Source organism: Rhodoferax sp. LB1P47, assembly GCF_056521445.1.
Window position 1 is genome coordinate 1 of sequence record NZ_JBWMAU010000017.1, and the last position, 57,671, is coordinate 57,671.

Annotated in this window: 42 protein-coding genes (1 of these 42 running past the window's edge); 23 read left to right on the forward strand and 19 right to left on the reverse strand. The window is 63.3% G+C overall.

Annotation, left to right across the window (positions count from 1 at the left end; translation table 11 throughout):
• Nucleotides 1-403, forward strand: a 403-nt coding sequence (locus AC0969_RS16420) for a zinc-binding dehydrogenase (protein ID WP_479625230.1), incomplete at its 5' end; no start/stop codon positions are given.
• Here AC0969_RS16420 and AC0969_RS16425 read toward each other — a convergent pair.
• Complete coding sequence (locus tag AC0969_RS16425) at nucleotides 400-1,404, reverse strand: GlxA family transcriptional regulator (RefSeq protein ID WP_479625231.1); 1,005 nt, start codon at nucleotides 1,402-1,404, stop codon at nucleotides 400-402. The genes AC0969_RS16420 and AC0969_RS16425 overlap by 4 nt on opposite strands.
• A gap of 125 nt (nucleotides 1,405-1,529) precedes the next feature.
• Here AC0969_RS16425 and AC0969_RS16430 point away from each other — a divergent pair, with 125 nt between their 5' ends.
• From AC0969_RS16430 to AC0969_RS16460, 7 genes are all read left to right on the forward strand, one after another.
• A complete protein-coding gene (locus AC0969_RS16430) occupies nucleotides 1,530-2,093 on the forward strand; it encodes an RBBP9/YdeN family alpha/beta hydrolase (RefSeq protein WP_479625232.1) in 564 nt (187 codons plus the stop codon).
• 29 nt (nucleotides 2,094-2,122) lie between these two features.
• Nucleotides 2,123-2,722: an isochorismatase family protein gene (locus tag AC0969_RS16435; protein WP_479625233.1), complete on the forward strand. Its 600-nt coding sequence runs from the start codon at nucleotides 2,123-2,125 to the stop codon at nucleotides 2,720-2,722.
• Nucleotides 2,723-2,979: 257 nt separating this feature from the next.
• Nucleotides 2,980-5,850: a 2-oxoglutarate dehydrogenase E1 component gene (locus AC0969_RS16440; RefSeq protein WP_479625234.1), complete on the forward strand. Its 2,871-nt coding sequence runs from the start codon at nucleotides 2,980-2,982 to the stop codon at nucleotides 5,848-5,850.
• A gap of 100 nt (nucleotides 5,851-5,950) precedes the next feature.
• A complete protein-coding gene (gene odhB, locus AC0969_RS16445) occupies nucleotides 5,951-7,219 on the forward strand; it encodes a 2-oxoglutarate dehydrogenase complex dihydrolipoyllysine-residue succinyltransferase (RefSeq protein ID WP_479625235.1) in 1,269 nt (422 codons plus the stop codon).
• 69 nt (nucleotides 7,220-7,288) lie between these two features.
• Nucleotides 7,289-8,707, forward strand: coding sequence for a dihydrolipoyl dehydrogenase (lpdA, locus tag AC0969_RS16450; RefSeq protein WP_479625236.1), 1,419 nt, complete (start codon nucleotides 7,289-7,291; stop codon nucleotides 8,705-8,707).
• Nucleotides 8,708-8,935: 228 nt separating this feature from the next.
• On the forward strand, nucleotides 8,936-10,033 hold the full coding sequence (zapE, locus tag AC0969_RS16455; RefSeq protein WP_479625237.1) for a cell division protein ZapE: 1,098 nt from the start codon (nucleotides 8,936-8,938) through the stop codon (nucleotides 10,031-10,033).
• Complete coding sequence (locus tag AC0969_RS16460; protein ID WP_479625238.1) at nucleotides 10,030-10,689, forward strand: hypothetical protein; 660 nt, start codon at nucleotides 10,030-10,032, stop codon at nucleotides 10,687-10,689. The genes zapE and AC0969_RS16460 overlap by 4 nt, the downstream gene beginning before the upstream one ends.
• Nucleotides 10,690-10,790: 101 nt before the next feature.
• Here the strand turns inward: AC0969_RS16460 and AC0969_RS16465 are convergent, their stop codons facing one another.
• Nucleotides 10,791-12,587 carry a M14 family metallopeptidase gene (locus tag AC0969_RS16465; protein ID WP_479625239.1) on the reverse strand — a complete coding sequence of 599 codons (1,797 nt, stop codon included), beginning with the start codon at nucleotides 12,585-12,587 and terminating at the stop codon, nucleotides 10,791-10,793.
• A 69-nt stretch (nucleotides 12,588-12,656) separates the two neighbouring features.
• Entirely contained in the window at nucleotides 12,657-14,681 is a 2,025-nt protein-coding gene (locus tag AC0969_RS16470; protein ID WP_479625240.1) for an RCC1 domain-containing protein, read from the reverse strand.
• A gap of 108 nt (nucleotides 14,682-14,789) precedes the next feature.
• On the opposite strand from AC0969_RS16470, the gene dusA reads away from it, so the two are divergent.
• Entirely contained in the window at nucleotides 14,790-15,782 is a 993-nt protein-coding gene (gene dusA, locus AC0969_RS16475; protein ID WP_479625241.1) for a tRNA dihydrouridine(20/20a) synthase DusA, read from the forward strand.
• A gap of 65 nt (nucleotides 15,783-15,847) precedes the next feature.
• Here dusA and AC0969_RS16480 read toward each other — a convergent pair whose 3' ends face one another.
• The 6 genes from AC0969_RS16480 to AC0969_RS16505 all read right to left on the reverse strand — a co-directional run bounded on the left by AC0969_RS16480 (nucleotide 15,848) and on the right by AC0969_RS16505 (nucleotide 25,803).
• Entirely contained in the window at nucleotides 15,848-19,654 is a 3,807-nt protein-coding gene (locus tag AC0969_RS16480) for a response regulator (RefSeq protein ID WP_479625242.1), read from the reverse strand.
• 136 nt (nucleotides 19,655-19,790) lie between these two features.
• The gene (locus AC0969_RS16485) at nucleotides 19,791-22,544 is read right to left on the reverse strand and encodes a response regulator (protein WP_479625243.1); all 2,754 of its coding nucleotides are present in this window, start codon (nucleotides 22,542-22,544) and stop codon (nucleotides 19,791-19,793) included.
• Nucleotides 22,532-23,656, reverse strand: a complete 1,125-nt coding sequence (locus tag AC0969_RS16490) for an ATP-binding SpoIIE family protein phosphatase (protein WP_479625244.1) — start codon at nucleotides 23,654-23,656, stop codon at nucleotides 22,532-22,534. Before AC0969_RS16490 ends, AC0969_RS16485 begins: the two co-directional genes overlap by 13 nt.
• The gene (locus tag AC0969_RS16495; RefSeq protein ID WP_479625245.1) at nucleotides 23,653-24,024 is read right to left on the reverse strand and encodes an STAS domain-containing protein; all 372 of its coding nucleotides are present in this window, start codon (nucleotides 24,022-24,024) and stop codon (nucleotides 23,653-23,655) included. The genes AC0969_RS16490 and AC0969_RS16495 overlap by 4 nt, the downstream gene beginning before the upstream one ends.
• Nucleotides 24,025-24,039: 15 nt before the next feature.
• Nucleotides 24,040-24,954, reverse strand: coding sequence for a protoglobin domain-containing protein (locus AC0969_RS16500; protein ID WP_479625246.1), 915 nt, complete (start codon nucleotides 24,952-24,954; stop codon nucleotides 24,040-24,042).
• A 213-nt stretch (nucleotides 24,955-25,167) separates the two neighbouring features.
• The gene (locus tag AC0969_RS16505) at nucleotides 25,168-25,803 is read right to left on the reverse strand and encodes a GntR family transcriptional regulator (RefSeq protein WP_479625247.1); all 636 of its coding nucleotides are present in this window, start codon (nucleotides 25,801-25,803) and stop codon (nucleotides 25,168-25,170) included.
• Nucleotides 25,804-25,897: 94 nt separating this feature from the next.
• Here AC0969_RS16505 and scpA point away from each other — a divergent pair, with 94 nt between their 5' ends.
• The 6 genes from scpA to AC0969_RS16535 all read left to right on the forward strand — a co-directional run bounded on the left by scpA (nucleotide 25,898) and on the right by AC0969_RS16535 (nucleotide 34,517).
• Nucleotides 25,898-28,078 carry a methylmalonyl-CoA mutase gene (gene scpA / locus AC0969_RS16510; RefSeq protein ID WP_479625248.1) on the forward strand — a complete coding sequence of 727 codons (2,181 nt, stop codon included), beginning with the start codon at nucleotides 25,898-25,900 and terminating at the stop codon, nucleotides 28,076-28,078.
• On the forward strand, nucleotides 28,075-29,136 hold the full coding sequence (gene meaB / locus AC0969_RS16515) for a methylmalonyl Co-A mutase-associated GTPase MeaB (protein WP_479625249.1): 1,062 nt from the start codon (nucleotides 28,075-28,077) through the stop codon (nucleotides 29,134-29,136). Before scpA ends, meaB begins: the two co-directional genes overlap by 4 nt.
• Nucleotides 29,112-30,644: an acyl-CoA carboxylase subunit beta gene (locus AC0969_RS16520; RefSeq protein ID WP_479625250.1), complete on the forward strand. Its 1,533-nt coding sequence runs from the start codon at nucleotides 29,112-29,114 to the stop codon at nucleotides 30,642-30,644. The genes meaB and AC0969_RS16520 overlap by 25 nt, the downstream gene beginning before the upstream one ends.
• A gap of 313 nt (nucleotides 30,645-30,957) precedes the next feature.
• On the forward strand, nucleotides 30,958-33,003 hold the full coding sequence (locus tag AC0969_RS16525; protein WP_479625251.1) for an acetyl-CoA carboxylase biotin carboxylase subunit: 2,046 nt from the start codon (nucleotides 30,958-30,960) through the stop codon (nucleotides 33,001-33,003).
• A 9-nt stretch (nucleotides 33,004-33,012) separates the two neighbouring features.
• The gene (gene bioB / locus AC0969_RS16530; protein WP_479625252.1) at nucleotides 33,013-34,038 is read left to right on the forward strand and encodes a biotin synthase BioB; all 1,026 of its coding nucleotides are present in this window, start codon (nucleotides 33,013-33,015) and stop codon (nucleotides 34,036-34,038) included.
• A 5-nt stretch (nucleotides 34,039-34,043) separates the two neighbouring features.
• Nucleotides 34,044-34,517 carry a VOC family protein gene (locus AC0969_RS16535; RefSeq protein ID WP_479625253.1) on the forward strand — a complete coding sequence of 158 codons (474 nt, stop codon included), beginning with the start codon at nucleotides 34,044-34,046 and terminating at the stop codon, nucleotides 34,515-34,517.
• Between the two features lie 69 nt (nucleotides 34,518-34,586).
• On the opposite strand, the gene AC0969_RS16540 is transcribed toward AC0969_RS16535, so the two are convergent.
• From AC0969_RS16540 to AC0969_RS16560, 5 genes are all read right to left on the reverse strand, one after another.
• Nucleotides 34,587-35,762 carry a response regulator gene (locus AC0969_RS16540; protein WP_479625254.1) on the reverse strand — a complete coding sequence of 392 codons (1,176 nt, stop codon included), beginning with the start codon at nucleotides 35,760-35,762 and terminating at the stop codon, nucleotides 34,587-34,589.
• Between the two features lie 49 nt (nucleotides 35,763-35,811).
• Nucleotides 35,812-36,318 carry a putative pterin-binding protein gene (locus tag AC0969_RS16545; protein ID WP_479625255.1) on the reverse strand — a complete coding sequence of 169 codons (507 nt, stop codon included), beginning with the start codon at nucleotides 36,316-36,318 and terminating at the stop codon, nucleotides 35,812-35,814.
• Between the two features lie 126 nt (nucleotides 36,319-36,444).
• A complete protein-coding gene (locus AC0969_RS16550; protein ID WP_479625286.1) occupies nucleotides 36,445-37,098 on the reverse strand; it encodes an RnfABCDGE type electron transport complex subunit B in 654 nt (217 codons plus the stop codon).
• Between the two features lie 2 nt (nucleotides 37,099-37,100).
• Nucleotides 37,101-38,501, reverse strand: coding sequence for a polyhydroxyalkanoate depolymerase (locus AC0969_RS16555; protein ID WP_479625256.1), 1,401 nt, complete (start codon nucleotides 38,499-38,501; stop codon nucleotides 37,101-37,103).
• 130 nt (nucleotides 38,502-38,631) lie between these two features.
• Nucleotides 38,632-39,306: a DUF1345 domain-containing protein gene (locus AC0969_RS16560; protein WP_479625257.1), complete on the reverse strand. Its 675-nt coding sequence runs from the start codon at nucleotides 39,304-39,306 to the stop codon at nucleotides 38,632-38,634.
• Nucleotides 39,307-39,427: 121 nt separating this feature from the next.
• On the opposite strand from AC0969_RS16560, the gene AC0969_RS16565 reads away from it, so the two are divergent.
• The 4 genes from AC0969_RS16565 (at nucleotide 39,428) to AC0969_RS16580 (ending at nucleotide 46,300) form a co-directional block, all read left to right on the forward strand.
• A complete protein-coding gene (locus AC0969_RS16565; RefSeq protein WP_479625258.1) occupies nucleotides 39,428-41,983 on the forward strand; it encodes a hypothetical protein in 2,556 nt (851 codons plus the stop codon).
• On the forward strand, nucleotides 41,980-44,262 hold the full coding sequence (locus tag AC0969_RS16570; RefSeq protein WP_479625259.1) for a putative bifunctional diguanylate cyclase/phosphodiesterase: 2,283 nt from the start codon (nucleotides 41,980-41,982) through the stop codon (nucleotides 44,260-44,262). Before AC0969_RS16565 ends, AC0969_RS16570 begins: the two co-directional genes overlap by 4 nt.
• A gap of 248 nt (nucleotides 44,263-44,510) precedes the next feature.
• Complete coding sequence (locus tag AC0969_RS16575; protein WP_479625260.1) at nucleotides 44,511-45,704, forward strand: AAA family ATPase; 1,194 nt, start codon at nucleotides 44,511-44,513, stop codon at nucleotides 45,702-45,704.
• A complete protein-coding gene (locus tag AC0969_RS16580) occupies nucleotides 45,701-46,300 on the forward strand; it encodes a DUF4276 family protein (RefSeq protein ID WP_479625261.1) in 600 nt (199 codons plus the stop codon). Before AC0969_RS16575 ends, AC0969_RS16580 begins: the two co-directional genes overlap by 4 nt.
• Here AC0969_RS16580 and mobA read toward each other — a convergent pair.
• Genes mobA through selD form a run of 3 tightly spaced genes read right to left on the reverse strand, consistent with a single transcriptional unit; the run spans nucleotide 46,236 to nucleotide 49,003 of the window.
• Complete coding sequence (gene mobA / locus AC0969_RS16585; protein ID WP_479625262.1) at nucleotides 46,236-46,841, reverse strand: molybdenum cofactor guanylyltransferase MobA; 606 nt, start codon at nucleotides 46,839-46,841, stop codon at nucleotides 46,236-46,238. The two genes, AC0969_RS16580 and mobA, sit on opposite strands and share 65 nt — an antisense overlap.
• A complete protein-coding gene (gene moaA / locus AC0969_RS16590; RefSeq protein WP_479625263.1) occupies nucleotides 46,834-47,943 on the reverse strand; it encodes a GTP 3',8-cyclase MoaA in 1,110 nt (369 codons plus the stop codon). Before moaA ends, mobA begins: the two co-directional genes overlap by 8 nt.
• 4 nt (nucleotides 47,944-47,947) lie before the next feature.
• Nucleotides 47,948-49,003 carry a selenide, water dikinase SelD gene (selD, locus tag AC0969_RS16595; RefSeq protein ID WP_479625264.1) on the reverse strand — a complete coding sequence of 352 codons (1,056 nt, stop codon included), beginning with the start codon at nucleotides 49,001-49,003 and terminating at the stop codon, nucleotides 47,948-47,950.
• A 33-nt stretch (nucleotides 49,004-49,036) separates the two neighbouring features.
• Between selD and mnmH the strand changes: the two genes are divergently transcribed.
• The 3 genes from mnmH (at nucleotide 49,037) to AC0969_RS16610 (ending at nucleotide 53,995) form a co-directional block, all read left to right on the forward strand.
• Nucleotides 49,037-50,095, forward strand: coding sequence for a tRNA 2-selenouridine(34) synthase MnmH (mnmH, locus tag AC0969_RS16600; RefSeq protein ID WP_479625265.1), 1,059 nt, complete (start codon nucleotides 49,037-49,039; stop codon nucleotides 50,093-50,095).
• Nucleotides 50,096-50,288: 193 nt separating this feature from the next.
• A complete protein-coding gene (locus tag AC0969_RS16605; RefSeq protein ID WP_479625287.1) occupies nucleotides 50,289-53,345 on the forward strand; it encodes a response regulator in 3,057 nt (1,018 codons plus the stop codon).
• Nucleotides 53,346-53,500: 155 nt separating this feature from the next.
• The gene (locus AC0969_RS16610; RefSeq protein WP_479625266.1) at nucleotides 53,501-53,995 is read left to right on the forward strand and encodes an OmpA family protein; all 495 of its coding nucleotides are present in this window, start codon (nucleotides 53,501-53,503) and stop codon (nucleotides 53,993-53,995) included.
• A 137-nt stretch (nucleotides 53,996-54,132) separates the two neighbouring features.
• Here the strand turns inward: AC0969_RS16610 and AC0969_RS16615 are convergent, their stop codons facing one another.
• Entirely contained in the window at nucleotides 54,133-55,011 is an 879-nt protein-coding gene (locus AC0969_RS16615) for an AEC family transporter (protein WP_479625267.1), read from the reverse strand.
• Between the two features lie 57 nt (nucleotides 55,012-55,068).
• Nucleotides 55,069-57,174: a sodium-translocating pyrophosphatase gene (locus AC0969_RS16620; RefSeq protein WP_479625268.1), complete on the reverse strand. Its 2,106-nt coding sequence runs from the start codon at nucleotides 57,172-57,174 to the stop codon at nucleotides 55,069-55,071.
• 341 nt (nucleotides 57,175-57,515) lie between these two features.
• On the opposite strand from AC0969_RS16620, the gene AC0969_RS16625 reads away from it, so the two are divergent.
• Nucleotides 57,516-57,671, forward strand: the start of a protein-coding gene (locus tag AC0969_RS16625; RefSeq protein ID WP_479625269.1) for a TRAP transporter small permease. The gene runs 366 nt beyond the window's last position; 156 of the gene's 522 nt are visible here — the first part of the coding sequence; its start codon is at nucleotides 57,516-57,518; its stop codon lies beyond the right edge, outside the window.

The window sequence follows — 57,671 nt, forward strand, 5'->3', positions numbered from 1 at the left end:
CATCAACCCCAAAGAGGTCCCGAATGTGGTGGATGCCATCGTCCAACTCACTGACGGCGGGGCCGACTACAGCTTTGAATGCATCGGCAACACCCAGGTGATGCGCCAGGCGCTGGAGTGCACCCACAAGGGCTGGGGCCGCAGCATCATCATCGGCGTGGCCGAAGCCGGGGCAGAGATTTCGACACGGCCGTTCCAGCTGGTGACGGGCCGCAAATGGGAGGGCTCGGCCTTCGGCGGCGCACGCGGGCGCACCGACGTGCCGAAGATCGTGGACTGGTACATGGAGGGCAAGATCAGCATCGACCCGCTGATCACCCACACCATGCCGTTGGAAGATATCAACAAGGGGTTTGATTTGATGAAACGCGGTGAGTCGATTCGTGGCGTGGTGCTGTTTTAAGCGGAATTATTGACCGCCCCGCCAAAGCGTTCGCGGTAGGCCTGTGGCCCCACGCCCAGGCGCTTGACGAACAGTTTGCGCAGCGATTGCTCGGACGCAAAGCCCACCCGCCCGGCCACCGATTTGAGCGGCAGGTCGCCTTCTTCCAGCAGGCGGCGGCCCGCTTCCAGCCGGGCCGATTCGATGAATTGCAGTGGGCTGCTGCCCACCTCTTTGGCAAACACGCGGCGAAAGTTGCGCTCGCTCATCGCCGCCCGGTTGGCCAGTAAGGGCACGTCCAGCGGCAGCGACAGGTTCGACAGCACCCAGTCCTGGATGGCGCGGATGCCGGGGTGGCTGGTGCTTTGGCTGGTCAGGTGCACGCTGAACTGCGACTGCCCGCCGGGGCGCTTCAGGTAGACCACCAGATCGCGTGCCACCTGCAAGGCCAGGCCCCGGCCAAAGTCTTCCTCCACCAGGGCCAGCGCCAGGTCGATCCCGGCGGTGACTCCGGCCGATGTCCACAGGCGGCCCGCACGCAAATAGATCGCGTCGGCCTGCACCTGCACCGCCGGAAACTTCTCGCGCAGCAGGGCGGCCACGCTCCAGTGCGTGGTGGCAGGCAGGCCATCCAGTACACCGGCCGCCGCCAGAAAAAAGCTGCCCGAGCACAGGGCCACCAGCCGCTCGATGCTCGGTGCCACGGCCACCGCCCACTCCACGATGGCCGGGTTCGCGGCCAGCGCGACCTCAATCTGCCGGGCACCGACGATGATGGCCGTGTGCGGCAAATCGTCTGCGTGCAGGGCTTGCGCTTGCAGCAGCATGTGGGTGTCAGAGGCCACCGGGCCTGCCGCGACGGACACGATGTGCACCGCGTAGCCCGTGGGTCGGCCCATCTGTAGCAGGTGCAGGTTGGCGTACTCGAACACGCTCATCGCGCCGATGGCTTCGATGGCTTTGAACCCGGGGTAGACCACCATGTCCACGCGGCGGGGAGCGAGGGGGCTGATTTTTTGCATGGCGCATTGTCCTGCGGGCGCTACCGGTGTTGCCGTGGTTCAGGGCGGATTTTTCAGCCTATGCGCATAAGCAAATTGCCATTCCGTCGTTTGAGTTTGCCGCCACCTTGCCCACAATTTGGCCCATGACCGCACCCCGCATTCTCATCATCCCCGGCTGGCGCAACTCCGGTCCGGGCCATTGGCAAAGCCTGTGGGCCGAGCAGTTTGCCGGTGTGGAGCGGGTGGACCAGGACGACTGGATCACCCCTTCGCGCAGCGCCTGGACGGCATCCATCACCCAGGCCATCCTGGCCCGCCCCGGCCCGGTGGTCGTGGTGGCGCACAGCCTGGGCTGCATCGCCACCGCGCATTTGCCACCCGAGGCGGTGCAGCGTATCCAGGGGGCTTTGCTGGCAGCCCCGGCCGACCCGGAACGCCGGGCGGTGCTGAGCGACTTCGCGCCCGTGCCCTACGCCCGGCTACCGTACCGCAGCGTGCTGGTGGCCAGCAGCAACGACCCGTATTGCCCGGTGCGGCTGGCCGGGGCTTACGCACGGGCCTGGGGCAGCGAGCTGGTGCGCATGCCGAATGCGGGCCACATCAATATTGCGTCTGGCCATGGCGACTGGCCGCTGGGGCTGGCTTTGCTGGCCTCACTGACCGGGCAGGCCTTACAACCCAAGGAGGCACTGGCGACTGCGGTTTAATCGGGGGCTGCTTTGTCCTTAGGAATCCCATGTTGCTCGACGCCTCCGAATCCCAGCTGGTGCTGGTCGATTACCAAACCCGCCTGCTACCCGCCGTCCATGACCATGCGGCAGTGGTTGCCAACGCCCTGCGTTTGGCGCAGGCGGCCGACTTGCTGGACGTGCCTGCCTGGGGCACTGAACAAAACCCGTCCAAGTTGGGTGAGAACCCGCCCGAGCTGCGCGCCTTGTGCCGCAACACGCTGAGCAAAATGCATTTCAGTGGCGTGGAAGAGGGCCTGGGCGAATGGCTGCGCCCGCCCGCCAAGCCGGTGCAGGGCAATGCCCGCAGCCTGCCCAAGCATCTGCAAAAGTCCAGCGCCGGGGAAGAGCGCAACACCATCGTCATCGCCGGGCTGGAGGCGCATATTTGCCTGCTGCAAACCGCGCTGGACCTGTTGGAAGACGAGTTCGATGTCTGGGTGGTGACGGATGCGTGCAGCTCGCGCACCGAACGCAACCGCGATGCCGCGTTTGACCGTCTGGCCGGTGCCGGTGCCGAGTTGGTGACCACCGAGATGGTGCTGTTCGAGTGGCTGCGCAGCGCCGAGCACGCCGACTTCAAGGCCGTGCAGGCTTTGGTGAAGTGATGTTTTACGGGGACAAGCCCCCGATTTAAATAAAACAGGCCGCTAGCGCATATGGCGCATGCGCAAGCAGCTATCAAAACTATATCGTTTACCCGTTCTTTGCGGGTAACTCGGTGGTTATTGCCGGCATTCGGTAGATAATCCCGCCGGTCTAGGCCCTTCCTGCCACAGTCGCATCCGCCAACCGGTTCAGCCGTGTCGCGGAAGGTTTTCAACCAAACTTGAGTTTCCCAAAGGGAAATGGAGGTCAGCGAAATATGAGTGATCCAGTATCTTCGGTGTACAACGCCTACCAAGGCAACACCTATCTCTTCGGCGGCAATGCGCCCTATGTTGAAGAGCTTTACGAAAACTACCTTGCCAATCCCGGTAGCGTGCCCGATAACTGGCGCGATTACTTCGATGCGCTCCAACACGTCCCCGCCGTAGACGGCAGCAACGCCAAAGACGTGCCGCACCTGCCGGTGATTAACGCCTTTGCCGAACGCGCCAAAAAAGGCCAGACCAAGGTAGTGGTTGCCAGCGCCGACTCCGAAATGGGCCGCAAGCGCACCGCCGTGCAGCAGCTGATTGCCGCCTACCGCAACGTCGGTGTGCGCTGGGCCGATCTGGACCCACTGAAACGCACCGAGCGTGAAAACATCCCTGAGCTGGACCCCGCGTTCTACGGCTTCACCGATGCCGACCAGGAAACCGTGTTCAACACCAGCAACACGTTCTTCGGCAAAGAAACCATGTCGCTGCGCGACCTGATGAACGCCCTGCGTGAAACCTACTGCGGCACCATCGGCGCCGAGTACATGTACACCAGCGACCAGACCAAGAAGCGCTGGTGGCAACAAAAGCTGGAAAGCATCCGCAGCAAGCCCAATTTCTCCAAAGAGAAAAAGCTGCACATCCTGGACCGCGTGACCGCTGCCGAAGGCCTGGAGCGCTTCCTGCACACCAAGTTCGTTGGACAAAAGCGTTTCTCGCTCGAAGGTGGTGAGAGCTTTATTGCCTCGATGGACGAGCTGATCCAGACCGGCGGCAAGATGGGCTTGCAAGAAATCGTCATCGGCATGGCCCACCGTGGCCGTTTGAACGTGCTGGTCAACTCGCTGGGCAAAGTGCCTGCCGATCTCTTTGCAGAATTCGACCACACCGCGCCCGAAGACCTGCCTTCCGGCGACGTGAAATACCACCAAGGTTTCAGCTCCGACGTGTCCACCCCTGGCGGTCCGGTCCACCTGACGCTGGCCTTCAACCCCTCGCACCTGGAAATTGTGAACCCCGTGGTCGAAGGCTCGGTGCGCTCGCGCATGGACCGCCGTGGCGATCCGCTGGGCAAGCAAGTGCTGCCCGTGCTGGTGCACGGCGATGCGGCCTTTGCCGGCCAAGGCGTGGTGATGGAAACCTTGGCGCTGGCCGAAACCCGTGGTTATTTCACGGGCGGCACGGTGCACATCGTGATCAACAACCAGATTGGTTTCACCACCAGCGACCCACGCGACAGCCGCTCCACGCTGTACTGCTCCGATGTCGTCAAGATGATCGAAGCACCGGTGCTGCACGTCAATGGCGATGATCCTGAAGCCGTGGTGCTGGCGACCCAAATCGCCCTGGACTACCGCATGGAGTTCCAACGCGACGTGGTGGTGGACATCATCTGCTTCCGCAAACTCGGCCACAACGAGCAAGACACCCCGGCGATGACCCAGCCGCTGATGTACCGCAAGATCGCCAAGCACCCCGGCACCCGCAAGCTGTACGCCGACAAGCTGACAGCCCAGGGCCTGGGCGAGACGCTGGGCGACGACATGGTGAAAGCCATGCGCACGGCACTGGACGCAGGCATCAACACCTTCAACCCCGTCATCACCAACTTCAAGAGCAAGTACGCAGTCGATTGGTCGCCGTACCTGAACCGCAAGTGGACCGATGCCGGTGACACCGCGATTCCCCTGGCCGAGTGGAAGCGTCTGGCCGAAAAGCTGACCACCATTCCTGCCAGCGTCACGCCTCACCCCCTGGTGAAAAAGGTCTACGACGACCGCGCCGCGATGGGCCGGGGCGACATTCCGGTGGACTGGGGCATGGGCGAGCACATGGCTTTTGCGTCTCTGGTGGCCAGCGGCTACCCGGTGCGTTTGAGCGGTGAAGATTGCGGCCGTGGCACGTTTACCCACCGCCACGCCGTGATCCATGACCAGAACCGTGAAAAGTTCGACGAAGGCACCTACACCCCGTTGCAAAACGTGACGGACAACCAGGCCCCGTTCACCGTCATCGACTCCATCTTGTCCGAAGAAGCGGTGCTGGCGTTTGAATACGGCTACGCCTCCAACGACCCGAACACCTTTGTGATCTGGGAAGCCCAGTTTGGCGACTTCGCCAACGGCGCCCAGGTGGTGATCGACCAGTTCATTGCCTCCGGCGAAGTCAAGTGGGGCCGTGTCAACGGCATCACCCTGATGCTGCCGCACGGCTACGAAGGCCAAGGCCCCGAGCACAGCTCGGCCCGCCTGGAGCGCTTCATGCAACTCAGCGCCGATACCAACATGCAAGTGGTGCAGCCCACCACCGCCAGCCAGATCTTCCACCTGTTGCGCCGCCAGATGGTGCGTAACCTGCGCAAGCCGCTGGTCATCATGACGCCCAAGTCGCTGTTGCGTGCCAAGGATGCCGCGTCGCCACTGAGCGAGTTCACCAAGGGCGTTTTCCAAACCATCATCCCTGAGAGCAAAGAGCTCAAGGCCGACAAGGTCAAGCGTGTGGTGGCCTGTTCGGGCAAGGTCTACTACGACCTGGCCAAGAAGCGCGAAGAAAAGGGCGCGGACGACGTGGTCATCTTGCGTGTGGAACAGCTTTACCCGTTCCCGCACAAGGCGTTTGCGGCAGAGCTGAAAAAGTACCCCAATGTGACCGAGCTGGTGTGGTGCCAGGACGAGCCGCAAAACCAGGGTGCCTGGTTCTTCGTGCAGCACTATCTGCATGAAAACATGGTCGAAGGCCAGAAGCTGGGCTACTCGGGCCGTGCTGCCTCTGCATCGCCTGCTGCCGGTTACTCGCACCTGCACCAAGAGCAGCAAAAGTCGCTGGTCGATGGCGCGTTCGGCAAGCTCAAGGGCTTCGTGTTGACCAAGTAAGGCTTGCTTGCCGCGCCGCCCCTCCTGGAGTGGCCGCGCGGCATGTGCCTGCGTCCGCCAAGGGCCAGGCCCCCACCTATAAAAATTGGAGTATTTGAAAATGGCTATCGTAGAAGTTAAGGTCCCACAATTGTCCGAGTCCGTGGCCGAAGCCACTCTGTTGCAGTGGAAGAAGAAAGTCGGTGAATCTGTCGCCATCGACGAAATCCTGATCGAAGTCGAAACCGACAAAGTGGTGCTCGAAGTCCCCGCCCCTGCCGCTGGCGTGATCGTTGAGCTGGTGATGGGCGACGGCAGCACCGTGCTGGCCGAGCAACTGATTGCCCGTATCGACACCGAAGCCAAGGCTGGTGCCACTGCCGCCCCCGTGCCTGGTTCGGTTGCCGCTGCGGCTGCCACCGTGGCTGCTGCTGCGGCACCGGCTGCCGCGACCGCCAGCACCTCGATGGCCGGTGTGCCCATGCCCGCCGCTGCCAAGCTGATGGCCGACAACGCCCTGGCCGCTGGCTCGGTGGCTGGTACCGGTAAAGATGGCCGTGTCACTAAGGGGGATGTGCTGGCTGCCGTGGCCAATCCTCCCGCTGCCAAGGTCACCGCTGCCGTGATCCCCACCGGCGTGCCCACCAAGTCCCTGACCCAAGTGGCCACCGTCGCGCCGGATCTGGGCGACCGCCCCGAGCAGCGCGTGCCCATGAGCCGCCTGCGTGCCCGTGTGGCCGAGCGTCTGCTGCAATCGCAATCCACCAACGCCATCCTGACCACGTTCAACGAGATCAACATGGCCCCGGTGATGGACATGCGCAAGCGCATGCAAGACCGTTTCGAAAAAGAGCACGGTTGCAAGCTGGGCTTTATGAGCTTCTTCGTGAAGGCCGCCGTGCACGCGTTGAAGAAGTTCCCCGTGCTGAACGCCAGCGTGGACGGCAACGACATCGTCTACCACGGATATTTCGACATCGGTATCGCGGTCGGTTCGCCGCGTGGCCTGGTGGTGCCGATTCTGCGCAACGCCGACCAGATGAGCTTTGCCGATATCGAGAAGAAGATCGCCGAATTTGGCAAAAAGGCGGCTGAAGGCAAGCTGGGCATGGACGACATGACCGGCGGCACCTTCTCCGTGTCCAACGGCGGCACGTTTGGTTCGATGATGTCCACCCCCATCATCAACCCACCGCAGTCGGCCATCCTGGGCATCCACGCCACCAAGGACCGTGCAGTAGTTGAAAACGGCCAGATCGTCATCCGCCCGATGAACTACTTCGCCATGAGCTACGACCACCGCATCATCGACGGCCGCGAAGCCGTGTTGGGCTTGGTAGCGATGAAAGAAGCGCTGGAAGACCCCGCCCGTTTGTTGTTTGACATCTAAAGCGGTTTCAAGGGCAGCCCAGGCTGCTCTTGTTCCATGGGTCTTGTTGTTATTAGATTGGAAGTTTTCATGAGCAAGAATTTTGACGTGATCGTCATCGGCGGCGGGCCCGGTGGCTATATTGCCGCCATCCGTGCAGCCCAGCTGGGCTTCAACGTAGCCTGTATCGACGAGTGGAAGAACGCCAAGGGCGGCCCCGCACTGGGCGGAACTTGCACCAACGTGGGTTGCATCCCCTCCAAGGCGCTGCTGCAATCCAGCGAGCACTTTGACCAGGCCAGCCACCATTTTGCGGACCACGGCATTGCCGTATCCGGTTTGAAGATGGACGTGGCCAAGATGGTTGCCCGCAAAGATGCCGTGGTGAAGCAGAACAACGACGGCATCCAGTACCTGTTGAAGAAGAACAAGGTCACTTTCTTCCACGGCCGGGGCTCGTTTGTGGCAGCGGCTGAAGGCGGCTACGCCATGCAGGTCGGCGAAGAGTCGCTGGTCGGCAAGCACATCATCATTGCTACCGGCTCCAACGCCCGCGCCTTGCCCGGCACGCCGTTTGACGAAGAGCAGGTTTTGTCCAACGACGGTGCCTTGCGCGTCGGCGCAGTGCCCAAAAAGCTGGCCCTGATTGGCTCCGGTGTGATTGGCCTGGAGATGGGTTCCGTCTGGCGCCGTCTGGGCGCGGAAGTCACCATCCTGGAAGGTCTGCCGACTTTCCTGGGTGCAGTGGACGAGCAGATTGCCAAGGAAGCCAAAAAGGCCTTCGACAAGCAAGGCCTGAAGATCAACCTCGGCGTGAAGGTCGGCGAGATCAAGAAGAGCAAGAAGGGCGTGAGCATTGCCTACACCGACGCCAAGGGCGAAGCCCAGACGCTGGATGTGGACAAGCTGATCGTCTCCATCGGCCGCGTGCCCAACACCATTGGCTTGGGTGCCGAGGTGGTGGGTCTGGCACTGGACGAGCGCGGCGCGATCGTGGTGGACGGCGACTGCAAAACCAACCTGCCCAATGTGTGGGCGGTGGGTGATGTGGTGCGCGGCCCGATGCTGGCGCACAAGGCCGAAGAAGAAGGTGTGGCGGTTGCCGAGCGCATTGCCGGCCAGCACGGCCATGTCAACTTCAACACCGTGCCCTGGGTGATCTACACCAACCCCGAAATCGCCTGGGTCGGCCAGACCGAGCAGCAGCTCAAAGCCGCAGGCCGGGCCTACAAGGCCGGTACCTTCCCGTTCCTGGCCAATGGTCGTGCGCGCGCTTTGGGCGACACCACCGGCATGGTGAAGATGCTGGCCGATGCCACCACAGACGAGATTTTGGGCGTGCACATCGTCGGCCCGCAGGCCAGCGAGCTGATCGCCGAATGCGTCATGGCGATGGAATTCCGCGCCAGCGCCGAGGACATCGCCCGCATCTGCCACGCGCATCCTTCGCTGAGCGAGTCCACCAAGGAAGCCGCCTTGGCCGTGGACAAACGCACCTTGAACTTCTAATTTAGGTAACTACTCACCCCCAGGCTACAGCGCAAGCGCTTTCCGCCAACCCCCTTGCAGGGGGCAACACCAGCAGCCTGGCGGAGCCAGTTCTGCGGTGTTCCTTGATGGCTTGCTTGCAACGCTGCGTGGGATCTGAGTGATTGCCTATTTATAAGGAATTGACTGCTGGCGTAGGTGGCACCTGCGTTAGCAGCTATTTTATTTATAGCAAACGGAGTATTTTCTTTGAGCGTTAAAGCAGCCTACGAGGCCGAACTGGCCCAGCGCGGTTACACCGCCGACCCGGCGCAATTGCGTGCCGTTGATGCGCTGGAGCGCTGCGCCACGGAATGGGCGACGTACAAAGAAAAGCGTTCCAACGCCTTCAAAAAACTCATCCTCCGGCCCGAGATTCCACGCGGCGTGTACATGTACGGCGGGGTGGGGCGGGGCAAGAGCTTTCTGATGGACTGCTTCTTCAACGCCGTGCCCTTGAAGCGCAAGACCCGGCTGCACTTCCATGAGTTCATGCGCGAAGTGCACCGCGAGCTGGCCGACCTGCAAGGCACGGTGAACCCGCTGGATGAGCTGGGCAAGCGCATGGCCAAGCGCTACCGTTTGATTTGCTTCGACGAATTCCACGTGGCCGACATCACCGACGCGATGATCCTGCACCGCCTGCTGGACTCGCTGTTTGCCAACGGCGTGGGTTTTGTCACCACCTCCAACTTCAAGCCGGACGACCTCTACCCCAACGGCTTGCACCGCGACCGCATCTTGCCCGCCATCGCGCTGCTGAACCAGAAACTGGAAGTGCTGAGCGTAGACAACGGCACCGACTACCGCCGCCGCACGCTGGAGCAGGTGCAGATTTACCATTGCCCCCTGGGCCCGCAGGCCGATGCCGCGATGGCCGAGGCCTTCAACAAACTGGCCGAAAGCCAGGACGAAAACCCGGTGCTGCACATCGAAGCCCGCGAGATCCACGCCAAGCGCAAGGCTGGTGGCGTGGTGTGGTTTGACTTCAATACTCTGTGCGGCGGGCCTCGCTCGCAAAACGACTATCTGGAAATCGCCAGCCAGTTCCATACTGTGCTGCTGAGCAATGTGCCCGAGATGGGGGTCAACATGGCCTCGCCCGCACGGCGATTTACCTGGCTGGTGGATGTGCTGTACGACCGCCGGGTCAAGCTGATCATGTCGGCGGCCGTGGCCCCCGAAGAGATTTATACCGAAGGCCCGCTGGCGCATGAATTTCCGCGCACCGTGTCGCGTCTCAATGAGATGCAGTCGGCCGAATTTTTAGCCCTGGAACGGCGCATTGTGGACACCCATCTGACATGAAAAGCCCCCTGATCAGCCTGCTGTGCCTTGTGTTTTTTTGGGGCCGTGCCGTGGCGCAGGTGCAGATGGCAGACGGTGGTCTGGAAGTGGCCACCGAGCAAGCCCGTATCACGTCTGAGCGCCAGCGTATCGAGCAGCGTTTTGCCGACGAGGAAGCGGCTTGCTTCCAGAAATTTGCGGTGACCGATTGCCGCGATGCCAGCCGCGCCCGCCGCCGGGTCGATATGGCCGATTTGCGCCGCCAAGAGATTGCGCTGAACGACGCAGAACGCAAGCGCAAAGGGGCCGAGCAGTTGCAGCGCATGGAGCAAAGCGCTGCCACCAAAGACCAGCCGCCGGTGGCAGCAGGCATTGCGGCCCCGCGTGCCGCATCTTCTGCCCCGGTACGCACCCGCACGCCCCCAGAGCCGCGCAGCCCCCATGACCCCGCCGCTGCCGCCCTGGCCCAGGCCGCACGCAAAGCCACGGCAGAGAACAAGGCCCGCAACGCCCAGCAAGAGCAGGCCGCGCGTGCGCAAAAGGCCGCCGCTGCCGCCGATGCGCCCGCCCGCTACGCCCAAAAGCAGCAAGAAGCCGCCGACCACAAGGCCGCCGTCGCCAAGCGCAACGCCGCCAAAACCAAGCCCAAAGCCGCTCCTTTGCCGACCACGCCCTGAATAAAAATGCTCCTATTTTTGAACTTAAAAATAGGAGCAATCAGCGCAGGTTTAATAAGCGCCAGAGGGGTATTTGGTGCTTGAAAATACCCCCTAAAACCTCAAGGTAGCTTCTCCAGCGTCCCTGCGGGTTCGGCCATTACCCGTGCCGTGTCGCTCAGGTTGGCCAGGATGTGGTTGGCGAAGAAGCTGTTTTGCGTGTCGGGCTCCAGCGCCGCCAGCACCAGGTTGGCCAGGGGCTGGCCCAGCGGCACGTAATAACTACCTTGCGGCGTATCCACCAGGCCGCGCACCAGTTCCACCTCGGTCAGGGTGATGGGCTGGGCATCGGCAATGCTGCCGCGCACGTCGTGCCTGACCGCATTTTTTGCACCGCCGCTGTGGCCGGTGGCGCGGTACAGGTCGCCCAGTACCGAGCCCGCATCCACCACCCGCAGCACCTGCACGCCCAGCAGCTGCAGACGTTCTACCGCCGCCGTGGAGGCTGCCGACAGCCAGTAGCCGCAGGGCCGGGGGCGGGACTTGAGGATTTGCAGCTCCAGCGCTGAATTCCAGTCCACCAAGACTTTTTTATCGGCCCCGGTGCTGGGGTTGAGCATGCTCAGCTCGTACTGCGCACTGGTGGGGCCTGCGGAGATGGTGGCTTTGCTACCCGTGCGACCGCAGGCTTGGCTGCTGACCTCGCGCTCGGTGTAGCTGCGCAGTTGGCCCAGTTGCTCGGCCCGGGCGGCGGTGCTTTGCAGCATGCTGACCATCGCCGTCACCTGGGTGTGTACCCGGCGCTGGAGGTGCAGGCGGCCAATGCCCACGCCCCGGCTTTCCAGCAGCATGCTGACGGTGTTTTTCAGGCCGTTGACGTTGCGCCCGGTGTCGGGCTGGGTGCCGCCCATAGACACCACGAGGTCGTCCAGCTGGGTGGAGGTGGTGTAGTACCACTCGCTGCTGAGGCCCTGGTTCTTGAGCGCGGCCACCATCGGGCGGCGCACCCACTCTTCGGAGGCGCGGGTCAGAAATTCGGGCATGTTGGCCGTCATGGCGTATTGCAGCAGGGCATCAAATTTCTGAATGCTGCCAAATTTCTCCAGGTAGCGGCCGACTACGGTGTATTCGTGCGCGTCCAGCACCACCAGGGGTTGGTAGTCGCGGACCAGCTGGGCCAGAGCGCGGGCCTCGGGGCTGTTGAGCAGCAGGTGGTCGCGGTTCATGTCGATGCCGTTGGCGGTGCTGCGCTGGTTGGCGGCGGCCCCGTCGGGGTTGGCACGCGGCACGATGAGTACGTTGATTTTGTCCAGCAGCGGCTCCAGCATGCCCTGCGCCAGTTCGCGGGCCACCACCAGCGCGGCTTCGCTACCGGCGGGTTCGTTGCCGTGCTGCTGTGCCACGATCAACACCGTGGGCCGCCCGGTGGCCAGTACGCTGGCGGCATCAGGGCTGCTGGCGCGGGTCAGCAGCAGGGCGGGCAGGGCAATGCCCTGTTGCGATACGCCGATGTGCAGCACGCTGGCTTTGGCGGCCGGCAGGGGTTTGTCGGCCAGGGCGTTGAGCCAATCGGCGATTTCTGCGTTGCTGGTGAAGCTGTTGCGCTGCGGCTCTAGGCCGGGTGTGCTGTAGGTGGTGGCCGGGGCGGGGAAGCGGGCGGCAACTGCCGCGCTGTAGGGGGCGGTATCTGCGGGGGCGCTGGCGGCCTGTGTCACAGGCGTAGCGCTGGGCTGGACGGTGGACTTGGCGGATGCGGTCGGTGTGGCCGCAGGGTGCACGGGGGCCCCCTGCCAGGGGGGCAGCGGGGTGGTGCCACAAGCGACCAATAGCAGTGCAGCCGCTGCGCCAGCCAGTGGCCAGCGGGCGGGGTGGGGTGCCGGCACAGAGGGCACCGGCAGTGTGGAAGGGCTGGAAACCATAGTGCGGGTGCTCCTGCGGAAGTCAATGCAGGCATGTTACCCGCGCCATGCTGCATGGCATGGCTGCGCTCAGGGCCGCGTAGCGGGCGTGGGCAGTACCGCCGTAGCCGCCACCGTGCTGGTGTGCAGGTCGCCCAGCGTGGTGGAGAAGTCCAGCACCCGGGGCGTGTGGCACATGTAGTAGCGGGTGGTGCTGGTGCCTGCGTTGTTGGGCAGCAGGTTGGCATCGCAGCTTTGCACGCCACGGGCCAGGCGGCCATTGGTGGTGGAGCCCCAGCCGTAAACCCGGCCATCTTGCGCCACCGCAAAGCTGCTGATGGTGATGGTCTGGATCTGCGCAATGCCCTGGCCGGTGAGGGTGGTGATCTCTTGCGGTGTGGCGTAGTAGGGGTCTTCATAGGCCAGGGTTCCGGCGCTGGTGGTGCGCCAGTAACCGGCCTGCGGGCCCAGGCCCAGTACGCCATTAATCAGCGTGTGCTGGCCCCAGCCATACACTTTTTGGTCGCGGGTGAGCATGAGCACATGGCGCGATGCGGCCTGGATCTGCTGCACATTGGCGGGGGCGTGCGGCAGGCGCTGTGGCGTGCTGCGCACGGTCTCGTCCAGCTGGTCGATCAGGTAGGTGCCATTGGCCTGGGCCACCGCCCCGGTCTGCATCCAGCCGCCCAGCCCGGCCGAGGTTTGGCCGGCAAAGTAGACCGAGCCGTCCAGCATGGTGAACAGACTGACCAGCGGCCCGGCGTAGATGTCCACCACCGGCTGGTCGGTGGGTAGGCCGGTAATGCGCTGGGGCGTGGTCTGGTCGATTTTTAACGCCGCATCGCCCAGGCCCAACTGGCCAAAGTCGTTGCTGCCAAAGCCGTAGACCTGGCCACTGGCGGTGAGCACCAGGGTGCTGCGGTTGGCATCGGTGCTGACCTTGGTGGCCAGCTCTGCCCCGAGGTTGACGCGTTGGGCGTTCAGCACATTGCTGGTCAGCGTGCCCAGGCCCAGGGCGGTGATGCCGTTGCCCCAGGCGTACAGGGCACCGTCTTCGGTGATGGCCAGGGTGTGCGCGCCGCCAATGGCGACATCGCGCACTTTTTTGCCGTCTACCAGCACGCGGGTGGCCTCGCGGCGCTGGGTGGTGTCGCCCACGCCCAGTTGGCCCCGGTTGTTGGGCCCCCACATCCACAGTGCGCCGTCGGTGGTGACCACGGCGTTGTCGTTCTGGCCGCTGGCCAGTTTGGCTACGTCCAGCGCGGTGCTGCCGGTGACCTGCGCGGGCAGCGGGTTGTAGCGGAAGTAGCGCTCGTTGATCTGCCGCGTGGTGGTCAGCGTGAAGCCGGAGGGCTCGGTCATGGTGCCGGTGGGGCGGCCCAGCTTACCGCCGATGTAGTCGGCACTGGTGTAGGTGGTAGTGCCGCTGTTCCACTGGAACCAGTCTTCACCAAAGCTCAGTACCTGGCCGGTGGCATTCAGCGCGGTGGTGTGGTGGTTGCCACTGGCCATCTGCGGCCAGACCACCTTGGCGGGGCTGCTGGCGGTGCTGCTTTGGCGGGCTTGCAGCAGCACGCGCCAGCTGGTTTGCCAGTCGGCAGGTAAGGGCCATGCCGCAGCCTGCGCCCAGGTGTGCAGCGGTGTGCTGGCTGCCAGCATGCTGGCGGGCTGGGTCAGCGCCCAGGTGCGCAGCGCGGGGCTGATCTCGATCTTGGCATCCAGGCTGTGGTCTGCATCTACGCTGCGCAAAAAGTGCAGCATCCACAACGCGGCGGGCTGGCTGGCGGTCAGGGCATTGCCCGCCCCGGCGGGGGTGTCCAGCAGCGACAAAGTGGCAGCCGCCGTGCGCGTGGCCAATGCCAGCGTGCCGATGCTGAAGGTCACGGTGTCGCCTTCGTGGTAGCCAAACTGGCCGCTGGCGGTGGTTTGGCCGATCAGGCCGCTGGAGGTGGCGTAGTCCAACCCCGCCACCGGCATTGGCAAGAGTTGGCCTTGCTGAACCACCGGGTCATCGCTGCCGCAGGCGGCCAGAGTGCCCAGCAGGCCACACAGGCCCAGGTTGGCCAGGATGCGGGGGAAATCGGTGGGCCGGGCCGGGAGGCGGAGTCGTTTCATAGCGGTGTAAAAAATAAGCAAAAGAGCGGCATTCTAGTTTTAAATGAGAATGAATATTATTTGAGTTGTAACGAAAGTGCCGCCTAGATGGGCTGGGATAATTGCCGTATGACCTTCCCTTCCCACCGCGTATCCGTCGCCCCGATGATGGATTGGACCGATGCCCATTGCCGCTACCTGCACCGCCTGCTGTCCCGCCATACCTTGCTCTATACCGAGATGGTGACCACCGGCGCGCTGCTGCATGGCGACGTGCCCCGGCACCTGCGGTTCAACGCCGAAGAACACCCGGTGGCCCTGCAACTGGGTGGCAGCGAACCGGCGGATCTGGCCCGCTGCGCCAAGCTGGGCGAAGAATGGGGCTACGACGAGATCAACATCAACTGCGGCTGCCCCAGCGAACGGGTGCAGCGCGGCGCGTTTGGTGCCTGCCTAATGGCTGAGCCGCAGTTGGTAGCCGACTGCGTGCGGGCCATGCGCGACGCGGTGGACATCCCCGTGACCGTGAAGCACCGCATTGGCGTGGACAAGACCGAGAGCTATGACTTTGTGCGCGACTTTGTGGGCACGGTGGCCGAAGGCGGCTGCACCACCTTTATCGTGCACGCCCGCAACGCCTGGCTTAAGGGCCTGTCACCCAAAGAGAACCGCGAAATCCCGCCGCTGCGCTACGAACTGGTGCATCGCCTGAAGCAGGATTTCCCGGCGCTCACCTTCTCCATCAACGGCGGCTTCACCACTGAGGACCAGATCGCCGCGCAGCTGACCCAGCTAGACGGCGTGATGGTGGGGCGCGAGGCCTACCACAACCCCTGGTTTTTGGCCGGTTGGGATGCGGCGTTTTTTGGCGCAGCACCGGGGGATGCCACGCGCGAAAGCATTGAAGAACAGATGGTGGCCTACATGGAGCGCATGGCGGTGGAGCAGGGCACCGGCTGGTACAGCATTGCCCGCCACATGCTGGGCCTGCGCCACGGCCTGCCCGGTGCGCGGCGCTGGCGCCAGGTGTGGAGCGACCACCGCCTCAAGGCCACACCACCGCGCGAGGTAATGGCCCTGGCGCACACCCGCTACGGATTTGACGAGACGAAGAGTGTTTAATTGCTATATTTAATATAGCTTCCTGCGAATATTGAATATGCGCTAGACCCTGTTTTTATATAAATTTACTCTTCACCAGGACGGGCCGCGTTCAGCGCCTGTAGCGCCGCTTCAAAGTTGTATTCGGCCATGGCGCTGGCGATGCTGGCGTGGGCGGGGCCCAGGGCGGATTGCAGCAGGGCGCTGTGTTGCTGGAAGAGTTCGGCGGCATCGGAATCGTCTTCGGCCAGCAGGCTGCGCAGTTGGGCCAGCACGGGGCTGAGCTGGGCCAGGTCGGCTGCGGCCAGCGTGGCGGGGGCGGGCAGGGCGCGGTGCAGGGCGGCGACCAGCTCGGTCAACTGGCTGTGTACGGGGGGCAGCAGCGTGTCGCAGGGCTGCTGGGCGTGGATGGCGGCCTCTAGCAGCCCGGCGGCGTGTTGCAGGGCCGATGCGCCGACGTTGCCGGCCACGCCTTTCAAGGTGTGGGCGGTGCGCTCGGCGGTGGCGTGGTCGCCGTCTTGCAGGGCCTGGGCGATGTGCGCGCTGGCTTGCGCCTGGCCGTGGGCAAATTTGCGCAGCATGCTCAGATAAAGCGAGTGCTTGCCCATGACGCGCTTCAGGCCCAGCGTGGTGTCTAGCCCGGCGATGTTTTGGGGCAGCTCGGAGGCTTCGGTGGCCGCTGGCGTTGCTGCGCTGGGCGGTGGGCTGCCTAGCCCTTCGCGCGGGGCAATCCATTGGGCCAGGGCGCGCCACAGGTCGTCGGGCTCGATGGGTTTGGCGACGAAGCCGTTCATACCGGCGGCCAGGCAGCGTTCGCGGTCGGCCTGCATGGCGTTGGCGGTCATGGCAATGATGGGCAGGCTGGCCAGCGGGCCGGTGGCGTGCTGCTGGCGGATTTCCTGGGTGGCGGTGATGCCGTCCATCACCGGCATTTGCATGTCCATCAGCACCAGGTCAAAAGCGGTTTTACCGACCATCGCCACGGCGATCAGGCCGTTGTCGGCAATCTCTACGGTGAAGCCTGCGTCTTGCAGCAGTTCGCTGGCGACTTGCTGGTTCAGGTCGTTGTCTTCCACCAGCAGGATGTGCGCACCGCGCAGCGGGGCGAGGGCGGCCATGGCGCTGCTGACCCCATCGGTGCGCGCACGCCGGTCCTGGGTGCGGGCGTGGCCGAGGGCGTTGACCATCGTGTCAAATAGCAGGGACGCGCCCACGGGTTTGAGCAACAGGTCGGGCATTTCACCGGCCTGGGCGTTCTGGATGACTTCTTCGCGGCCATAGGCGGTGACCAGCACGGCGTGCGGCGGCGGTTGCAGGTCAAGTGCGCGCAGGCGCTGGATGGCCTCTAGCCCGTCCATGCCGGGCATTTGCCAGTCCATCATCACCACTTCATAGGGCGTGGCTTGGGCCGCCTGGGTTTGCACGGCGGCGATGGCCGCCGCGCCGCTGGACACGGAATCCACCGCAAAGCCCATTTCTTGCAACATATCGACCAGCACGGTGGCGGCGGAGTCGTTGTCGTCCACCACCAGCACGCGGCGGCCGCGCAAGGTGTCGCCACCGGGGATTTGCGGGCGGGTACGGCGCTCGCCCAAGCCCAATTGGGCGGTAAACCAAAAGGTCGAGCCCACGCCGGGGCTGCTGTCTACGCCCACCTCACCGCCCATCAGCGCGGCCAGGTTTTTGCAGATGGCCAGGCCCAGGCCGGTGCCGCCGTATTGGCGGGTGGTGGAGCTGTCGGCCTGGCTAAAGCTTTGGAATAGGCGGCTGATGTGTTCGGGCGATAGGCCGATACCGGTGTCGCGCACGGCAAAGCGCAGGCAGATGCCGCCTTCGGTTTGCGCTTGCAGGCGCACGGTGAGGTGGATTTCGCCGTGCTCGGTAAATTTGATGGCGTTGGTGGTGTAGTTGATGAGGATCTGGCCCAGCCGCAGCGGGTCGCCCACCAGTTGCAGGGGGATGTTGGCGGGCAGGTCGCACACCAGTTCCAGGTTTTTGGCCTGGGTTTTGTCGGCCACCACGTTGACCACGTTGGCCAGCACCTGCTCCAGGTCAAACGGGGTGTGCTCGATCTCCAGCTTGCCGGCTTCGACCTTGGAGAAGTCCAGGATGTCGTTCAGGATGCCCAGCAGGTGCTGGCCGGATTGGCGGATTTTGCCCACGTAGTCGCGCTGGCGCGGGTTCAGGTCGGTTTTGAGGGCCAGGTGGCTCATGCCGATGATGGCGTTCATCGGGGTGCGGATTTCGTGGCTCATATTGGCCAAAAAGTTGCTCTTGGCCTGGCTGGCCTGCTCGGCGGTTTCTTTGGCGCGGCGCAGCTCTTCGGCGGCGACGCGCTGGTCCGAGATGTCTTCATAGACCCACACCACGCCCAGGCGCAGGTCGTGCGGGTCGATGGCACGGCCATAGGTGTGGACCCAAAAGGCGCTGCCGTCGTGGCGCTTGAGTTCCACGTCGCTAGAGAACGATCCGCTGGCCTGCATGGCCGGGTTTACCCGTTTGCCCATAGCGGCGAGGTCGGCGGCGTTCAAAAACAGCTCTTTGGTGCCGCGCCCCAGCAGTCCGCCCGGGGCGTAGCCAAACATGCGCTCCATGGCCGAATTGCTGCGCTGGATGGTGTGGCCCACGGCAAAAATAATGCCCAGGCTGACGGCCTCAAAAATAACCTGCTGTTCGCGCAGGGCGGTGGCCACCTGCTGCTGGCTGGCCAGCCGGTCGGCCTGGGTGCGTTGCAGGCTGCGGTGCATATCGTGCAGCGACAGCAGCAGGCGGCCGGTTTCGTTGCCCTGGTGGCCGACTTCGGTGGTGTCGGGCTGCGTGCCGTCGGCCACCTGGCGGGCGATGGCCACGGCTTGCAGCAGCGGGCGGGTGATGGAGCGGGCGACCAGCGTGGCCAGCCCGACCAAAAACAGCGCCAACGCCAGCATGCCGCCGCCCAGGCTGAGGCGGGTGGCGTTGAGGTCGTTTAGCCGTTCGTCCAGGCTGGTTTCCAGCGCCAGCAAGGCTGCTTCGGTGATGTTGGTTTGTACCTCCATCGTGGTGTCGAGCCGGGCGAAGTCGCTGTCATGGGCCTGTCCTGGCGCGCCGGGGTACAGCAGCAAGCGCGCCAGCGCGGGCTCGGTTTGCCGCCAGCGGGAGCGGTTGAGCAGCAGCGGCTGGGTCAGGGCGGTGCGCAGCAAGGGGTCATCCAGGGTGGCTTTGTCTACCGTGTTTTGCAGGCGGTCAAAGTCGGCGGAGATGGTGTCCAGCTGCGAGCCCAAGAGTGCGAGATCGGCGGTGGACACGCTATTTTGGGCCGCCAGCCGGATGCTTTTGTCATGCACCTGCGCCAGCGATTCCAGCAGGCTGAGCGACTCGATCAGCGCCGCACGGCCCAGCAGGTAGGTTTTGGGCTGCGGGTCCAGGCTGAAGCCGAAGTCGTCCACCAGTTGGTCGTTGATTTTCAGCAGCAGCTGCACGCTGGCGGTGTGCTGGGCAAAGAGGGCGGCGTGTGCTGGCGGGGTTTGTTGCAAGGCCGTTTGCAGTCCGTCCCAGGTCTCGCGGGTCTGCATCCATAAATAGGCCAGGGTGGCGCTGGGCGGGGCGGGCAGCGCGGCTTGCAGCTGGGTGAGCGCGTCTTCGATGTCGGCCGGGCTGGTGCGCAGGGTGTTGAAGGGCTGGTCCACATTGCTTTGCAGGCGCACCATTTGGGCCCGGTTTTTTTGCAGCAGTGCCACGGCGTGCAGTACCGCCCGCACCGGCGCGATGCCCTGGCGCTCTAGCTGCAAGGCGGTCACGGTTCGGTGGGATTCGCGCAAGTACAGGGCCAGTGGCGGGGCCAGCAGCAGCAGCCCCAGCAAGCCCAGCAAGGCGAATTTGTGCCATAGCTGCCAGCGGTTTAACCAGGTTCGCATGGGATGGGCCAAGGTGAGTGGAGGGAAGAGTTGTTTGCTATATATATTATAGCTAATGGCGCATATTAAATATGCGACAGAGGCCTATGTTGCTTGCAAACTTTCCCTTCTTCTCAACACGCAGGTCGAACGCATGCTAGCGTTCTGCCAAGGTGCTATCGAGCAGCGCGAGGGCCTCCTCGAAGTCATAGCCGTTGATGCTGCTGTCGATGCTGTGAAAGGCGGGGCCCAGCGCGGCGTGGAAGTCGGCGCGGTGCTGGTTGAACACCTCGGCCGACTCTGCGTCTGCGTCTTGCAGCAGGGCCTGAAGCTGGCGGTAGGTGGCCTCAAAACCGGGGCTGACGGTGGCCGATTTGGCGCTGGGCTCCAGGCTGTCCAGCGCGCTGCGCAGGGCGTCTACCAGCGCGGTCAATAGGCTGTGCAGTGGTTGCAGCAGGCGCTGGATGGCGGCCAGATCGTGGCCTGCGCGCAGGGCCAGTTCTACGTCGGCGGCCGCTTGTTGCACTGCGCTGGCGCCGATGTTGCCTGCCACGCCGCGCAGGGTGTGGGCCAGCCGTTCGGCGGTGGCGGTGTCGCCTTGGGCGGCCAGCTCGTGGATCTGCTGGCTGGCCGTGGCCTGGCCTGCCACAAACATGCGCAGCATGCCCAGGTAGAGCGACTCTTTGCCCATGACCCGTTTCAGGCCCAAGGCGAGGTCGAGCCCGGGTACGCCGTGCAGCAGGGTGGGCAGGTGGGGGGCGGCGGCGCTGCTGGTGGGCGCAGCCGCCGGGAGCGGGGTGGGCCGGGTGCCCAGCCCGGCGCGTGGGCGAATCCACTCGGCCAGGGCGCGCCACAGAGCATCGGGTTCGATCGGTTTGGCCACAAAGCCGTCCATGCCGGCGGCGGTGCAGCGGTCGCGGTCTACCTGCATGGCGTTGGCGGTCATGGCCAGGATGGGCATGGGGGCGAACTGGCGGTCTTGGCGGATGGTGCGGGTGGCGGTCAGTCCGTCCATTACCGGCATTTGCATGTCCATCAGCACCACGTCATAGGGCACATCGGCCGGGCGGGCACGCACCATGTCCACCGCGATCTGGCCGTTGTCGGCCACGTCCACGCGGAACCCGGCATCGGCCAGCAGCTCGCCCGCCACCTGCTGGTTGAGCAGGTTGTCTTCGACCAGCAGGATGTGCGCACCAAACAAGGGGGCCAGCGCGTCCAGCGCCGAGCTGGCGGGGTCAATGTGGCGGCTGGTCTGTGGGGTCTGCTGGCCGAGCAGTCGCATCATGGTGTTGAACAGCATGGAGCCGTTGATGGGCTTGAGCAGCAGGTCTTCCACGCCCACGCGTTTGGCACCCTCTAGCACTTCTTCGCGCCCATAGGCGGTGACGATGACCCGCTTGGGTTGGCGTGCCAGCGGCAGCAGGGCGATGCGGCGGGCCAGCTCCAGGCCGTCCATGCCGGGCATTTGCCAGTCGAGCATGGCGATGTGGAAGCCCTGGCCAGCGCTGTCGGCGGCGCTGATGGCCGCCAGCGCAGCCGGGCCGGAGCGCACCGAGGTGACGTTGAAGCTCAGGGCGGCCAGCATTTCCGTCAGCACGGTGTTGGCGTTTTCGTTGTCGTCTACCACCAGCACGCGGCTGCCGCGCAGGTCGATGCTGGGGGCCAGGTGGCGGCTGCGTTTTTCGCCCAGGCCCAGTTTGGCGGTAAACCAGAAGCGCGAGCCCTGGCCGGGGGTGCTGTCCACGCCCACGTTGCCGCCCATCAGCGCGGCCAGGCTTTTGCTGATGGCCAGGCCCAGGCCGGTGCCGCCGAACTGGCGGGTGGTGGAGCTGTCGGCCTGGCTAAAGCTTTGGAACAGGCGGCCGATTTGCTCGGGGGTCAGGCCAATGCCGGTGTCGCGCACCTCAAAGCGCAGCAGGGTGTGGGTGGTGTGGTCGGTATCGGTGTGTTCCACGGTGCGTACCACCACGCCGATTTCGCCGCTTTCGGTGAACTTGATGGCGTTGTTGGCGTAGTTGATCAAGATTTGGCTCAGCCGCAGTGGGTCGCCCAGCAGGCTTTGCGGCACGTGGGCGGGCAGGTCGAACACCAGCTCCAGGTTTTTGGCCTGGGCCTTGTCGGCGATCACGTTGGCCACGTTCTCCAGCACCTGGTCCAGATCGAAGGCGGTGTGCTCGATGCTGAGCTTGCCGGCCTCCACCTTGGAGAAATCCAGAATGTCGTTCAGGATGCCCAGCAGGTGCTGGCCCGACTGGCGGATTTTGAGCACGTAGTCGTGTTGGCGCGGGTTCAGGTCGGTTTTGAGTGCCAGGTGGCTCATGCCGATGATGGCGTTCATCGGGGTGCGGATTTCGTGGCTCATGTTGGCCAGAAAGTCGCCCTTGGCCTGGCTGGCGGCATCGGCGGCGTCTTTGGCAATGCGCAGTTGCTCGATCAGCAGGCGCATCTCGGCCTCGGCCTGTTGCGACTCCTGAAACAGCGCTTCGCGCGACTTCTCATTGAACAGCGCGCACACACCGGCCACGGCGGCGGGGTCCGGGTGGTGCTGGAGCGCAAAGTGCAGGTGCAGGCCGTAGTTTTCGGCCTGCACAAAGGCTGCGCTGCTCTGCGCAAAGCCTAGCAGGCGCAAGGGCGCGGCAGGCAGCGGGGCGCTGGATAGGGCGGTCAGGGTGGCAAACGCGTGCGGCCCGTCGCTGTGGAACGACAGCTCGATGGCCGGGGCCTGGCCGTGCTGTAGCAGCCAGCGGCAGATGTCGGACGCACAGGCGGCCATCGGCGTGCAGCGGGTGACATCGCTGTCGCTGCGGCCCTCTACCTCCAGCAGCACTTGCAGCAGCTTGCGCCGCACTTCCAGGCACGCGGCGGGCGCGTGCAGGGCGATGCGGCCGATCCAGGCTAGTTCTTGCATTTGACAACGATGCAGCTGGCATCGTCCGTGGCTTTGCCGCCGACCCGCAGCACGGTCTCGGCAATTTGTTGGGCCGTGCCCAGGTGCACGCGGGTGCGTACCTCGGGGCTGATGGTTTCGCGGATACCGTCGGAATACAGCAGCACCACGTCATCGGCACGCAGGCTGAAGCGCTGCACGTCAGGCGTGGGAAAGCGCTCGCCCAGCACGCCGTCGCGGCAAATGCCCACCCAGGGCGTGGGGCCGATGCAGCGGATGCGGATGTTGCCGATGCCCGCCAGGCTGAATGTGCTGTGGGCCAGGTCCAGGTAGGCCAGCGCGATGGCCGCCCCCACCGTGCCCACCGCGCGCAGGTGCAGCTGGTGCAGCAGGGCGGGCAGGTCGGGGGGGTGGTGGCCCACGGTCCGCAGTTGCTCGGCCAGTTGCTGTGCCAGTGCGTGCGCCCGTTTGCCGTGGCCCGATGCGTCAATGCAGGCCAGCAGTATGCCGCCCGGCTGGGGGTGCACCACGGTGCAGTCCCCCGACACGTATTCGGGGTAGCAGGGGCGGTTGATTTCGGCGATGTCGTAGGCCAGGCCGTGCCCGCTGGCATCCTGCGCCTGGTGGGTGCGGGTGTGGGTAACCATTGACACGGCGGGGCGCTGGGGGGGCAGGCTGGCCGCGTGCTCCGCATGCGCGGCAGGCGGCAGGGTGAGCCATTTGCGCACCCGTACCCGGCAGCCTTTGCCGGGGGCGGAGTCGATGTGGAATTCGGACACCATGCGCCGCACGCCCGATAGGCCCAGGCCCAACGTGCCCGAGGAGCTGTAGTGCTCTTGCAAGGCCAGTGGGATGTCGGGAATGCCGGGGCCGGCATCTTCGGCCACCAGTTCGACGGCGGTGCGCAGGCTGGTCTGGGTGGTTTGCACGCGGATGTGCCCGCTGCCCGCGTATTTGAGGATGTTGCTGCCCAGCTCGGCCACCACGGTGGCCAGCAGCGACAGGTCTACCGGCGAGAATGCGGCCAGGCTGGGCATGCGCGCCACATCGAGTACCGCCATGCGCAGGTCAAGCGCCGATTGCAGCCGGAAAAAAGCGGTTTCTATGCCCGCGTTGCGGCCGGCAGTGCTCATGGCGGGCTGGCCGCCAGCAGGGCAAAAGCGTCTTCCATGTGCAGGCAAAACCGCAGGCCCTGCAAGTCGGTGTCGGCCTGCGCCAAAAATGCGGCAATGCCGGGTGCCAGGGCCACACACACCACCTCGGCCCCCAGAAACCCGGCCACCTGGGACAGCCGACGCACCCGCTCGAATTCATGCAGATCCAGCAGTTGCACGCCCGAGAAGTTGAAGATGGCATCGGGCAGGCGGTTGTCCACCAGCCGCTGCGAGAACTCTTGGTGCAGCGCCGCAAAGGCGGCATCGTCCATATCGCTTTGCAGGCTGACCACCAGGCAGCCCTGCACCTCGGTCATGGACGTACCACTGGGCAGGCGGGACGGCATGGGGTGGGGGCCCGCTCAGTGGCTGCTGCTGCGGGGGCGTATGGCAATGCTGCTGGCGGGCGGTGCCATGTCCATCACGCCAATCGCCCGCAGCGCCAGCTCAAACGCATCGCGCAGGGTGGCCGTGGTGCGCACCTCGCCAATCGACACGCCCAGCTCCACCATCGTGCGGGCAATCGACGGCGACACGCCAGAGATGATGGATTCGCAGCCCATCAGCCGGGTGGCCTTGGTGATCTTGATGAGCTGGTTGGCCACGCTGGTGTCCACCGAGGCTACGCCGCTGATGTCCAGCACAAACACCTTGGAGCGGCTCTCGGCGATCTTGGTCAGCGTCTTGTTCATGATCTCGGCCGTGCGCGTGGTGTCGATGATGCCCACCAGCGGCAGCAGCAAAATGCCCTCCCAGATCGGCGTGACCGGGGTGGACATTTCCATCATCGCCCGGCTGTGGTCGGCAATCCGCTCGCGGGCAATGCGGGAGATGGTGTCGATCACCAAAAACGTGTCCAGCTTGAGCTGTTTGTTGATCGACATGACCATGTCCAGCACCTGCTCTGTCGGCGTGTCGGTGCTGCGCAGGCGCTCCACAAACATCTGGAACGTCATGCTGACACCGGCAAAGTAGATGTCGTTGGGCAGCTCGATGTGGGCGTGCACCGCGCCAATGTGGGTGCGCCGGGCCACATAGAAGTCGTTGACTTCGGTGGTGAAAAATTCTTGCCAATGCCGGGTTTGCAGCTTGCTGACACGGCCCATGTTGTCGGTGTCAGGAAAGAATTGCAGGTACTCGGGCTGCTGGCGCAGCCACACATACCACTGCTCGACAAAGCTTTCCAGTTGGGGGACCAAGATACTGCCCGCTTGGCGGATGTTGTCTACATCTTGCGGGGTGATGTTGAACTTTTCAAGCAACTCGGTAGATGTCATGGCTTTCCTTGTGGATGGCTCAGCAGGAATCGAAAGTGTTACTACAGCTTAGCTGAAATCAACATTCAGTTACCACCTCTAGCCTAGGAAAACGGACGTAGTTACCCCCACTCAGGAATTTTTAAATTTATAAGAAATAGGCTGTTAGCGCACTATCTATATGCGCTTGGTGCTATTTAAATAATAGCAATCAAGGTGACCGAGGGGCCGAACTCAGGCGGCGGCTTGCAGCCCGTTTTTGAAATGTTCCCGCATGTGCTGGGCGGCCACCGGCGCGTCGTGTGCCTCCAGTGCGGCCATCAAGGCGCGGTGCTCGTCCAGCGACTCCTGGATGCGGCCCGACTTGAGCAGCGAGTTGTGGCGGTTCAGCTTCATCACTTTGCGCAAATCGAGCACCATCTGGTCGCGCCAGCGGTTGTCGGCAATCGCCAGCAGGCGCATGTGGAAGCGCTCGTTGATGGCGAAAAACAGTTCGCGGTCGTCCACGGCGGCTTCCAGCTCGGCATGCAGGGCTTGCAAATCGCCTATTTGCTCTGCCGTGGCGCGCTCGGCCACCACCCCGGCGGCATCGGATTCCAGCAGGCCTAGCAGGTGGTACACGTTGGCCAGGTCGGTTTCGGACACCTCGGTTACATAGGCACCGCGCCGCACCTTCATGGTCACCAAGCCCTCGGTAGACAGCACCTTCAGGGCTTCACGCAGAGGCGTGCGGCTGATGCCGTATTCCTCGGCCAGCTTCAGTTCGTCAATCCAGCTGCCGGGGGCTAAAGTGCGGTCAAAAATGCGCTGGCGCAGCAGCTCAGCCACTTCTTCGTAGAGTGCGCGGGGGGTCAGGGGGTTCAGGGCCATAGGCCGCATTCTATTTCCATGCTGGATGAATAATTCTGAATTTATAATTATGAATAAGATAAACTCTGCTGCAACGCAGCAAAGCCCAACCGATATGAGCCACACAGAACCTGAATTCAGCCCCGCCAGCCTCGACGCCTGGGCCAAAGCCGCCGCCAAATCGGCCCCGGGTGGTGACGTGTCGGCGCTAGACTGGCACACGCCCGACGGCATCACCGTCAAACCGCTGTACACCGCCGAAGACGTGGCGGACCTGCCGCACACCAACACTTTGCCTGGCTTTGCCCCCTACATCCGTGGCCCGCAGGCCACCATGTACGCGGTGCGCCCCTGGACCATTCGCCAGTACGCAGGCTTTTCTACCGCCGAAGAATCCAACGCCTTCTACCGCAAAGCCCTGGCCGCAGGCGGGCAGGGCGTGAGCGTGGCCTTTGACCTGGCCACCCACCGGGGCTACGACAGCGACCATCCGCGCGTCACCGGCGACGTGGGCAAGGCGGGCGTAGCCATCGACAGCGTGGAGGACATGAAGATTCTGTTCGACCAGATCCCGCTGGACAAGGTGAGCGTGTCCATGACCATGAACGGCGCGGTGCTGCCGGTGCTGGCAGGCTACGTGGTGGCCGCCGAAGAGCAGGGCGTAAGCCAGGACCAGCTCAGCGGCACCATCCAGAACGATGTGCTCAAAGAGTTCATGGTGCGCAACACCTATATCTACCCGCCCGCGCCCAGCATGCGCATCATTGGCGACATCATCGCGTACACAGCGCAGCACATGCCGAAGTTCAACTCGATCTCGATTTCGGGTTACCACATGCAGGAGGCTGGGGCCAACCAGGCGCTGGAGCTGGCTTTCACCCTGGCCGATGGCAAGGAATACGTCAAAACCGCGCTGGCCAAGGGTCTGGACGTGGACGCCTTCGCGGGCCGCCTGAGCTTCTTCTGGGCCGTGGGCATGAACTTCTACCTGGAGGTTGCCAAGATGCGCGCCGCCCGCCTGCTGTGGTGCCGCATCATGACCGGCTTTGATGCCAAAAGCCCCAAGAGCCTGATGCTGCGCACCCACTGCCAAACCAGCGGCTGGAGCCTGACCGAGCAAGACCCCTACAACAACGTGGTGCGCACCACCATCGAGGCGATGGCGGCGGTGTTTGGCGGCACGCAAAGCCTGCACACCAACAGCTTCGACGAAGCCATTGCCTTGCCCACCGAATTCAGCGCCCGGATAGCGAGAAATACCCAACTTATCATCCAGGAAGAAACCCACATCACCAGCGTGATCGACCCCTGGGCCGGCAGCTACATGATGGAAAAGCTCACCCAAGACATGGCCGATGCGGCCTGGAAGATCATCGAAGAAGTCGATGCTATGGGTGGCATGGTCCGGTGCGTGGACAGCGGCTGGGCCAAGCTGAAGATCGAAGCCGCCGCCGCCGACAAGCAAGCCCGTATCGACAGTGGCAAGGATGTGATCGTCGGCGTCAACAAGTACAAACTGAAGCTTGAGGACGCGATTGAAACCCGCGACATCGATAACGTGGCGGTGCGCGACGGCCAAATCGCCCGCCTGCAAAGTATCAAGCAAAAACGCGACCCAGCGCAGGTGGAGTCTGCGCTGGCAGCTATCACTTTGGCAGCAAAAAGCGATGGATTGGGAGGCACCGCAAGCGGTGCGGGCAACCTGTTGGCCCTGAGCATCACCGCCATCCGCGCCCGCGCCACCGTGGGCGAAGTCAGCGACGCGCTGGAAAAAATCTACGGCCGCCACCGCGCCGACACCCAAATGGTCACCGGTGTCTACGCCGCTGCCTACGACAGCGCCGAAGGCTGGGAAGCCCTGAAGGGCGAGATAGCCGCTTTTGCCGAGAAAGAAGGCCGCCGCCCCCGGGTGATGGTCAGTAAACTCGGCCAGGACGGCCACGACCGGGGTGCCAAGGTCATCGCCACCGCCTACGCCGATCTGGGCTTCGATGTAGACATGGGCCCGCTGTTCCAAACCCCCGAGGAATGCGCCCGCCAGGCGATTGAAAACGACGTGCACGCCGTGGGTGTCTCCACCCTGGCCGCAGGCCACAAAACCCTGGTCCCCGCCATCATTGCCGAGCTCAAAAAACAGGGTGCGGACGACATCATCGTCTTCGTTGGCGGCGTGATTCCCCGGCAGGATTACGAGATGTTGTATGAGGCGGGTGTGAAGGGCATTTACGGCCCGGGCACGCCGATTCCGGCCAGTGCGAAGGATGTGCTGGAGCAGATCAAGAAGGCGTGCCGGTGACCCCAGCCCAGCTGGTGCAGGCGGTGCAGGACGTGCGTATGGGCGATGCCGCCGTGCAGCGCCGCGCCATCGCCAAGTCCATCACCCTGCTCGAATCCACCCGCGCCGACCACCGCGTGCAGGCGGATGAACTGCTGACGGCCTTGTTGCCGCACACGGGGCAATCGTTCCGCCTCGGTATCAGCGGCGTGCCGGGTGTGGGTAAATCTACTTTCATCGAGGTGCTGGGCCTGCACCTGATAGCCCTGGGCCACCGCGTGGCGGTGCTGACCATCGACCCGTCCAGCACGCTGTCGGGTGGTTCCATTTTGGGTGACAAGACGCGCATGGAAATGCTGTCGGTGCACCCGCAGGCCTACATCCGCCCCAGCCCCAGCAGCGGCACGCTAGGGGGCGTGGCGTCGATGACCCGTGAGGCCATGCTGGTCTGCGAGGCGGCGGGCTATGGCGTGGTGATGGTGGAAACTGTGGGTGTCGGCCAGTCTGAAATGGCCGTGGCGGGCATGACGGATATGTTTGTGCTGATGCAGCTGCCCAATGCGGGCGACGACCTGCAAGCCATCAAAAAAGGCGTGATGGAAGTAGCCGATCTGGTAGTGGTCAACAAGGCCGACATCGACCCCCTTGCCGCCCAACGCGCCCAGTTGCAAATAACAGCCGCCATGCAGTTGCTGGGCATGTTTACCGCGCACAGCGATGCCCATTGGCGGCCCCAGGCCCTGCAACTCAGCGCGCTGGCAGGCCAGGGTATCGACAGTTTTTGGGCTGCCGCCCTGCAATTCAAACTTCTACAGACCGGCAACGGCCTGTGGGCCAGCCGCCGCCAGCAGCAGTCGCTGGCCTGGATGTGGGAGCGCGTGGACGCGGGCTTGAAGCTGGCTTTTCACCAAAACCCCGCTGTCCTTGCCCAACTACCCAGCATTCTGCAAGACGTGGCGGCAGGCCGCACCCCGGCCTCGGTTGCGGCACGAAATCTATTGTTGGCGCATATTCCATCTGCGCAAGCAGCTATTAATAACGGAGCAAATAACCCATGCAAGACATCCTCGACCAGTTAGAAGCCAAACGCCAGCAAGCCCGCATGGGCGGGGGCCCAAAGCGCATTGACGCGCAGCACAGCAAGGGCAAGCTGACGGCCCGCGAACGCATCGAGTTGCTGCTGGACGAAGGCACGTTTGAAGAGTGGGATATGTTTGTAGAGCACCGTTGCACCGACTTCGGCATGCAAGACAACAAGATTCCTGGTGACGGCGTGGTCACCGGCTACGGCATGATCAATGGCCGCCTGGTGTTCGTCTTCAGCCAGGATTTCACCGTGTTTGGCGGCGCGCTCAGCGAAGCCCATGCCGAGAAAATCTGCAAAATCATGGACCAGGCGATGAAGGTGGGCGCACCCGTCATCGGCCTGAACGACTCCGGCGGCGCGCGCATCCAGGAGGGCGTGGCCAGCCTGGGCGGCTATGCCGATGTGTTCCAGAAAAACGCCATGGCCAGCGGCGTGATTCCGCAAATCAGCATGGTGATGGGCCCCTGCGCCGGTGGCGCGGTGTACAGCCCGGCCTTGACCGACTTCATCTTCATGGTCAAGGACAGCAGCTACATGTTCGTCACCGGCCCCGAGGTGGTCAAAACCGTGACCCACGAGGAGGTAACCGCCGAGCAACTGGGCGGCGCCATCACCCACACCACCCAGAGCGGCGTGGCCGACCTGGCGTTTGACAACGATGTGCAAGCGCTGCTGATGCTGCGCCGCCTGTACAACTACCTGCCGCTGAACAACCGCGAAAAAGCCCCGGTGCGCAAGAGCGGCGACCGCGCCGACCGCATGGACTTCAGCCTGGACACCCTGGTGCCCGAGAACCCCAACAAGCCCTACGACATGAAGGAGCTGATCCATAAGACCGTGGACGACGGCGACTTCTTCGAGATCCAGCCCGAGTACGCCAAAAACATCCTCATCGGTTTCGCCCGCATGGAAGGCCAAACCGTGGGCATCGTGGCGAACCAGCCGCTGGTGCTGGCCGGGTGCCTGGACATCAAGAGTTCCATCAAGGCGGCGCGTTTCATCCGCTTCTGCGATGCCTTCAACATCCCCGTCATCACCTTTGTCGATGTGCCGGGTTTCATGCCCGGCACGGCGCAAGAGTACGGCGGCATCATTAAGCACGGTGCCAAGCTGCTGTACGCCTACGCCGAGTGCACCGTGCCCAAGGTCACCGTCATCACCCGCAAGGCCTACGGCGGCGCATATGACGTGATGGCCTCCAAGCACCTGCGCGGCGATGTCAACTTCGCCTGGCCGAACGCCGAAATCGCCGTGATGGGCGCCAAGGGCGCGGTGGAAATCATCTTCCGCGAGGACAAGGGTGACCCGGCCAAGCTGGCGGCCAAAGAGGCGGAATACAAAGCCCGCTTCGCCAATCCTTTCGTTGCCGGGGCACGTGGTTTCATTGACGACGTGATCTTGCCGCATGAGACGCGCAAGCGGATTTGCCGTTCGCTGGTGATGCTGGCGAGCAAGAAGGTGGAGAACCCTTGGCGCAAGCACGGGAACATTCCGCTGTGATGTTGAATGTGCGCCGCTGGGTGGGGTGCCGGATTGGGCTGTCTGGACGCTTTGCTGCGTGTCCCCCGGCCTGCGGCCTCCTCCTTTACCTTCGCAAAACGTCCAGACAGCCCACTCCTCAACAGGCGTGCGGAGTGCTGTTTGAGAGTCGAGCAGCCAGCACCCGCGTAGCAACGGGTGCGGTGTGCCTGTCGCAGCGAGGTAAAGGAGGAGGCCACAGGCCGGGGGGCACGAGTGGCGGCAGGTACGCCGCGCCCGTTGCGGATTCCGCCCACGGTACCCGCATCCAAAAACCAAAAAATAGGACAAATCCATGTTCACCAAAATTCTGATCGCTAACCGGGGCGAAATCGCCTGCCGCGTCATCCTCACCGCCCGCAAAATGGGCATCAAAACCGTGGCCGTGTACTCGGATGCCGACAAGGAAGCCCGCCACGTAGCGCTGGCCGACGAGGCGGTGCACATCGGCCCCGCGCCCAGCCGTGACAGCTATTTGCAGGCCGACAAGATCATCGCTGCCTGCAAGGCCACTGGTGCGCAGGCGGTACACCCCGGCTACGGCTTCCTGAGCGAGAACGCCGGATTTGCCAAACGGGTGGAAGAAGAGGGCATTATTTTCATCGGCCCCAAGCACTATTCCATTGCCGCGATGGGCGACAAGATTGAATCAAAAAAGCTAGCGGGTGCCGCAGGTGTGAACTGCATCCCCGGCGTAAACGATGCCATAGAAACGGCTGAACGCGCGGTGGAAATCGCCCAAGGCATCGGCTACCCGGTGATGATCAAGGCCAGCGCGGGCGGCGGCGGCAAGGGGCTGCGGGTGGCCTATAACGACAAAGAGGCGCTAGAGGGCTTCACCAGCTGCCGCAACGAGGCCCGCAACAGCTTTGGCGACGACCGGGTGTTTATTGAGAAGTTTGTCGAAGAGCCCCGCCACATCGAAATCCAGCTGCTGGGCGACAGCTTTGGCAATGTGATTTTTCTGAACGAGCGCGAATGCTCCATCCAGCGCCGCCACCAGAAGGTGATCGAAGAAGCGCCGTCGCCCTTCATCACCGAGGCGACCCGCAAAGCGATGGGCGAGCAAGCGGTTTTGTTGGCCAAGGCGGTCAAGTACCAAAGCGCGGGCACGGTGGAGTTTGTGGTTGGCAAGGACCAGAGCTTTTACTTCCTGGAGATGAACACCCGCTTGCAGGTGGAGCATCCGGTGACCGAATGCATCACCGGCCTGGACCTGGTGGAGCTGATGATCCGTGTGGCGGCGGGCGAGGCGCTGCCGCTGACCCAGGCCGAAGTGAAACGCGAAGGCTGGGCGATAGAGTGCCGCATCAACGCCGAAGACCCGTTCCGCAACTTTCTGCCCTCTACCGGCCGCCTGGTGCGCTTTCAGCCGCCCAAAGAAACCATGTTTGCCTCGAACACGGACCACTGGCAGGGCGTGCGAGTCGACACCGGTGTGCAAGACGGCGGCGAGATCCCGATGTTCTACGACTCGATGATCGCCAAGCTGATCGTCCACGGCACGGACCGGCTGGACGCGATTGCCAAAATGCGCGAGGCACTGAACGGCTTTGTGATTCGTGGCGTGGGCAGCAACATTCCGTTCCAGTCCGCCCTGCTGGCGCATCCGAAGTTTGTGGCGGGCGACTTCAACACCGGCTTCATCGCCGAAAACTACGCCGCAGGCTTCCGTGCCGAAGACGTGCCGCATGACGACCCCGACTTTCTGGTGGCCCTGGCCGCCTTTGTGCACCGCCGCTATCTGGAGCGGGCCAGCGGTATCAGCGGGCAGGTGGCCGGGCACGAGTTTGAAGTGGGCGAGGCTTTCACCGTGGTCTCTTTGGGCGCGGCTGGCAAGACCGAACACACCCCGGTGAGCGTGGTAGATTTTCAAGAGAAAACCGGCTCTAGCGCAGTATCTATAGGCGCTAAAAGCTATCAATTGTGTAGCAATTCACAGTTTGGCGCGGTCCGCATCCACGGCACGTGCAACGGCAAGCTATTCACCGCGCAGGTGGAGCGCGGCGGCAAGAACCCGCTGGCGCTGCGGGTCAACCACAACGGCCGCCAGCTCGATGCCCTGGTGCTAACGCCCCGCGCCGCCGAGCTCTACACCCTGATGCCGTTCAAGGCGGCCCCTGACATGAGCCGCTTTGTGCTGTCGCCCATGCCCGGTTTATTGGTGGATGTGGCGGTGGCGGCGGGGCAAAAAGTGCAGGCTGGCGAGCGCGTGGCGGTGATCGAGGCCATGAAGATGGAAAATGTGCTGTTCGCCATCCACGATGGCGTTGTAGATGCGGTGTTGGCCACCAAGGGAGAATCGCTCTCTGTAGACCAGCCGATTGTTCGTTTTCTTTGAGAAATTGCCATGAATACTTTGACCCAAGAGCGCCCCGTGACCCTGCACCGTCCCAAGGCCGCCCCCGTCGTTACCACCACCGATGAGCGCTGGCCGCTGGCCGCTGTGGAGGCGCTGTTTGAGCTGCCGTTTCTGGATTTGATGCACCGTGCCCAAACCGTGCACCGCGAAAACTTCCCCCAGGGCGACGTGCAACTGTCCACCCTGTTATCCATCAAAACCGGCGGCTGCCCCGAAGACTGCGGCTACTGCCCACAGTCGGTGCACTACGACACAGGGGTCAAGGCCACCAAGATGCTGGGCGTGGACGTGGTGGTGGCAGCGGCTAAGGCCGCCAAAGAAGCCGGTGCCACCCGCTTCTGCATGGGCGCGGCCTGGCGCAGCCCCAAAGACCGTGACGTGGACAACGTGGCCGAGCTGGTCAAGGCCGTGAAGGCCCTGGGCATGGAAACCTGCGCCACCCTGGGCATGCTGGAAGACGGCCACGCCGCCCAGCTCAAAGACGCGGGCCTCGACTACTACAACCACAACCTCGACACCGCACCCGACTTTTACGGCGACATCATCGACACCCGCGTCTACCAAGACCGGCTGGACACCCTGAACCGCGTGCGCGGCGCAGGTGTGAAGGTGTGCAGCGGCGGCATCGTCGGCCTGGGCGAAACCCGGGCCCAGCGCGCCGGGCTGATTGCCCAACTGGCCAACCTACAGCCCAGCTACCCAGAATCCGTGCCGGTCAACAACCTGGTGCGCGTAGAAGGCACGCCGCTGGCCGACACGCCACCGCTGGACCCGCTGGAATTTGTGCGCGTGATCGCCGTGGCCCGCATCACCATGCCCACCACCCGCGTGCGCCTGTCTGCCGGTCGCCAGCAAATGGGCGAAGCCGTGCAGGCCATGTGCTTCCTGGCCGGGGCCAATTCCATCTTCTATGGCGACAAGCTGCTGGTCACCGGCAACCCCGATGTGGAAGCCGACCGCAGCCTGCTGGCCAAGCTGGGCCTGCCCACCAGCGGCATGCTGGCCCAGGCGTAACGGGCATGGCGCGCCCCTTCAAGGTGCTGGGCATCCAGCAAATCGCCATTGGCGGGCTGGACAAACAACGCCTGCGCACCCTGTGGGTGGACATGCTGGGGCTGGAAGTCACCGGTAACTTTGTCAGCGAACGCGAGAACGTGGATGAAGACATCTGCGCCATCGGCAGCGGCCCGTTCAAGGTTGAGGTCGATCTCATGCAGCCGCTGGACCCGGACAAGAAACCCGCCGTCCACACCACCCCGCTGAACCATGTGGGCCTGTGGATCGACGATTTGCCGATGGCGGTGGCGTGGCTCACCGCGCAGGGCGTGCGCTTTGCCCCGGGCGGTATCCGCCAGGGCGCGGCGGGTTTTGACATCTGCTTCTTGCACCCCAAGGCCAGCGCCGAATTCCCGATTGCCGGGGAGGGCGTGCTGGTCGAGCTGGTGCAGGCCCCGCCCGAGGTGGTGACCGCGTTTGCACGGCTGGCAGGTTGATTTTTATATTGCTATAAAATTAATAGCTGCTTCCGCATGTTCTATATGCGCTAGCGGCCTAAAATGCACCTAGACCTTGCCGACGGGGTGGGTGTTGTTTAAATCGGTGGCGGTGCGCAGCATCTCGGCCACGCCGTCGCCGTCATCATCGGCAAAGTCGGTGGCGATGGTTTGGAACTGCCCGTCGATGGCGCTGAAGGCGTCCACGATGTCGGGGTCAAAGTGCGTTGCCCGGCCCTTGTGGATGATGTCGCGGGCCTCTTCGTGGCTGAAGGCGCGTTTATAGACGCGTTTGCTGATCAGCGCGTCGTACACGTCGGCCAGCGCCATGAGCCGGGCCGAAATCGGGATCGCATCGCCTCGCAGCCCCTGCGGGTAGCCCGAGCCGTCCCACTTTTCCTGGTGGCTCAGGGTAATTTCCTTGGCGTAGCGCAAGAAGGGCATTTGCTGGCCCTCCTCTTCCTCGGCATGCACCAGCGCGGCATGGCCCAGCGTGGTGTGGGTTTTCATGATCTCGTATTCGCCGTCGTCGAGCTTGCCGGGCTTGAGCAAGATACGGTCGGGGATGCCGACCTTGCCGATGTCGTGCAGCGGGGCCGATTTGTACAGCGACTCAATCGCCGCATCGCTCAGCTCGGACGCAAAACGCGGGTGGTTTTGCAGGTGGATGGCCAGCGCCTTGACGTATTTTTGCGTGCGGCGCAGGTGGTTGCCGGTTTCGTTGTCGCGGGTTTCGGCCAGCAAGGCCATGGCGCGCACCGTGATGTCCTGGATGGCAACGATCTCGCGGGTGCGTTTTTGCACCTCTTGCTCCAGGTAGCGGCTCTGGTTTTGCAGAAAGTCGCGGGCCAGCTTGAGTTCGATGTGGTTGCGCACCCGGGCCATCACCGTGGCCGGGCTGATAGGCTTGGTGATGTAGTCCACCGCGCCCATGTCGAGGCCGATTTTCTCGTCCTCAGTGGCGCTCATGGCGGTCAGGAAGATCACCGGAATATCGGCCGTGTTGGGGTCGGCGCGCAGGCGGCGCAGCACCTCGTAGCCGTCCATGTCGGGCATCATGATGTCGAGCAGGATCAGGTCGGGGCGGCCGTCGGCGCTGGCAATTTTCAGGGCCCGCTCGCCACTGGGGGCCAGCTTGACGCGGTACTCGGTGCGCAGCAGGCTGCTCATCAGCGACAGGTTGTCTGGCGTGTCGTCTACGACCAGTACGGTGCGCTTTTCGCCCGGATCCAGTGGATTGCTCATAGTGGGTGTCCTGGTTCAATGCGGCAGCGGTTGGCTATGCATGGGGGGGTTATTGGACTTTGAGGCCGTTCAGCTGCCAGGCTGAGCGGTTGTAATAGATCTCGTTGTGTAGCACCGGCACTGCGTCAAACGGGTAGACGATGAACAGCGGACCTTTCTCGCGCACCGGCATCGGCTTGCCGTTCATCAGGCGGGCCACGATGGGGTCAAACTTGTTGGCATCTTCAAACGGGATGTCGGTTTTGTAGTCGTTTAGCGCAATGGCCACAATTTTGCTGCCTTTGGCCCCGGCAGCGGCCAGCACGTCACGCAGCAGCGGGCCGGTAAAACTCATGGGCTTGGGATACCACGGGGTTTGGGTGGTAATGGTCTTCTGCGGCAGCTTCTCCAGCATCGGCATGTCGAAGCTGGCATGGGCACCGTTATTGGCCTGGGTGACGGCTCCACTGACGGTGAGTACAACATTGCCGACCGGCTTGTCCAGGGCCATAGCAGCGGCGCTCCACAGGGCGATGGTGGCAACACATATCCGTGCGCTGCACGATGAAAATCGCATGCTGTGTTTCCCTGTAATTGCCCCTGTGAGGGAGGCTGATAGTGTCGCAATTTGTTACGGTCAACTATAGCAAGGGATGCCGGTGCGGTGTGGGGTAAACCACTGCTTTGTGGTGCCTGTTTGTGTTCAGGGGACTGGCGTGGCGCGCTGGGCGCGGGCTCGGGCCAGGGCTGCGGCGATGGCGGCTTTTTTGGGGTCGATGGCGGGCGTATCCACGGCTGCGGGGGGCGCTAATTCTTCGGGGTTTTTAGGGCTCTGCCGCTTATCTGTATTGAGTCTGTCGCTATGGTTAGCGTAGCGGGTGCGAGCGTGCTCGGCCTCAGCGTCGGACCATGCGTTCCAGCCGGTGTGGCTGCCGCTGGCATTCAGCATCTGGATGCAGTCCACCGGGCAGGCGGGCAGGCAGAGTTCGCAGCCGGTGCAGTGCGCGGGGATCACGCTGTGCATGCGTTTGTTGCTGCCAAATATCGCGTCGGTGGGGCAGGCTGCAATGCACAGGGTGCAGCCTATACACCACGCCTCGTCGATCACCGCCACGGTGCGCACGGCTTCCTCGCCAAAGGCGGGGTTCAACGGCAGTGCAGGCTGGCCGGTCAGGGCTGCCAGCCGGGCAATGCCCTCGGCCCCGCCGGGGGGGCATTGGTTGATGGGGGCCGCGCCTTGCGCAATCGCCAAGGCGTAGGCCGCGCAGTCCGGGTAGCCGCAGCGCGTGCACTGGGTTTGTGGCAGGGCGGCGTTGATGCGTTCGGCCAGCCCGGATGCGGTGGGTGCTGGTAACAGGATCAGACCTTACGCTTGGCGGTTTTCTTTACCGGCAGCTTGGCCGAGGCGTGCGGGGCGGTTGCCACGGCTTCGGCCATCGTCACGGCCGGCACGGGCACTACGGCGGCAGGTTTGCTATCGGCTACCGTCACGGTGCCGGTGTTGTGCGCCTTGATGAAGGCCTTGACCTCGGGGTACACCACATCGCGCCAGCGGCGGCCACTGAAGATGCCGTAGTGGCCTGCGCCTTCGGCTTCCATGTGGTGCTGCTGGTTGGCGGGGATGCTGCTGCACAGGTCGTGTGCGGCACGGGTCTGGCCAGAGCCGGAGATGTCGTCCAGCTCGCCCTCTACCGTCAGCAGTGCGGTGGTGGTGATGTCTTGCGGCTTGACCAACTCCAGCGTGCCGTCCACGCCACGCACGCTCCAGGTGCCGTGCACCAGATTGAAGTTTTGGAACACGATGGCGATGGTTTCCAGGTAGTAGTGCGCATCCATGTCCAGTACGGCGTTGTATTCGTCGTAGAACTTGCGGTGTACTTCTGCGCTCAGGTCGTCGCCCTTGACCAGGTCTTTGAAGTAGTCGAAGTGGCTTTTGGCATGGTGCTGGGGGTTCATGGCCACAAACCCGGAGTGCTGCAAAAAGCCAGGGTAGACCTTGCGGCCCGCGCCGGGGAAGCTGGCGGGTACTTTGTAGATCACATTGTTTTCAAACCACTCGTAGCCCTTGTTCATGGCCAGGTTGTTCACGGCGGTGGGCGATTTGCGGGCGTCGATGGGGCCGCCCATCATGGTCATGGTCAACGGGGTGAGTTCGCCGCGCGAGGCCATCAGCGACACGGCAGCCAGCACCGGCACGGTGGGCTGGCAGACGCTCATTACGTGGCAGTTGCCGTAAATGCCTTGCAGGTGGCGGATGAACTCCTGCACGTAGTTGACGTAGTCGTCGAGGTGGAATTCACCTTCGCTCAGCGGCACCAGGCGGGCGTTTTTCCAGTCGGTGATGTAGACCTTGTGGTCTTTCAGCATGGTTTTGACGGTGTCGCGCAGCAGCGTGGCGTAGTGGCCGGACAGCGGGGCCACGATCAGCACGGCGGGCTGGCCCTTGAGCTGGGTCAGGGTGTGGATGTCGTCGGTGAAGCGCTTGAAACGGCGCAGTTCGCAAAACGGCTTGTCGATTTCCACCCGTTCATGGACCGCCACCTGGGTGCCGTCTACGTCGATGGTTTGCAAGCCAAAAGCGGGCTTTTCGTAGTCTTTGCCTAGGCGGTATAGCAGGTCGTAGCCCGCCGACACGCGTTGTGACATGGCATTTTTGCCCAGCGGCGACAGCGGGTTGCTGTAGAGCTTGGAAGCGGCTTGCGCAAAATCAGCAAACGGCTCCATCAATGCGCGTTGGGTTTCGTAGATTTGGTAGAGCATGGCGACCTAAACGTGGGGGAAAGAAATGTTGCAGTGCAATATAGCAGTGGAAGAGGGCGATTTATTGGAGTGATAACACCAATATGGCGCACCCTCATGCCTGTTTTAGGTGCGATGGGACTCAGAATTCTTAAAGCAAGCCGGATGCGATGTTGATCGTCAACGCCAGCAGCGTGGTGTTGAAAACGAAGGCCAGCACGCAGTGCAGCAGCCCGGTGCGGCGCATGGCCGAGCTGGTAAAGCCCACGTCGGCCGTCTGGCCCGAGGTGCCGATGATGCAGGCAAAGTACATAAAGTCGCCGTAGTCGGGCGTGTCGGTGCCCGGAAACGCCAGGCCGTCTGGCTGCTTGCGGGCGCGGTTGGCGTAAAAGTCGTGGGCGTAGTGCAGGGCAAACATCACATGGGTAAACGCCCACGAGGTGGCGATGGTCAGGCTGGTGAGGCCAATGTGAGCGTAGCGCAGGCTGCCGTGCAGATCCTTGGCCACCGCCAGTTCGGCCACGATGGCCCCCAGCGTGGCCAGCGCGGCCAGCACCACCAGGGCCAAAATGGTCAGCCGCCCTTCGTCTTGCTGTTGGGCGCGCTTGCGGATGGTGTCAACGTCGGCCCGCAGCATCATGCGCGCGGCCAGCAGCAGGTACAGGCAGGCAAACACGTTCCAGCCAATGACCAGCCGCGTCACGGTGAGCAGGTCCGGCACTTCCGCTAGCCCCAGCGTGGCCAGCACGCCCACCATTCCGGCGGCAAACAGGCGGGGCCGGATGCGGATATGGCGCAGAAGCGCGGAGCGGCGGGGGGCATGCATGGGTACGATTTTAGGGGCTCCATACCGCCCTGGCTTGGCTTGACGGGGGCGTTTATCCAGACGAAAACACCGGTAGCTGCGCTACTATCGTTCCACCCAGTTAACCAGGCGGCACACCAGTATGGACAGCAATAACAGCGTGAAATTCGCCGACAGCGCCGCGCAACCCGGCCAGTCGGGCCGAGCCTCGCGTTCCAGGCCGCATGGGGCGCGGCGGCGCTGGTCGGCGGTACTGTGGGCTCTGCTGTTTGCGGCGCTGGGCTTGTTTCTGGTGGGGCATTACCCGGTGGCTCCCTGGGCCGTGGGCCTGGTGTTTGTGGCCTGCTGCGTGGCTTTTTTTGTCTGGCCCGACAGCTGGTTGGTTGCCGTGCCGCTGCTGCTGCCGCTGATTGGTTTTGCGCCGTGGACCGGCTGGATCACTTTTGAAGAACTGGATCTGCTGGTGCTGGCGGCGGCGGTGGGAGGCTATGCGCGCTTGGCCTGGCCCCCGGCCGGTGCTGTGCCGGTGGCCCGCCAACCGCGCAGTTCGGCGGGCGCATGGCTGCTGGCCGTGCTGTTTGCGGCCTCTACGTTGGTGGCCCTGTGGCGTGGAGTGGCCGATGCGGGGGGCTTCAGTTTTGGCTGGTACCAGGGCTACCACGAGCCGATGAACAGCGTGCGCCTGGCCAAAAGCTTTTTTCTTGCCCTGCTGGTGATACCGCTGTGGCGGGCTGCGGTGGTGCGCCGGGGCACGCAGGCATCGACCTGGCTGGCGGTTGGCCTGATGCTGGGGCTGGCGGCTGCATCTTTGGCTGCGGTGTGGGAGCGGATGGCCTTTGTGGGCCTGTTCAACTTTTCTACCGATTACCGCACCACGGCGCTGTTTTGGGAGATGCACGTGGGGGGCGCGGCGCTGGACGGGTTTTTGGCCCTGCTGTTGCCGTTTGTGCTGCGCGAGCTGTTCGTGGCGCACTCCACCCGCCGCTGGGGAGCCGTGGTGGCGTGCCTGGCTTTGGCGGCCTATGCCAGTTTGACGACGTTTTCACGCGGGGTGTATCTGGCGGTGCCCGTGGGCTTGGCCGTGACAGTGGCCTTGTGCGTGCTGAACGCACGCCGCAGTGCCACCACCACCACAACTACCGCCATAGGGGGCGCAGCTCCGCTGAGTCTGGGTGCGGGGGCGGTGCTGGTGGTTTTGTTTGCTGCCGCGATTTTGTGGGTTTTTCCGTCTAGCGGATACCGAGGGCTGCTGGCCTTGCTGGGGGCTGCGGCGGTGCTGATGCCGCTGGCCGGTGTGCTGCGCCGTTTCAAGGTGGGTGACTGGAGCGTCGCGTTGTTTGCCGGTGTGCTGCTCAGTCTGGCGGTATGGGCAGGGACGATGCTGGGTTCCAAGGGCTCGTACCTGGGCTACGGTATCTGCCTGCTGTTGGCGCTGGGCTTGCTGTTTGCCAGCCGCAAAACCGCCGTGGCGGTGCCGGGCCAGCGGGTCCGCGTGGGCCTGGCAGCGCAGCTGGCGATGGCTGCTTACTTGGCGGTGCTGGTGGCGACATGGCAGGTGGCTGCGCACTGGGGCTATGCGCGGGGCGGCGAGGCGATGCTGTTGGTCGCTGCGGGTTTTCTGTTGCTGGCAGTGGTGTCGGGGGCTACTCCCAAAGCTTTGTGGCCCGCCAGTACCCGCTGGCATGCCACGACCTGGGCGGGCATGGTGGTGGCGGGGGGCATTGTGGGTGTTTTTGGCGGCGGCGCGTATATGGGCGAACGCTTCTCCACCACCCACAATGACCTGGCCAACCGTGTGACCCACTGGGAGCAAGGCTGGAACATGCTCACCGCCCCGCTAGACCCGGTGCTGGGCAAGGGCATGGGCCGCTACCCGGCCAGCTACTACCTGACCGGCGCCGGGACCGAACATCCGGGCGACTACCGGCTGAAAAATGAGAACGGAAACAACTATCTGGTGCTGGGCGGTGGCCAGCAAAAATACATGGGCTGGGGTGAAATTCTGCGCGTCTCGCAACGCATGCGTGCGCCAGAAGGCCCGGTCACGGTGGGCTTGCGGGTGCGCACGGCATCGGCCATCAGCCTGCACCTGGAGGTGTGTGAAAAGCATTTGCTCTACAACGGCACTTGCTTTATCGGCGGGGCCGCTGTCAAGCCCATGCCGGGTGTTTGGCAAACGCTGCGGATTCCTTTGGCGGGCAAGCCATTGGCCGGCAGCGGCGGGGTTGCGCCTCGGCTGGTGGTTTTTTCGATTGCCACCGGCACCCCTTTGGGACTGCTGGACGTGGACAACCTCCAACTGACGGGCCCTGACGGCCGTGAGCTGCTGGACAACGGCGACTTCACAGAGGACCTGCAACGCTGGTTTTTCTCCAGTGACCGCAACCATATGCCGTGGCACATCAAAAATCTGTTCATGAACGTGCTGTTTGACCAGGGCGCTGTGGGCTTGCTACTGTTCTCGGCCATGTTGCTGGCCGCCCTGTGGCGGGTGTCTGTGGGCTCCGCCAAAGACCACCCCCTGGCACCGGGCATAGGTGGCGGCCTGGTCGGCTTTGTGCTGGTGGGCCTGTTTGACAGTCTGGTCGATGTGCCGCGCCTCGCGTTTGTGTTTTATCTGGTGCTGCTGCTGGGCTTGACGGTGCGCCAAACCACTGCTGCTAGGCCTCCCTTGCCCAGCCGCTCCACGCGGGTATGAGCAGCCTGCGCCTGCGCATCCTCGGTGTGCTCACCCTGCTGCTGTGCGTGGTGGGTGCGGCCAGCTTTGTGGCCAGCTCGGCCTTGTTGGATCGCAGTATGGCTACGTACGAGCAGCGGGCCGGGCAAGAGCAGTTTTTGCGGGTTGCGCTGGGTTTACGCCAAGAGGTGGCCGCACTGGTGCGCACGGTACGGGACTATGGCATCTGGGATGACACCGCCCAGCATCTACAGCATGCCAATCCGGTCTATTTGGCGCAGAGCTATACGGTGGACTCGCTGCGCAATATCGATGTGGACTACGTGGCGTTTTTGACCTTGGATGGGCAGCTCCACTCCAGTGTGGACGTGCGCAGCGGGCAGGTGGTACCACTGCGGGCGGATGATGCTGCCGTGCTGGCGGCGGCGACAGCCCTGCTGGCCCTGGCTCCGGCTGTACGGGAGTTGGGTGGCGATTTCAAGCGGTCGGTGGATGACCTGCCGGTGTTGCTGGTGTTTAGTCCAGTGCGTTTGCGGGTGGGCACCACCCCTACGGTGGGCTGGATGGTGATGGGGCGGGTGTGGCATGCGCAACGCTTGACCCAGTTGGAGCGGCTGACCGGGGCACAGTTCCATCTTCAAGGTCCGACCGGGGCGGCACGGAATACGACCCACCCGACTGTATTGACGGATGCCAGCGGTGCAAGTCCGATGCATTTGGTGGTTGACACCTCTTTGGGCTTCAATGGACAAAAAAACACTTGGCAAGGCCTGCTGCTGGCCAACGCGCTGATTTTGGTGGTGCTGGGCGTGCTGGCCGTGGTGGTGCTGCTAGACCGGCTGGTGCTCAAGCGGCTGGGCCAGTTTGCCCAGCTGGCACGCAGCCAGCGCACCACCGATGCCGCCCTGCTACAGCCCTGGCCGGTGCGCGGCAACGACGAACTCGACGACCTGGCCCTGTCGCTCAACACGATGGTGTTGGCCTTGGGCGCGGCCCGCATGGGGCTGGAGCGGGATGTGCGCACCGACGCACTGACCGAACTGGGCAACCGCCGCCTGCTGTACGAACAGCTCGACCATTTGCTGGCCCAACAGCACCGCCAGCCCGGACTGATCCTGGCCGTACTGCTGGTGGACCTGGACGACTTCAAACTCATCAACGATTCTCTGGGCCACGATGCAGGCGACTTTTTGCTGATCTCCATCGCCCGCTCGCTGGAGCAACTGGTGTGCGGCAGCGATGTGGTGGTACGCCTGGGCGGCGATGAATTTGCGCTGCTGTATGTGGCCCAGTCGGACGAGCTGGGGGTGCGCCACTTTGCCGAGCGGGTGCAGGAGGCGATTGCCCAGACCCGTGTCTACCAGGGCTCCAGCCTCACCGTGAGCTGCTCCATCGGTGTCAGCTACGCCTGCGGCCAGGCCGATAAAGACAGCCTGATCCGCAACGCCGACCTGGCCATGTACGACGCCAAACAGGCCGGCAAAGGCCGTTGCAGCTTCTACACCGATGCCATGCTGGGCAATGTGCAAGAGCGCATGCTGCTGGAGCAAAAACTGCGCGAATGCCTGCGGCTGGACCGGCTGGAGGTGTGGTTCCAGCCCATCGTCGATGCCCGCACCGGCGCGGCCCCGATGCTAGAAGCCCTGGCCCGCTGGCCGTTGGAGGGCGGCGGTTTTTGCCCGCCCGGCAAGTTCATCCCGGTGGCCGAAGAGTCGGGCCTGATCATGGCGCTGGGCATGTCCATCGCCCGCAAAGTGGTGGCCGCCATGCCGGCGCTGCTGGCGTTGAACCCGCAGCAGATCGTCAACATCAACCTGTCGGCCAAGCAGCTGATGAGCACCACGCTGGTCCATGAGATGTGCGCCCTGGTGGATAGCCACGGCGTGCCCCGGGCCTGCGTGCATTTCGAGCTGACCGAATCGGCCGTGGCCAAAGATGTGGAGCTGGCCAGCCTGCACATGGCCAACCTGGCGCAAGCGGGGTTTCACCTGCATCTGGACGATTTTGGCACCGGCTACTCGTCGCTGCACCGGCTGCAGACGCTGCCGTTTTCCACCCTCAAACTGGACCGCTCGTTTGTTATCCAAGTAGGCTTTGGCGATGTGCGGATTGCCAAAATCATTCTGGCGCTGGGGGCTGAGCTGGGCATGGACGTGATTGCCGAAGGGATCGAGACCGAAGCCCAGCGCGACCGCCTGCTGGCCCTGGGTTGCCACTTCATGCAAGGCTACTGGCACGCCCGGCCCATGCCGTTGGTGGAGGTGTTGGCTTGGCTGGAGGGGCGGGTAGTGGAGATCTAACGAGTGCTATATTTTATATAGCTTATTGCGCCGGTGGAGTATGCGCTATCGGTCAATTAGATGCTGAATTATCTAGTCGATGGCAGCCTGGCAGGAGTTCTGTCTTCATTGGGGTACAGTGCCAGCGGCTTAGGTTCAGTGAATACAGCGAACCCGGTGGTCAACACCACAGCGGTGATAACAATTGTGGACGAGCGGGGGGCGGCTTGCGCAAGGTGATACGGCTCCCGCCATTAGAGAAATAAACCATGCAAATTGAAGCGATTCGGCTCAAGAATTTTCGCGCTTTTCAAGATGTCAACCTGCGCGACATACCGCGTTTTTGCGTGCTGGTGGGGGCCAATGGCAGCGGCAAGAGCACGCTGTTTTCGGTGTTTGCCTTTTTGCGCGATGCAATGGCCACCAATGTGACGGCTGCGCTGGGCCGGTTGGGCGGTAGCCGAGGATTTGAGGAGGTGCGCAGCCGGGGCTCCAGTGGGCCGATTGAAATCGAATTAAAGTTGCGCACCACATCTCCTATCGGGCGCAGCCAGCTCATCACCTACGAACTGCATATTGACGAACACAAAGGCCGTCCGGTTGTCGGGCTAGAAATTTTGCGTTATCGCAGGGGGAGCCACGGCAAGCCTTGGCATTTCTTGGAGTTCTCAAACGGTGTGGGCGAAGCCGTCACCAATGAGTTGGATACGGTGACCGACGAGAGTCAGCTCAAACGCGAACAACAAACGCTCAAGAGCCCAGATATTTTGGCGATTAAGGGCTTGGCGCAGTTTGAGCGCTTTCCGGCGGTGGTAGCACTGGGTAATTTGATTGAGAACTGGCATCTGTCGGACTTTCACATCAGCCGTGCACGGCCCGAGGCGGATGCAGGTTATGCCGAGCACTTGTCGCGTGAAGGTGAAAACCTGTCTTTGGTGGTGGAGTATTTGTACAAGAACCACCCTGCTGTTTTTCAGCGAGTATTAGATAGGCTGCGAGCGTGCGTACCTGGTATCAGCAAGGTGGAGGCGAAGACGACGGAGGAAGGGCGGGTGCTATTGAAGTTCCAGGACGGCGCCTTTGAAGACCCGTTTTTAGCCCGTTACGTATCCGATGGAACCATCAAGATGCTGGCCTATTTGGTGCTGTTGTTTGATCCGTCGCCGCATCCTTTGCTGTGCGTGGAGGAGCCTGAGAACCAGCTTTACCCGTCGCTTCTATGGGATTTGGCGGAGGAATTTCGCAGCTATGCCGAGCGTGGAGGGCAAGTGTTTGTAACTACCCATTCGCCTGACTTTCTAAATGCAGTGCATTTGGATGAAGTGTTTTTGTTGGTCAAAAAAGAGGGCTACACCGGCGTCCATCGGGCGAAGGACGATGCACAACTCAAGGCTTATGTAGATGAGGGTGATCAGTTGGGTTACCTCTGGAATAGCGGGTTGTTTGCCGGGGTCCATCCTTGACCGCGCCCGGTATTGCGCATCTGGTGTTTTTTTTGGAGGGGCCGTCCGAGCAAGACTTTTTGAAAGCTTTCTTGCCTGCGTTTTTGCCAGCGCACATCCATGTGCACTACCAGGTATTCCAAGGCAAACAAGACATGGAAAAACGCTTGGCATTGCGCATACGGGGATGGCGCCAAGCCAATACCTGCTTTGTTGTACTGCGCGATCAGGACAGTGGGGACTGTGTTGCCATTAAAAATGGACTGCAACAGCTATGTGCATCGGCGGGCCATCCCCATGCCGTGGTGCGCATTGCTTGCAAGGAGCTGGAAACTTTTTTTGTCGGCGATTGGATGGCCGTTGCTTTGGCGTTTGAGATCCCGGCTTTAGCCAAATTGGGTGCTAAAGCCATGTACCGGCATCCGGACGTGCTGGGCAGCCCTTCGGCTGAGCTGAAGAAACATATTGCGCAGTACCAAAAGCGCGATGGCGCTCGGCGTATTGGCCCCCATTTGGATCCCGCTCGTAATAAGTCTCCGAGCTTTGGGGCGTTTATGCGCTCGATCCAGCAGATTGCCGCTGCAACTGGTCCAGCTCCACCAATGTATTCGCATTGAAAAACGCTTGCGCATCGCCAAACGGCACGCGCACGCAGTGGTGCTGCGCCATCCACTGGCCCACCTTGCGGCCGCCTGCTGCCAAGAATGCCGCCAGACTATCCCGCAAGTCGGTGCGCAGCAGGCAGAAAACGGGTTGCAGGCGCTGCACGCCACTCTCGTCGGGTGCAGTGGCCACCACGATGTCGGCTTGCACAGCGGCTAAGCACGCTACCAGATCCAGCGGAAACAGCGGTGCATCGCAGGGCACAGTGGCCAGATAGGGCGTGGTGCAGTGGGCCAGTCCGGCCAGCATGCCTGCCAGCGGCCCGGCAAACTCCACATCGGCATCCGGCCAGACCGGCACGCCCAACGCGGCGTAGTCGGCTAGATGGCGGTTGGCGCTCAGCATCAGGCCATCGACCTGTGGCCGCAGCCGTTCCAGTGCGTACTGCGCCAGCGGCTGGCCGTGGAAGTCTTGCATGCCCTTGTCCACCCCGCCCATGCGTGTGGCCCGGCCTCCGGCCAAAACCAGGCCGGTGATGTGCGGGAGCTCAACCACCGATGTAGCTCATTTCCACCCGCCGTGCGCCCTGGCCGGTGTCAGCGGGCAGGGCGGCGCGCAGGGCGGAATAGCGGTCGCTGCGGCCTTGCCAAATACCTTGGACGGCGGCGGCCAGGTGGTCGTCGGTCGCGTTGCCGCGCAGCAGATCGCGCAGGTCGTGGCCTTGGGCGGCGAACAGGCACAGGTACAGCTTGCCGTCGGTGGACAGGCGGGCGCGGCTGCAGTCGGCGCAGAAGGCCTGGGTCACGCTGCTGATTACGCCCACCTCGCCGCTGCCGTCGGCATAGGCCCAGCGCTGGGCGGTTTCACCCGGCGCGGTGGGGGCCAGTGGGCGCAGCGGCCACTGGGTTTGCAGGGTCTGGATGACCTCAGAAGAGGGCACCACCTGGTCCATACGCCAGCCGTTGGTGGCACCTACATCCATGTATTCGATGAAGCGCAGGGTGCTGCCCGTGCCCTTGAAGTGCCGGGCCATCGGCAGGATTTCATGCTCGTTGGTGCCGCGCTGCACCACCATGTTGACCTTGATGTGGGCCAGCCCGGCCCTGTGCGCGGCCTCTAGCCCGTCCAGCACGTCGCGCACCGGGAAGTCCACGTCGTTCATCTTGCGGAAGATGGCATCGTCAAGTCCGTCCAGGCTGACGGTCAGGCGCTGCAGGCCTGCGTCTTTCAGGGCCTGGGCTTTGCGGGCCAGCAGCGCGCCGTTGGTGGTCAGGGTCAGGTCCAGCGGTTGGCCATCCGGTGTGCGCAGGGCGGCTAGCTGGGCGATCAAGACCTCGATGTTTTTGCGCAGCAGCGGCTCGCCACCGGTGAGGCGGATTTTGCGCACACCCTGGGCTACGGCGACGCGGGCCACGCGGGTGATTTCCTCGAAACTGAGCAGTGCGCTCTGCGGCAGGTAGGGGTAGTTTTTGTCGAACACCGCCTTGGGCATGCAGTAGCTGCAACGGAAGTTGCAGCGGTCGGTGACGCTGATGCGCAGGTCGTGCAGCGGGCGGTGCAAGGTGTCCAGCAGCGGGCCATCCACCGGCGTGGCCGAGCGCAGCGCCTGCGTGGCTTGATTGCGCTGGTCCAGCAGTGGGATGACGCGGCGCAGCATGGCTTTAGAACGTCAGCGCCACGGGCTGGCCGGGGGGCGGGGTCTGCATAGCGCCGATCTGCGCGGCCTGCGCAAAACCGGCTTCATGGAAGGCGGCCAGCACGGCGGGCGCTACGTCTGGGCTGCAACTGACCAGCAGGCCACCGCTGGTTTGCGGGTCGGTGATGAGGGCTTTGAGCCAGTCGGCACCGGTCCATTGCACCTGGCCGCCATAGCCTTCCCAGTTGCGGGCCGAGGCACCGGTGGCAATGCCTTGCTGGGCAAAGGCTACGGCGCTGGGGATCAGGGGTAGGGCGTTGGTATCCACCTGGGCCGACAGGCCGGAGCCCCGGCACATCTCCAGTAAGTGCCCGGCCAGGCCGAAGCCAGTTACGTCGGTCATGGCGTGCAGGCCGTCAATTTGCGCCAGCGCAATGCCAACCTTGTTCAGCTGGGTGGTGTGGTGCAGCATCTCGGCATAGCCCGCCGCGTCCAGCAGGCCTTTTTTCAGCGCTGCCGACAAAATGCCTACGCCCAGCGGCTTGCCCAGCACCAGCACGTCGCCCGGCCGCGCATCGGCGTTGCGGCGCACTTTGTCGGGGTGTACCAGACCCAGGCCGACCAGGCCGTAGATGGGTTCCAGCACGTCGATGGAATGGCCGCCTGCAATCGGAATACCCGCCTCGCGGCAGACGGCAGCGCCACCTGCCAGCACCTGGCCAATCACTTCGGGCGGCAGCTTGGCGATGGGCATGCCCACCAGCGCCAGCGCCATGATGGGTGTGCCGCCCATCGCGTAGATGTCGCTCAGGGCATTGGTGGCGGCGATGCGGCCAAAATCAAAAGCATCGTCCACGATGGGGGTGAAGAAGTCTGTGGTGGCTACCAGTGCCTGGGTCGCGTTGAGGCGGTACACGGCGGCATCGTCGCTGGTCTCGGTGCCTACCAGCAGTTCGGGTGGCACCAGGCCTTGGGGTGCGCGTGCCAAAATCTCAGCCAACAAGCCGGGGGCAATCTTGCACCCGCAGCCGCCACCGTGCGAAAACTGGGTCAATGCAATGGGTTCTGAAATCGTGGTCATAAGTGGTTCGATTGTGCCAGCCGAGGTTTTTCCGTGAGAGCCCCTACTACGGTCAAGGACCGCCACGCCTTCCACACGCTGATCGACGCGCGCTCGCCCGCCGAGTACGCCCTCGACCACATCCCCGGGGCCATCAACTGCCCGGTGCTGGACGACGCGCAGCGCGTGATCGTGGGCACGCTGTACAAGCAGCAGGGCGCTTTCGAGGCCCGCCGGGTGGGCGGTGCGATGGTGGCCGAAAATCTGGCCAAGCACCTGCGCGAACAGTTTGCCGACAAACCTGCCAAGTGGTCCCCGTTGGTCTACTGCTGGCGCGGCGGGTTGCGCAGCGGCTCGATGGTGACGTGGATGCGCATGGTGGGCTGGGACGCACAGCAACTGCAAGGTGGCTACAAAACCTGGCGGCGCTTTGTGATTGACGCACTGGAAGCTCAGTGCCCCACGCTGCCCTTGCGGGTACTGGTGGGGGCCACCGGCAGCGCCAAAACCAGCGTGCTGCATGCGCTGGCCGCCCAAGGCCACCAAGTGCTGGACCTGGAGGGGCTGGCGGTCCACAAGGGTTCCATCCTGGGTGCGGTGCCCGGCCTGGCCCAGCCTTCGCAAACCGGGTTTGAAACCGGCCTGGCCCATGTGCTGGAAAAGCTGGACAAACTCGATCCCAGCCGCCCCCTGTATGTGGAGGGCGAGAGCCGCAAGATCGGCCGCCTGACCCTGCCCACGCCGCTGGTGCTGCGCCTGCGTGCCAGCCCGTGTATTGAGATTCGCGCCACGCCCAAAGCCCGGCTGGACTACCTGCTGCGCGACTACGCCTACTTGGGCGATTCCCCGCAGGCGCTGGCCGATAAGCTGGGCCTGCTGAAAGACTTGCACGGCCACCAGGTGATTGGCCGCTGGCAGGCTTGGGCGCTAGAGGGCAATCTGCACGGCTTGTTTGAAGAGCTGATGGCGCTGCACTACGACCCGCTGTACAACCGTTCGCAAAGCCACAACTTCCAAGCCTGGGCGACCCGCCAGACGCTGGAAACCGACGATTTGACCCAGGCCGGGGTGGATGCCTTGGCCGAGGCGGTGGCCGGGCTGGCTAGCGCCTGATTTTCCTGCGGAGATACCCGCATACCGACTTGCGTGAGCGCCGCGCAAGTCGGTAAATCTGTAACATAAGAAACATCTTCGATGGAGCCACGTTGCGGGGGGTATCGCCTATGTTGCTGTTACAGAACCGGGGGTCTGGTCGCCAGTTTCACCCGTCGCGCCGCTTGCTCTGCGGTGTTTTGCTGCTTTGGCTGTGTTCTACGGTGACAGCCATGTGGTGGTTGAACCCGGTGACACCCGCCAGCCTGTCGGTGTGCACGGCCACTTCCGTATGACGGTTATCACCGAACGCGAACTCAGCTATTACCGCTATGCGCACCGCCTGATGCTGGGCGTGGCAGGTGTGCATTTGCTGGCGTGCGTAGGCTTTGCCGCCTACACCGATACCTGGGGGCTGTTGCTGTTGGTCGGCCTGCCAGCTGTACTGGTGCCGTGGTGGGTCAGTTATTACTACCCGGCCCATCTAGTGTCCCGTATGTCGATGGCGCTGGGGTTTATGGCCTTGGCCGGGCTGCTTATCCAGCAGTCGGGTGGCGACCTGGAGGCGCATTTCAGCGTATTTGTGATGCTGGCCGCGTTGGTGGTGTATTGCGATTGGCGGCCCCTGGTGCTGGCGACGGCGGCTATTTTGCTGCACCACATTGTGTTTTTGCTGTTGCAGCCTTTGGGGTTGGGTTTGGTGGTGTTCAACGACGGGCGCAACCTGTTCGGTGGGCGTTCGGTGTGGGGGCACGCCTTGATGGTGTGCGCCGAGACCGGGGTGGTGGCTTTTGTGGCGATGCGCTTGCGCGCCATGCTGCTGGATTCGTACACGGTGTCCGATGCCGTGTTGCGCATTGCCGATGGCCAGCTCGACACGCCGCTAGACCCCGCCGAGGTGCAGAAATCGGTCATGCTGAAGGCCGTTGACACCATGCAAAAACGGCTCGTGCAAATGGTGGCTGAATTGACGCAGGCCCGCTCACGGGCCGAAGACGCGGCCGAAGCCAAAAGCATGTTTCTGGCCAATATGAGCCACGAAATCCGCACGCCCATGAACGCCATCATCGGCCTGTCGCACCTGGCCAGCCGCACCGAGTTGTCGCTGCGCCAGCGTGACTACATCAGCAAAATCGAACGCTCAGGCCAGCACCTGCTGGGCATCCTGAACGACATTCTGGATTTCTCCAAAGCCGAAGCAGGCAAGCTGGAGATCGAGCGCGTTCCCTTCGAGCTGGATGCCGCCCTGCAAAACGTGGTCAATCTGATTGCCGAAAAGGCCAGCGCCAAAGGGCTGGAGCTGATTTGCGAGGTGGGGGCCAATGTGCCGCCGCATTTGCTGGGCGACCCGTTGCGGCTGGGGCAGATCCTCATCAATTACGCCAACAACGCCATCAAGTTCACCGAGAGTGGCGAGATCCATGTTGCCGTGCGCCGGGTGGACACGCTGGCGCTCGACTCCGATGCCGAGGTGGTGCTGCGGTTTGACGTGCGCGATACCGGCATCGGCCTCAGCCCTGAGCAAATCAGCCGGCTGTTCCAAAGCTTCAGCCAGGCCGACAGCTCCACCACCCGCAAGTTTGGTGGCACCGGGCTGGGGCTGGCCATCAGCAAAAGCCTGGCCGAGTTGATGGGCGGCCAGGTGGGGGTGGACAGCGTGTCCGGCCAGGGTTCGGTGTTCTGGTTCACCGCCCGGCTGGGCTGCGGAGCACAGCAGCGGCGCAGCCTGGTGCCCAGCATCGACGTGCGGGACTTGCGGGTACTGGTGGTGGATGACAACCCGCATGCCTCCACCGTGCTGGCGGGCATGCTCGACAACATGGGCTTCCAGGTGGTGGCGGTGGATTCGGGCGCAATGGCGGTGGCGGCGGTGCGCGATGCGGCGGCCGCCGAGCAGGGTTTTGATGTGGTGATGTTGGACTGGCAAATGCCGGGCATGGACGGACTGGAAGCCGCCAAACATATCCGCGCCCTGGGGTTGGCGCGGCCACCGCAGCAAATCATGGTCACCGCCTATGGCCGGGAGGACGTGATGCGCGGTGCCGAAAACGCCGGTTTGCAGGATGTGCTGCTCAAACCGGTCAACCCGTCCATGCTGTTGGACACCATGATGCGGCTGGTCGGTAGAAACCAGGACGGTGCAGTCTCCCAGGCCATGCTCCAGGCCATGCCCTATGTGGTGGCTTTTCCGGGCGAGTCTTACCAGCAGCTACAGGCCCTGCGCGGTGCGCGGGTGTTGCTGGTGGAGGACAACGAACTCAACCAGCAGGTCGCCACCGAACTGCTGGAGGATGCCGGTTTTGTGGTTGAGCTGGCCGAGAACGGCCAAGAGGCCGTGGCCCGCGTGCGCACCCGGCGGTTTGACATCGTGCTGATGGATATGCAAATGCCGGTGATGGACGGCGTGACCGCCACCCAGCACATCCGCAGCGATGCCGCGCACAGCGACCTGCCCATCGTGGCCATGACTGCCAACGCCATGCAGGCCGACCGCGACCGCTGCCTGGCTGCTGGCATGAACGGCTTTGTCACCAAACCGATTGAGCCAGAGGCGCTGTGGCAGGCGCTGGTGCAGTGGATCGTGCCGCGTGAAGGCCTGGGCCAGCTACCAGCCCGTGCGGCCCGCACGGTGTTTGCGTCGGCCGATGCGCCGGGCCGGGTGAATGCCGAGGTACTGCCTGCGGCCATTGACGGGCTGGACATGGTGGTGGGCCTGCGCCGCATGGGCGGTAAAACGCCGCTCTACCTCAGCATGCTGCGCAAATTCAAAGCTACCCAGTGGTCCGCGTGGCAGGGGCTGCGCCAGGCGCTGGCCGATGCCGACACGGCCAGCGCCGAGCGCTTGGCGCATACCTTGAAAGGCTTGGCCGGAAATATCGGGGCCACGCCACTGCAAGAGGCCGCCGGGACGCTGGAGACTGCGCTACGCGATCCGGTCGTGCATGCCACCGTGGCGCTGTTGCTCCAGGACGTGGAGCAACAGCTGTTGCAACTGCTTGGCGTGCTGGAGCAAGCGCTGCCAGACCGGCGTACCGAGCCCTTTGCTGCCGCGCCGCCGGACCACGCCGCGCTACAGGCCGTGTTGGAGCAACTCGCGGCGTATCTGGTGGATGACGATGCCGACGCGCTGGCCCTGCTGGCCCAGTACGGCCCGGTCTTGCGCCCTCTGCTGGGGGCCGATTACGGGGCGCTGGAGGCTGCCGTCACCCATTTTGCGTTTGAAGAAGCCCGCGCAGTCTTGGCCCGGGTACGCCTGCCCGAGGCGGGGTGATTTATTAAAAATGATAGCTACTTGCGTATGTTATATATGCGCTAGAGGCACTTTTTGTTACTATTTTTTGTGCATGGTCTTGGGGGCTACCCGGAGCGGTTGTGCCCCGTTGGCCCCCTACAATCGGCCACCTATTTCTCTGGAGTACCCTAAAAATGTCTTCTTCTGACGACGATACCGGCGGTGTAGTGCTGGCGATTTTGTTTGGCGTGGTGGCTGCCGTGATTGGCTTGGCCATTGGTCTGGGCATCTACAAAACCCAGATGCCCAAGGCGATTGCGGTGGCGGCTGTGGAAGTGGTGGAGGTCGTGGAGGTGGATGGGGCCAGCGTCAAGGTGGTGGACGGTATCGTCAAGTTCTACTTTGCCACCGCCAAGGCCGATATTGCCGCCGGTGCCAACGAAGCCTTGGTCGAAGTGGTCAAGCTGGCAGCCGATGGCAAGTCGGTGCGCGTCAGCGGTTTCCACGACGCCACCGGCGATCTGGCCATGAACCAGGAACTGGCCAAGCAGCGCGCCATTGCCGTGCGCGACACCCTGGCCGCCCTGGGCGTGGCCGCAGACAAGATTGAACTGCTCAAACCCGAAGCCATGACCGGCACCGGCAGCAACGCCGAAGCCCGCCGCGTCGAAGTGGTGATCGTGCAGTAATTTGGAACACCCCCAGGCTACACACTCCGTGTTTTCGCCAACCCCCTTGCAGGGGGCAACACCAGCAGCCTGGCAAAGCCAGTTCTGCGGTGTTCCCCGACTGCAAACCGCACCGCCTGCTAGGCTGTGCGGTTTTTTTACGCCTGGATGGCCAGCAGGATCAGCGGCAAGGCCAGCGCCGTGAGCACGGTGGACACCAGCACCATGCCCGAAATCTCTTTGCTCGGGCCGCCAAACTGCTCGGCCAGCATCAGCGACACCACGGCCACTGGCATGGCGCACTGGATGGCAAACGTACCCGCTGCCACGGGCGGCATGTGCAGCAGCGTGCCCAGCGCCAGCCCCACACCCAGCCCGCCAAATACCCTTACCACCGACAGCGCCAGGGCGCGGCCAAAGCTGTCCAGGCTGAGCTGGGTGAGTGATGCACCCAGCATGATCAGCATCAGCGGCAGCGAAATGCCGCCCACCAGCTTGACGGTGGCCATCACCGGGGCGGGCAGGGCCGTGCCGGTGCCGATCAGCAGCAGGGTCAGCGCCATCGTCCACAGCATCGGGTGCGACAGTGCTTTGCGCAGTGTCATGTGGCCCGAGGCCAGCCAGATGCCTAGCGTGGCGTGGCCCACCTGCACCATCGTGGAGAAGGCCAGCGCAAACACCATGCCCTCGGGGCCGTACACAAAATAGGCGATGGGAATGCCCAGATTGCCGGTGTTGGGCAGCACCATCGCCGGGATGAAGCGCCGGGGCGGCAGGCGCAGCAGCCGCAGGGCCAAGGTGCCGAGCAAGGCAAAGGCCAGTACCGCCAAGCCACCTGCCAAAAAAGTACGCCCCAGCAGTGGCAGCGTTAAACCCGGCCGGTCGATGGAGCCCAGCAGCAGGCACGGAAAACCGATGTTCATCACCAGCTTGCCCATCGCCGGTTTGTCCAGTGGTTGCTTGAACTTGATCCAGAAAAAACCAATGCTGGCGGAAAAAACGATGGGCAGCAAAATGCCCAGAAGCTGGTCGGTCATGCAGGGTCCAGAAATAAAAAAGGCGCACCGGGTGCGCCCTTTGGATCTTACCGCCCGCTATTTTGCGGCGGTGATGGGCATGACCGGGGTCTGGGCCGCCGCCGTGGGGGCTTCGCCGTGGATCTGCATCACCAGCGGCACGATCAGCAAGGCCACGATGTTGATGATCTTGATCAGCGGGTTCACCGCCGGGCCTGCGGTGTCTTTGTACGGGTCGCCCACGGTGTCGCCAGTGACGGCGGCCTTGTGGGTGTCCGACCCCTTGCCCCCAAAGTGGCCGTCTTCGATGTACTTCTTGGCGTTGTCCCAGGCACCGCCGCCGGTACACATGCTGATGGCCACAAACAGGCCGGTGACGATGGTGCCCATCAGCAAGCCGCCCAGCGCCGCCGGGCCGAGCAGCAGGCCCACTCCAATCGGCACGACTACGGGTAGTAGTGATGGAACCATCATTTCCTTGATGGCTGCCGTGGTCAGCATGTCTACCGCGCGTCCGTACTCGGGCTTGGCCGTACCTTCCATGATGCCGGGGATCTCGCGAAACTGGCGGCGCACTTCCACCACCACGCTGCCCGCCGCCCGGCCCACGGCCTCCATCGCCATCGCGCCAAACAGGTAGGGAACCAAGCCGCCGATGAACAGGCCGATGATCACCATCGGGTTGCTCAAATCAAAGCTGACCGCGTGGCCGTAGGCTTCCAGTTTGTGGGTGTAGTCGGCAAACAGCACCAGCGCGGCCAGGCCTGCGGAGCCGATGGCGTAGCCCTTGGTGACGGCCTTGGTGGTGTTGCCCACGGCATCCAGCGGGTCGGTCACATCGCGCACGCTTTTGGCCATTTCGGCCATTTCGGCGATGCCGCCCGCGTTGTCGGTGATCGGCCCATACGCATCCAGCGCCACCACGATGCCCGCCATGCTCAACATCGCCGTAGCGGCAATCGCAATGCCGTACAAGCCGCCCAAATGGTGCGACACCCAGATCGCGATGCACACAAAAATCACCGGCCAAGCCGTGGAACGCATCGACACGCCCAGCCCGGCAATGATGTTGGTGCCGTGCCCGGTGGTGGATGCCTGGGCGATGTGCTGCACCGGGGCGTACTGCGTGCCGGTGTAGTACTCGGTAATCCACACCAGTGCGGCGGTGAGCACCAGGCCCACGGCGCAGGCCCCGTACAGCCGCATGGCCGCGCCCGTGCCGCCCAGAGCGTTGTCGGGCACCAGCGCCTGGGTGACAAAGTAGAAGGCAATCAGCGACAGCACGCCCGCCACCGCCAGCCCCTTGTACAGCGCGGGCATCACGTTCTTCATGCCCGGCGAGGCGACCACAAAGAAGCAGCCAATGATGCTGGCCACGATAGACACTGCGCCCAACGCCAGCGGGTACACCACGGTGGCTGCACCGCCCCCCGTGGCCAGTAGCGCGCCCAGCACCATCGTGGCGATCAGCGTGACGGCATAGGTTTCAAACAAATCGGCCGCCATACCGGCGCAATCGCCCACGTTGTCGCCCACGTTGTCGGCAATCACCGCCGGGTTGCGCGGGTCGTCCTCGGGGATACCTGCTTCCACCTTGCCGACCAAATCTGCCCCCACATCCGCGCCCTTGGTGAAGATGCCGCCGCCCAGCCGCGCAAAAATGGAAATCAGCGACGAGCCAAAGGCAAAGCCGATCAGCGGATTCAGCCGCGCCGCCGTGGGCGCGCCATCGGGCACCAGAAACCAGTAGAAACCAGTCACGCCCAGCAGCCCCAGCCCCACCACCAGCATGCCGGTGATGGCCCCGCCGCGAAACGCCACCGTGAGCGCCGGGCCAATGCCTTTGGTGGCGGCCTGCGCAGTGCGCACATTGGCCCGCACCGACACGTTCATGCCGATGAAGCCGCAGGCGCCTGACAGCACCGCGCCCACCACAAAGCCCATAGCCGAAAGGGAGTCCAGAAAGAAGTAGATCAGCACCGCCAGCACCACGCCGACCCCGGTGATGGTGCGGTACTGCCGGGCCAGGTAGGCCGCCGCTCCGGTCTGGATGGCGGCGGCAATTTCCTGCATCCGCGCATTGCCTGCGTCTTGCGCCAGTATCCAGCTGCGGGCCCAAAAGCCGTAGGCCACCGCGATGAAGCCACAAATGAGCGCCAATATGAGCGCTGTGTTACCTGCCATAAGGATGTCTCCTGAACCGTTGTCACGAGGTGGGGGCAACGCAAGCGAGGCACCCGCTGCGTTGCTTCCTCGCGGGTCCGGCATGTGCGGAAACGATTGGCCAACGGAAACAATATAAGGGGCAATGTGGGATTAGCTCACATGGCCTAGGGTATGTCCTATGGTGGAGGTAGATGCACATCCTGGTTTGGCTTTTTTAATCAAGGGTAAACCCTGTATTTGATGCGGAAATAGAACAAGTCCCAAAGTTATGATGACTATGGGTTTTTTGCCGGATGCCCGGCAGGCTACATGTGGCTCCGTCCATTCTTCCCTTATTTCTCTCAGCCCCCCTTATCCGCATGTCTTCTGACTCTTCTGGGCCCGATACGCCCGCCATCGATGTCCCCGCACAAGATCCCGCCACCACCGTCCCGTTGAAGATCGAAGACTGGCTCACCGTGCTGGTGATGGGCGCGCTGGCGTTGATCACCTTTGCCAATGTGCTGGCGCGCTAT

What these genes read in the sequence shown, in the direction of transcription:
- AC0969_RS16500 (WP_479625246.1), bottom strand. Translation starts at nt 24,954, where the DNA reads ATGACATCTACCGAGTTGCTTGAAAAGTTCAACATCACCCCGCAAGAT.
- dusA (WP_479625241.1), top strand. Translation starts at nt 14,790, where the DNA reads ATGACCTTCCCTTCCCACCGCGTATCCGTCGCCCCGATGATGGATTGG.
- AC0969_RS16565 (WP_479625258.1), top strand. Translation starts at nt 39,428, where the DNA reads ATGGACAGCAATAACAGCGTGAAATTCGCCGACAGCGCCGCGCAACCC.
- AC0969_RS16615 (WP_479625267.1), bottom strand. Translation starts at nt 55,011, where the DNA reads ATGACCGACCAGCTTCTGGGCATTTTGCTGCCCATCGTTTTTTCCGCC.
- AC0969_RS16480 (WP_479625242.1), bottom strand. Translation starts at nt 19,654, where the DNA reads ATGCGAACCTGGTTAAACCGCTGGCAGCTATGGCACAAATTCGCCTTG.
- AC0969_RS16560 (WP_479625257.1), bottom strand. Translation starts at nt 39,306, where the DNA reads ATGCATGCCCCCCGCCGCTCCGCGCTTCTGCGCCATATCCGCATCCGG.
- scpA (WP_479625248.1), top strand. Translation starts at nt 25,898, where the DNA reads ATGAGCCACACAGAACCTGAATTCAGCCCCGCCAGCCTCGACGCCTGG.
- AC0969_RS16555 (WP_479625256.1), bottom strand. Translation starts at nt 38,501, where the DNA reads ATGCTCTACCAAATCTACGAAACCCAACGCGCATTGATGGAGCCGTTT.
- AC0969_RS16610 (WP_479625266.1), top strand. Translation starts at nt 53,501, where the DNA reads ATGTCTTCTTCTGACGACGATACCGGCGGTGTAGTGCTGGCGATTTTG.
- odhB (WP_479625235.1), top strand. Translation starts at nt 5,951, where the DNA reads ATGGCTATCGTAGAAGTTAAGGTCCCACAATTGTCCGAGTCCGTGGCC.
- AC0969_RS16520 (WP_479625250.1), top strand. Translation starts at nt 29,112, where the DNA reads ATGCAAGACATCCTCGACCAGTTAGAAGCCAAACGCCAGCAAGCCCGC.
- AC0969_RS16620 (WP_479625268.1), bottom strand. Translation starts at nt 57,174, where the DNA reads ATGGCAGGTAACACAGCGCTCATATTGGCGCTCATTTGTGGCTTCATC.
- AC0969_RS16525 (WP_479625251.1), top strand. Translation starts at nt 30,958, where the DNA reads ATGTTCACCAAAATTCTGATCGCTAACCGGGGCGAAATCGCCTGCCGC.
- AC0969_RS16465 (WP_479625239.1), bottom strand. Translation starts at nt 12,587, where the DNA reads ATGGTTTCCAGCCCTTCCACACTGCCGGTGCCCTCTGTGCCGGCACCC.
- lpdA (WP_479625236.1), top strand. Translation starts at nt 7,289, where the DNA reads ATGAGCAAGAATTTTGACGTGATCGTCATCGGCGGCGGGCCCGGTGGC.
- AC0969_RS16505 (WP_479625247.1), bottom strand. Translation starts at nt 25,803, where the DNA reads ATGGCCCTGAACCCCCTGACCCCCCGCGCACTCTACGAAGAAGTGGCT.
- AC0969_RS16460 (WP_479625238.1), top strand. Translation starts at nt 10,030, where the DNA reads ATGAAAAGCCCCCTGATCAGCCTGCTGTGCCTTGTGTTTTTTTGGGGC.
- AC0969_RS16425 (WP_479625231.1), bottom strand. Translation starts at nt 1,404, where the DNA reads ATGCAAAAAATCAGCCCCCTCGCTCCCCGCCGCGTGGACATGGTGGTC.
- AC0969_RS16490 (WP_479625244.1), bottom strand. Translation starts at nt 23,656, where the DNA reads ATGAGCACTGCCGGCCGCAACGCGGGCATAGAAACCGCTTTTTTCCGG.
- AC0969_RS16570 (WP_479625259.1), top strand. Translation starts at nt 41,980, where the DNA reads ATGAGCAGCCTGCGCCTGCGCATCCTCGGTGTGCTCACCCTGCTGCTG.
- AC0969_RS16535 (WP_479625253.1), top strand. Translation starts at nt 34,044, where the DNA reads ATGGCGCGCCCCTTCAAGGTGCTGGGCATCCAGCAAATCGCCATTGGC.
- AC0969_RS16545 (WP_479625255.1), bottom strand. Translation starts at nt 36,318, where the DNA reads ATGCGATTTTCATCGTGCAGCGCACGGATATGTGTTGCCACCATCGCC.
- AC0969_RS16575 (WP_479625260.1), top strand. Translation starts at nt 44,511, where the DNA reads ATGCAAATTGAAGCGATTCGGCTCAAGAATTTTCGCGCTTTTCAAGAT.
- selD (WP_479625264.1), bottom strand. Translation starts at nt 49,003, where the DNA reads ATGACCACGATTTCAGAACCCATTGCATTGACCCAGTTTTCGCACGGT.
- AC0969_RS16485 (WP_479625243.1), bottom strand. Translation starts at nt 22,544, where the DNA reads ATGCAAGAACTAGCCTGGATCGGCCGCATCGCCCTGCACGCGCCCGCC.
- AC0969_RS16440 (WP_479625234.1), top strand. Translation starts at nt 2,980, where the DNA reads ATGAGTGATCCAGTATCTTCGGTGTACAACGCCTACCAAGGCAACACC.
- AC0969_RS16540 (WP_479625254.1), bottom strand. Translation starts at nt 35,762, where the DNA reads ATGAGCAATCCACTGGATCCGGGCGAAAAGCGCACCGTACTGGTCGTA.
- AC0969_RS16495 (WP_479625245.1), bottom strand. Translation starts at nt 24,024, where the DNA reads ATGCCGTCCCGCCTGCCCAGTGGTACGTCCATGACCGAGGTGCAGGGC.
- AC0969_RS16435 (WP_479625233.1), top strand. Translation starts at nt 2,123, where the DNA reads ATGTTGCTCGACGCCTCCGAATCCCAGCTGGTGCTGGTCGATTACCAA.
- bioB (WP_479625252.1), top strand. Translation starts at nt 33,013, where the DNA reads ATGAATACTTTGACCCAAGAGCGCCCCGTGACCCTGCACCGTCCCAAG.
- AC0969_RS16470 (WP_479625240.1), bottom strand. Translation starts at nt 14,681, where the DNA reads ATGAAACGACTCCGCCTCCCGGCCCGGCCCACCGATTTCCCCCGCATC.
- AC0969_RS16430 (WP_479625232.1), top strand. Translation starts at nt 1,530, where the DNA reads ATGACCGCACCCCGCATTCTCATCATCCCCGGCTGGCGCAACTCCGGT.
- moaA (WP_479625263.1), bottom strand. Translation starts at nt 47,943, where the DNA reads ATGCTGCGCCGCGTCATCCCACTGCTGGACCAGCGCAATCAAGCCACG.